This window comes from Dechloromonas sp. HYN0024 (assembly GCF_003441615.1).
Taxonomy (GTDB): Bacteria; Pseudomonadota; Gammaproteobacteria; order Burkholderiales; family Rhodocyclaceae; genus Azonexus.
The window spans coordinates 2,011,231-2,066,641 of record NZ_CP031842.1 but is presented as its reverse complement, the minus strand read 5'-3'; the positions used below and the strand labels follow the sequence as shown (position 1 = coordinate 2,066,641).

57 protein-coding genes and 1 riboswitch (2 of these 58 running past the window's edge) are annotated in these 55,411 nt (G+C 60.1%); of the genes, 18 read left to right on the top strand and 39 right to left on the bottom strand.

Annotated features, from left to right (window positions below; genetic code table 11):
* From HYN24_RS09945 to HYN24_RS09920, 6 genes are all read right to left on the bottom strand, one after another.
* A protein-coding gene (locus HYN24_RS09945; protein ID WP_117609103.1) for an acetate/propionate family kinase crosses the window boundary here: on the bottom strand, positions 1–1,040 show its start. Its footprint begins 1,279 nt before the window's first position; only the first 1,040 of its 2,319 coding nucleotides appear in the window; the start codon lies at positions 1,038–1,040; its stop codon lies off the left edge, out of view.
* A gap of 92 nt (positions 1,041–1,132) precedes the next feature.
* Complete coding sequence (locus HYN24_RS09940; RefSeq protein WP_117609102.1) at positions 1,133–4,153, bottom strand: transglycosylase domain-containing protein; 3,021 nt, start codon at positions 4,151–4,153, stop codon at positions 1,133–1,135.
* Positions 4,154–4,402: 249 nt separating this feature from the next.
* Positions 4,403–5,122 (bottom strand): phosphoadenylyl-sulfate reductase, encoded by a 720-nt coding sequence (locus tag HYN24_RS09935; RefSeq protein ID WP_240327651.1) that lies wholly within the window; start codon positions 5,120–5,122, stop codon positions 4,403–4,405.
* A 7-nt stretch (positions 5,123–5,129) separates the two neighbouring features.
* Entirely contained in the window at positions 5,130–5,639 is a 510-nt protein-coding gene (locus HYN24_RS09930; protein ID WP_117609100.1) for a DUF934 domain-containing protein, read from the bottom strand.
* Positions 5,639–7,330, bottom strand: coding sequence for a nitrite/sulfite reductase (locus HYN24_RS09925; protein ID WP_117609099.1), 1,692 nt, complete (start codon positions 7,328–7,330; stop codon positions 5,639–5,641). The genes HYN24_RS09930 and HYN24_RS09925 overlap by 1 nt, the downstream gene beginning before the upstream one ends.
* 21 nt (positions 7,331–7,351) lie before the next feature.
* Positions 7,352–8,128 (bottom strand): sulfite exporter TauE/SafE family protein, encoded by a 777-nt coding sequence (locus HYN24_RS09920; protein WP_117610305.1) that lies wholly within the window; start codon positions 8,126–8,128, stop codon positions 7,352–7,354.
* Between the two features lie 151 nt (positions 8,129–8,279).
* On the opposite strand from HYN24_RS09920, the gene HYN24_RS09915 reads away from it, so the two are divergent.
* The 5 genes from HYN24_RS09915 (at position 8,280) to HYN24_RS09895 (ending at position 12,857) form a co-directional block, all read left to right on the top strand.
* Entirely contained in the window at positions 8,280–9,221 is a 942-nt protein-coding gene (locus tag HYN24_RS09915; protein ID WP_117609098.1) for a CysB family HTH-type transcriptional regulator, read from the top strand.
* Between the two features lie 301 nt (positions 9,222–9,522).
* A complete protein-coding gene (locus HYN24_RS09910) occupies positions 9,523–9,999 on the top strand; it encodes a hypothetical protein (RefSeq protein WP_117609097.1) in 477 nt (158 codons plus the stop codon).
* An 11-nt stretch (positions 10,000–10,010) separates the two neighbouring features.
* Positions 10,011–10,604, top strand: coding sequence for a hypothetical protein (locus tag HYN24_RS09905; RefSeq protein ID WP_117609096.1), 594 nt, complete (start codon positions 10,011–10,013; stop codon positions 10,602–10,604).
* 441 nt (positions 10,605–11,045) lie between these two features.
* Positions 11,046–11,702 carry a hypothetical protein gene (locus tag HYN24_RS09900; RefSeq protein ID WP_162888695.1) on the top strand — a complete coding sequence of 219 codons (657 nt, stop codon included), beginning with the start codon at positions 11,046–11,048 and terminating at the stop codon, positions 11,700–11,702.
* A 165-nt stretch (positions 11,703–11,867) separates the two neighbouring features.
* Positions 11,868–11,952: riboswitch (cyclic di-GMP riboswitch) on the bottom strand.
* 77 nt (positions 11,953–12,029) lie between these two features.
* Positions 12,030–12,857 carry a serine protease gene (locus tag HYN24_RS09895; RefSeq protein WP_117609094.1) on the top strand — a complete coding sequence of 276 codons (828 nt, stop codon included), beginning with the start codon at positions 12,030–12,032 and terminating at the stop codon, positions 12,855–12,857.
* On the opposite strand, the gene HYN24_RS09890 is transcribed toward HYN24_RS09895, so the two are convergent.
* The 5 genes from HYN24_RS09890 to HYN24_RS09870 all read right to left on the bottom strand — a co-directional run bounded on the left by HYN24_RS09890 (position 12,838) and on the right by HYN24_RS09870 (position 16,222).
* The gene (locus HYN24_RS09890) at positions 12,838–14,157 is read right to left on the bottom strand and encodes an EAL and HDOD domain-containing protein (RefSeq protein ID WP_162888694.1); all 1,320 of its coding nucleotides are present in this window, start codon (positions 14,155–14,157) and stop codon (positions 12,838–12,840) included. The two genes, HYN24_RS09895 and HYN24_RS09890, sit on opposite strands and share 20 nt — an antisense overlap.
* A gap of 65 nt (positions 14,158–14,222) precedes the next feature.
* On the bottom strand, positions 14,223–15,014 hold the full coding sequence (locus HYN24_RS09885; RefSeq protein ID WP_117609092.1) for a peptidyl-prolyl cis-trans isomerase: 792 nt from the start codon (positions 15,012–15,014) through the stop codon (positions 14,223–14,225).
* Positions 15,015–15,048: 34 nt separating this feature from the next.
* A complete protein-coding gene (locus HYN24_RS09880; protein WP_117609091.1) occupies positions 15,049–15,315 on the bottom strand; it encodes a BolA family transcriptional regulator in 267 nt (88 codons plus the stop codon).
* Positions 15,312–15,614: a YciI family protein gene (locus tag HYN24_RS09875; protein ID WP_117609090.1), complete on the bottom strand. Its 303-nt coding sequence runs from the start codon at positions 15,612–15,614 to the stop codon at positions 15,312–15,314. Before HYN24_RS09875 ends, HYN24_RS09880 begins: the two co-directional genes overlap by 4 nt.
* Positions 15,614–16,222, bottom strand: a complete 609-nt coding sequence (locus HYN24_RS09870; RefSeq protein WP_117609089.1) for a septation protein A — start codon at positions 16,220–16,222, stop codon at positions 15,614–15,616. Before HYN24_RS09870 ends, HYN24_RS09875 begins: the two co-directional genes overlap by 1 nt.
* 52 nt (positions 16,223–16,274) lie before the next feature.
* Here HYN24_RS09870 and HYN24_RS09865 point away from each other — a divergent pair, with 52 nt between their 5' ends.
* Positions 16,275–17,327 carry an HD-GYP domain-containing protein gene (locus tag HYN24_RS09865; RefSeq protein ID WP_117609088.1) on the top strand — a complete coding sequence of 351 codons (1,053 nt, stop codon included), beginning with the start codon at positions 16,275–16,277 and terminating at the stop codon, positions 17,325–17,327.
* A 12-nt stretch (positions 17,328–17,339) separates the two neighbouring features.
* Positions 17,340–17,678: an Hpt domain-containing protein gene (locus tag HYN24_RS09860; protein WP_162888693.1), complete on the top strand. Its 339-nt coding sequence runs from the start codon at positions 17,340–17,342 to the stop codon at positions 17,676–17,678.
* On the opposite strand, the gene bioD is transcribed toward HYN24_RS09860, so the two are convergent.
* From bioD to HYN24_RS09825, 7 genes are all read right to left on the bottom strand, one after another.
* Complete coding sequence (gene bioD, locus HYN24_RS09855) at positions 17,664–18,329, bottom strand: dethiobiotin synthase (protein ID WP_117609086.1); 666 nt, start codon at positions 18,327–18,329, stop codon at positions 17,664–17,666. The two genes, HYN24_RS09860 and bioD, sit on opposite strands and share 15 nt — an antisense overlap.
* A gap of 10 nt (positions 18,330–18,339) precedes the next feature.
* A complete protein-coding gene (bioC, locus tag HYN24_RS09850) occupies positions 18,340–19,101 on the bottom strand; it encodes a malonyl-ACP O-methyltransferase BioC (protein WP_117609085.1) in 762 nt (253 codons plus the stop codon).
* A complete protein-coding gene (locus tag HYN24_RS09845) occupies positions 19,094–19,807 on the bottom strand; it encodes an alpha/beta fold hydrolase (RefSeq protein ID WP_117609084.1) in 714 nt (237 codons plus the stop codon). Before HYN24_RS09845 ends, bioC begins: the two co-directional genes overlap by 8 nt.
* Positions 19,804–20,979 (bottom strand): 8-amino-7-oxononanoate synthase, encoded by a 1,176-nt coding sequence (gene bioF, locus HYN24_RS09840; RefSeq protein WP_117609083.1) that lies wholly within the window; start codon positions 20,977–20,979, stop codon positions 19,804–19,806. Before bioF ends, HYN24_RS09845 begins: the two co-directional genes overlap by 4 nt.
* 102 nt (positions 20,980–21,081) lie before the next feature.
* On the bottom strand, positions 21,082–21,435 hold the full coding sequence (locus HYN24_RS09835; RefSeq protein WP_162888692.1) for an STAS/SEC14 domain-containing protein: 354 nt from the start codon (positions 21,433–21,435) through the stop codon (positions 21,082–21,084).
* A gap of 162 nt (positions 21,436–21,597) precedes the next feature.
* The gene (gene bioA, locus HYN24_RS09830) at positions 21,598–22,944 is read right to left on the bottom strand and encodes an adenosylmethionine--8-amino-7-oxononanoate transaminase (RefSeq protein ID WP_117609081.1); all 1,347 of its coding nucleotides are present in this window, start codon (positions 22,942–22,944) and stop codon (positions 21,598–21,600) included.
* On the bottom strand, positions 22,944–24,116 hold the full coding sequence (locus HYN24_RS09825; protein ID WP_117609080.1) for a DUF2863 family protein: 1,173 nt from the start codon (positions 24,114–24,116) through the stop codon (positions 22,944–22,946). Before HYN24_RS09825 ends, bioA begins: the two co-directional genes overlap by 1 nt.
* 77 nt (positions 24,117–24,193) lie before the next feature.
* On the opposite strand from HYN24_RS09825, the gene yaaA reads away from it, so the two are divergent.
* On the top strand, positions 24,194–24,967 hold the full coding sequence (yaaA, locus tag HYN24_RS09820) for a peroxide stress protein YaaA (RefSeq protein WP_117609079.1): 774 nt from the start codon (positions 24,194–24,196) through the stop codon (positions 24,965–24,967).
* Between the two features lie 192 nt (positions 24,968–25,159).
* Positions 25,160–26,296: a rhodanese-like domain-containing protein gene (locus HYN24_RS09815; RefSeq protein WP_117609078.1), complete on the top strand. Its 1,137-nt coding sequence runs from the start codon at positions 25,160–25,162 to the stop codon at positions 26,294–26,296.
* Positions 26,297–26,314: 18 nt separating this feature from the next.
* On the opposite strand, the gene HYN24_RS09810 is transcribed toward HYN24_RS09815, so the two are convergent.
* From HYN24_RS09810 to HYN24_RS09790, 5 genes are all read right to left on the bottom strand, one after another.
* Complete coding sequence (locus HYN24_RS09810; protein ID WP_117609077.1) at positions 26,315–26,767, bottom strand: putative toxin-antitoxin system toxin component, PIN family; 453 nt, start codon at positions 26,765–26,767, stop codon at positions 26,315–26,317.
* 114 nt (positions 26,768–26,881) lie between these two features.
* Positions 26,882–27,853: a TerC family protein gene (locus HYN24_RS09805; RefSeq protein ID WP_117609076.1), complete on the bottom strand. Its 972-nt coding sequence runs from the start codon at positions 27,851–27,853 to the stop codon at positions 26,882–26,884.
* Between the two features lie 226 nt (positions 27,854–28,079).
* Complete coding sequence (locus HYN24_RS09800; RefSeq protein WP_162888572.1) at positions 28,080–28,541, bottom strand: hypothetical protein; 462 nt, start codon at positions 28,539–28,541, stop codon at positions 28,080–28,082.
* 150 nt (positions 28,542–28,691) lie between these two features.
* Complete coding sequence (locus HYN24_RS09795; protein WP_162888571.1) at positions 28,692–28,967, bottom strand: hypothetical protein; 276 nt, start codon at positions 28,965–28,967, stop codon at positions 28,692–28,694.
* Positions 28,951–29,451 carry a TerB family tellurite resistance protein gene (locus HYN24_RS09790; RefSeq protein WP_117607778.1) on the bottom strand — a complete coding sequence of 167 codons (501 nt, stop codon included), beginning with the start codon at positions 29,449–29,451 and terminating at the stop codon, positions 28,951–28,953. The genes HYN24_RS09795 and HYN24_RS09790 overlap by 17 nt, the downstream gene beginning before the upstream one ends.
* 120 nt (positions 29,452–29,571) lie before the next feature.
* On the opposite strand from HYN24_RS09790, the gene HYN24_RS09785 reads away from it, so the two are divergent.
* From HYN24_RS09785 to HYN24_RS09765, 5 genes are all read left to right on the top strand, one after another.
* Positions 29,572–30,474 carry a LysR family transcriptional regulator gene (locus HYN24_RS09785; protein WP_117609075.1) on the top strand — a complete coding sequence of 301 codons (903 nt, stop codon included), beginning with the start codon at positions 29,572–29,574 and terminating at the stop codon, positions 30,472–30,474.
* Between the two features lie 323 nt (positions 30,475–30,797).
* Positions 30,798–31,175 (top strand): hypothetical protein, encoded by a 378-nt coding sequence (locus HYN24_RS09780; RefSeq protein ID WP_117610303.1) that lies wholly within the window; start codon positions 30,798–30,800, stop codon positions 31,173–31,175.
* A gap of 97 nt (positions 31,176–31,272) precedes the next feature.
* On the top strand, positions 31,273–32,232 hold the full coding sequence (locus tag HYN24_RS09775) for a tRNA-dihydrouridine synthase (RefSeq protein ID WP_117609074.1): 960 nt from the start codon (positions 31,273–31,275) through the stop codon (positions 32,230–32,232).
* A gap of 11 nt (positions 32,233–32,243) precedes the next feature.
* Positions 32,244–32,909 (top strand): tRNA (guanosine(46)-N(7))-methyltransferase TrmB, encoded by a 666-nt coding sequence (locus HYN24_RS09770; RefSeq protein ID WP_117610299.1) that lies wholly within the window; start codon positions 32,244–32,246, stop codon positions 32,907–32,909.
* Positions 32,906–33,220 carry a YkgJ family cysteine cluster protein gene (locus HYN24_RS09765; RefSeq protein ID WP_117610301.1) on the top strand — a complete coding sequence of 105 codons (315 nt, stop codon included), beginning with the start codon at positions 32,906–32,908 and terminating at the stop codon, positions 33,218–33,220. The genes HYN24_RS09770 and HYN24_RS09765 overlap by 4 nt, the downstream gene beginning before the upstream one ends.
* A 30-nt stretch (positions 33,221–33,250) precedes the next feature.
* Here HYN24_RS09765 and HYN24_RS09760 read toward each other — a convergent pair whose 3' ends face one another.
* The 3 genes from HYN24_RS09760 to HYN24_RS09750 all read right to left on the bottom strand — a co-directional run bounded on the left by HYN24_RS09760 (position 33,251) and on the right by HYN24_RS09750 (position 35,772).
* On the bottom strand, positions 33,251–33,664 hold the full coding sequence (locus HYN24_RS09760; RefSeq protein WP_117609073.1) for a DUF3568 family protein: 414 nt from the start codon (positions 33,662–33,664) through the stop codon (positions 33,251–33,253).
* A 92-nt stretch (positions 33,665–33,756) separates the two neighbouring features.
* Complete coding sequence (locus tag HYN24_RS09755; protein WP_117609072.1) at positions 33,757–34,929, bottom strand: VWA domain-containing protein; 1,173 nt, start codon at positions 34,927–34,929, stop codon at positions 33,757–33,759.
* Positions 34,930–35,772: a MoxR family ATPase gene (locus HYN24_RS09750; RefSeq protein ID WP_117610298.1), complete on the bottom strand. Its 843-nt coding sequence runs from the start codon at positions 35,770–35,772 to the stop codon at positions 34,930–34,932. It abuts the gene before it with no gap.
* A gap of 447 nt (positions 35,773–36,219) precedes the next feature.
* Here HYN24_RS09750 and HYN24_RS09745 point away from each other — a divergent pair, with 447 nt between their 5' ends.
* Complete coding sequence (locus HYN24_RS09745; protein WP_117609071.1) at positions 36,220–38,808, top strand: bifunctional aconitate hydratase 2/2-methylisocitrate dehydratase; 2,589 nt, start codon at positions 36,220–36,222, stop codon at positions 38,806–38,808.
* 219 nt (positions 38,809–39,027) lie between these two features.
* Positions 39,028–39,444 carry a hypothetical protein gene (locus tag HYN24_RS09740; protein ID WP_117609070.1) on the top strand — a complete coding sequence of 139 codons (417 nt, stop codon included), beginning with the start codon at positions 39,028–39,030 and terminating at the stop codon, positions 39,442–39,444.
* 60 nt (positions 39,445–39,504) lie between these two features.
* Here the strand turns inward: HYN24_RS09740 and HYN24_RS09735 are convergent, their stop codons facing one another.
* The 12 genes from HYN24_RS09735 to HYN24_RS09680 form a co-directional block, all read right to left on the bottom strand.
* The gene (locus HYN24_RS09735; protein WP_117609069.1) at positions 39,505–39,957 is read right to left on the bottom strand and encodes a YaiI/YqxD family protein; all 453 of its coding nucleotides are present in this window, start codon (positions 39,955–39,957) and stop codon (positions 39,505–39,507) included.
* A gap of 13 nt (positions 39,958–39,970) precedes the next feature.
* Positions 39,971–40,819 (bottom strand): archaetidylserine decarboxylase, encoded by an 849-nt coding sequence (gene asd, locus HYN24_RS09730; RefSeq protein WP_117609068.1) that lies wholly within the window; start codon positions 40,817–40,819, stop codon positions 39,971–39,973.
* A gap of 27 nt (positions 40,820–40,846) precedes the next feature.
* A complete protein-coding gene (gene rlmF / locus HYN24_RS09725; RefSeq protein ID WP_117609067.1) occupies positions 40,847–41,869 on the bottom strand; it encodes a 23S rRNA (adenine(1618)-N(6))-methyltransferase RlmF in 1,023 nt (340 codons plus the stop codon).
* 222 nt (positions 41,870–42,091) lie between these two features.
* The gene (locus HYN24_RS09720; protein WP_117609066.1) at positions 42,092–42,724 is read right to left on the bottom strand and encodes a response regulator transcription factor; all 633 of its coding nucleotides are present in this window, start codon (positions 42,722–42,724) and stop codon (positions 42,092–42,094) included.
* Positions 42,721–45,612, bottom strand: coding sequence for an ATP-binding protein (locus tag HYN24_RS09715; protein WP_117609065.1), 2,892 nt, complete (start codon positions 45,610–45,612; stop codon positions 42,721–42,723). Before HYN24_RS09715 ends, HYN24_RS09720 begins: the two co-directional genes overlap by 4 nt.
* Positions 45,613–45,755: 143 nt before the next feature.
* On the bottom strand, positions 45,756–47,135 hold the full coding sequence (locus HYN24_RS09710; protein ID WP_117610296.1) for an OmpP1/FadL family transporter: 1,380 nt from the start codon (positions 47,133–47,135) through the stop codon (positions 45,756–45,758).
* Positions 47,136–47,206: 71 nt separating this feature from the next.
* A complete protein-coding gene (locus tag HYN24_RS09705) occupies positions 47,207–48,223 on the bottom strand; it encodes a 2Fe-2S iron-sulfur cluster-binding protein (protein WP_117609064.1) in 1,017 nt (338 codons plus the stop codon).
* A gap of 74 nt (positions 48,224–48,297) precedes the next feature.
* Positions 48,298–49,284 (bottom strand): aromatic/alkene monooxygenase hydroxylase subunit beta, encoded by a 987-nt coding sequence (locus HYN24_RS09700; protein ID WP_117609063.1) that lies wholly within the window; start codon positions 49,282–49,284, stop codon positions 48,298–48,300.
* 51 nt (positions 49,285–49,335) lie between these two features.
* Positions 49,336–49,776 carry an MmoB/DmpM family protein gene (locus HYN24_RS09695; protein WP_240327650.1) on the bottom strand — a complete coding sequence of 147 codons (441 nt, stop codon included), beginning with the start codon at positions 49,774–49,776 and terminating at the stop codon, positions 49,336–49,338.
* 31 nt (positions 49,777–49,807) lie between these two features.
* Positions 49,808–50,143 (bottom strand): Rieske 2Fe-2S domain-containing protein, encoded by a 336-nt coding sequence (locus tag HYN24_RS09690; protein WP_117609062.1) that lies wholly within the window; start codon positions 50,141–50,143, stop codon positions 49,808–49,810.
* 38 nt (positions 50,144–50,181) lie between these two features.
* Positions 50,182–50,448: a toluene-4-monooxygenase system B family protein gene (locus HYN24_RS09685; RefSeq protein ID WP_117609061.1), complete on the bottom strand. Its 267-nt coding sequence runs from the start codon at positions 50,446–50,448 to the stop codon at positions 50,182–50,184.
* A gap of 66 nt (positions 50,449–50,514) precedes the next feature.
* Entirely contained in the window at positions 50,515–52,020 is a 1,506-nt protein-coding gene (locus tag HYN24_RS09680) for an aromatic/alkene/methane monooxygenase hydroxylase/oxygenase subunit alpha (RefSeq protein ID WP_117609060.1), read from the bottom strand.
* A 313-nt stretch (positions 52,021–52,333) separates the two neighbouring features.
* Between HYN24_RS09680 and HYN24_RS09675 the strand changes: the two genes are divergently transcribed.
* Positions 52,334–53,263: a DMT family transporter gene (locus HYN24_RS09675; protein WP_117610292.1), complete on the top strand. Its 930-nt coding sequence runs from the start codon at positions 52,334–52,336 to the stop codon at positions 53,261–53,263.
* Positions 53,260–54,261, top strand: a complete 1,002-nt coding sequence (locus tag HYN24_RS09670; protein WP_117609059.1) for an LLM class flavin-dependent oxidoreductase — start codon at positions 53,260–53,262, stop codon at positions 54,259–54,261. Before HYN24_RS09675 ends, HYN24_RS09670 begins: the two co-directional genes overlap by 4 nt.
* Positions 54,262–54,280: 19 nt before the next feature.
* Here the strand turns inward: HYN24_RS09670 and HYN24_RS09665 are convergent, their stop codons facing one another.
* Positions 54,281–55,411 carry the 3' portion of an NnrS family protein gene (locus HYN24_RS09665; RefSeq protein ID WP_117609058.1) on the bottom strand. Its footprint extends 30 nt past the window's final position, so only the last 1,131 of its 1,161 coding nucleotides appear in the window; the start codon falls outside the window, past its right edge; it ends in the stop codon at positions 54,281–54,283.

Below are 55,411 nucleotides of genomic sequence, written 5' to 3'. Positions count from 1 at the left end.
TGGAAGCCATAGCGGCGAATGCCGTGCTGCTTGTAGAGATCGTAGGGCAGGCCGTAGAGGTAGGCGTAGGGAGCCAGCGTCTGGTGGAAGGCCGTATCGAACACGGCGACCTGCGGCACATTCGGGAAGGTCTTCATGGCGACGCGGATGCCGGCCACGTTGACCGGGTTGTGCAGGGGTGCGAAGACCGAGAGTTCCTCGATATCGGCGATCACCGAGGGGGTGATGACCACCGAACTGGAGAACTTGTTGCCGCCATGCACGACGCGATGGCCGATGGCGCTGACATCTTCCGGATGGAAGGTGAGCGACTCGCCGAGCAGGGCGGTGGCTTCCTGCATCACCTTGAACAGGTCGGAGAGCTTGAACGGGGAATGTTCGATGGTCTTTTGCTGGGTGCCGACCTTGACCGTGATAAGGGTGACTTGCTGGTCGGCATGGTCGATGATGCCATGCACGTCGGCACCGCTCATTTCGGTGTCGTAGATGCCAAAATGAATCTGCGTGATGCCGACATTGAGAACGACGACCTTGCCCGGCTGGTTGGTGATCAGCGACAGGGCGTAGGGGTCGGTGGCCCGGACAATGGCGTTGGCCTGTGCGGTGCCGAGGTCGACCGACATGGCGCGGGTGCGGTCGGCGAGCAGGCGCGACAGATAGCCGACGGCCTTGGGGCTGGTCAGGATGTGGGCGTTGAAGACTTCCTGCGGGATCATCAGCACGAAGCAGCGGTTGCCGGCGATGACATCGGCGACGATGCGGTCGCCGGTCAGCACGGACATCACGCCGAAGACGTCACCGACGCCCAACTGGGTGATGACGGCCCGGGTGCCGGTGTTGTCGGTCATCGAAATCTCAGCGTGGCCGCTGATCACGACACCGATGAAACGGCCCTCGTCACCCGTTTCGAGAATGGCTTCGTTGCCTTCGTAGGTGGCCAGACGGGATCTGATGACGATTTCCTCGACCTTGTCGGCCGGGAAGTTTTCGAACAGGCGAACCTGCTCCAGGAAAAAGCGTTTCAGGTCAATTTCGCTCATGCTGTTTCTCGCTTGTTTGGTTTTTTTTATTTGAGCGAGAGACTACCACTTTGCTGCGTTGCAGCAAAGTGTTCATCGGTGAACTTTTGATGTCAGCCCTTGCACTTTCCTTCGGCCGCTGGTCGGTCGGCGATCAGCGGGCGCAGGGCGGGTTCCATTTCCTTCATGATTTGTACCGGCAGGGCCGAGGTAAAGTCGTAACCGGCGGCCTTGGCGCCGGGTACAAAGGCGGTGACGACACCGTAGAAACGGTCGCCGATATAGAAGGCGAAAGTGGCGGCGCGGTTCATGACTTTGGCACTGCGGACCCCGCCGTCGGCCCCGATGACCTTCGAGCGGTGATCGCCCGTGCCGGTCTTGCCGCCCATGAGCAGGGGTTTCTCGTCGTGGTCGCGGTAGGCATCCTTGATGCGCCGGGCGGTGCCGCTATTGACGACGCGCAGCAGGGCGCGGCGGGTGACTTGGGCAACTTCGGCCGGCATGACGCGTTCGCCCGGTTCCGGCTGGCGTTGCAGGCGGGTTTCGAAAGGCGTATTGGCGGCGAAGTGGAGTTCGTCAATGCGTACTGTCGGGCGGCGAATGCCGTCGTTAACGACAATGCCCATCAACTCGGCGAGGGCGGCCGGGCGGTCGGCCGAACTGCCGATCGAGGTGGCCAGTGAGGGGACCAGATGCTCGAAGGGGTAGCCCAGGCGACGCCATTCGTCGGCAATGCGCTCGAAGGCAGCGACTTCGACGACGATGTCGATACGGACCTGCTGGGCGTGCTTGAAACGTGTCGCGAATAGCCATTTGGAGGCATCGCGGCGGGCTTCGACGCTGGCCGGCACGATGTCCTTAAGTGTCGCCTTCGGTTCGTTCTGCAGATGGCGGACCAGCCATAGTTCAAGTGGATGGACGCGGGCCAGATAGCCCTGGTCGGCCAGGTTGTACTGGCGTGTGGCGTGGGTGTCGAAGAGGCGGCGGAGTCCGGCATCGGTGCCTGCCTTGTCGCCAAGCTGCTTGCGCATATATGTGGCGAAGGCGGCGAAATCGCTCTTCGGGTTCACGCTGAGATAGGCGGCAGCCTGCGGCACGGGGCGGGAGGGCACGGAATCGCTGAGTACCTCCAGGCGCTCCTCGGGGGCGACATCGCGGTACTTGTGCCAGTAGGTGCGCAGGAAGCCCAGACCTTCGCGCTCGGCAAAGCGGTTGAGGAAGGCCTGACGGGTGTCTTCGTCATCCTTGTCGCGCAGGCCACGGGCCGGGGCGTCGACGGCCTCGTAGGCATGGTAGTGCACGACATCGTGCATGATGCGGACAAAAACCAGATTGACCGACTGTTCGAGCGCCTCGGCGACGCTCGGTACCTTGCTGTCGTCTTCATGCTTGAAGTTGCCAAATCGGTGGATGCCACCACCGGTAAAGAATGTCTCGCCGGGGTTGGCCGAGTAACGGCGCTCCATGGCCGCTTCGAGCAGGGCTTCCAGGGTCGTTTCAGGTTTGGCGCGCAGGGCTTCGATGGCCCACAGGCTCAGCCGGTCGGCCGGGTGTAGCTTGACCTTGGTCAGCTCCTCCGGCGTCATCTGGCCGTAACGCTTGTGCAGATCGGCGACGACCAGCAGGTACGAGACCAAGGTCCGGAACTTGGCGCTGGAGCCGAGATCGAGCTTGGTGCCGGCATTGATGTCGAGCGGCTGGTCAAGGTTGTCGGCCTGGATGCGCAGGACGTTGGCGGTCGGCGTACGTTCGTAGAGGGTCAGGCTGTAATTGACCTGCTTGGGGTTGCCCCGGTCGAGCAGGCGGGCTTCCCGGAGTCCGGCGCAGGCGACGAACGCCGGATCGGCCAGGCGGTTGAGGATGCGGGTCACCGCTTGCTGGCTGGGGCCATCAAGGGTGCTATGCACGGTCAGGTCGTAGCGGTCGAGAGCGTAGAGGTTCTCGACGTCGAGCAGGTCACCCAGCGTGCCGCGAATTTCATTGACCGCCTTGCGCTCGACGAAGGAAACGTCTTCGCCGGGCCGCGCCTGGCGGGCCGGTGTGATTTGCACCTGAAGCGCGGCCTCGCGCAGGTCGGCGGGAATCTTCTGGTCGTCGGCAAGCAGGCGGATATAGCTGTCAGTCAGGGCGTTGAGCCGTCCTGTTGTATCGCCCAGCAGGCCCGAGGGGCGGCGCTGGGCAACGAAGAGCGACAGCGCCTGCTTGAAGGCCTTTGCCCGTTCGGTGAGGTTGGCCTTGGGGTCGGCCAGCAGTTGATTGATGGCGTCGAATTTCTGACCGTACCAGGCCCACAGCCCATCGCCCAGACCGTTAACTTCGCCGTAGCCGGGGATCCCCCCAAGCGGTACCGAGTTGACGAAATCGAGAACGATACGGCGACGCGCCGGCAGGTTCTCTTCGCCATCCTGATAGGCGCGCAAAGCGGCCGACATCATCTGGTGATATTTGTCGTCGGTGTCATGCGTGCGGCCGCCCGGTGAGTGGCGGAATTTCTCGATCTGCGTGGCCAGTGTGCTGCCCCCTGCCCGCCCGCCACCGAGGCCGATATGGCGCATCGACTGGCCAGCAGCCACACGGGTCAGGCGGCCCCAGTCGACGGCCGGGTTGTGTTTGGGCGACGAGGCATCGAGCAGATCACGGTTTTCGATAAAGAGCAGGGCCTCGACCAGTACCGGTGGAATCGCCTCGAAACTGGCGTACTGCACGCGCGGGTATTGGCTGTCGTAAAGGGAGCGGTCATTGCGGTCTAGGATGCTCAGGCCAGCCCGCGATTTCTCATGGTAAATCGGGAAATGACCGCGTCCGACAATACTGCGAAAGCCTTGCGATTGGCGGGCCTGGGCGGTCACCGTAAAGCCGGCCCCCGTCAGGCGGGGTAGGAAGGCGTTGATCTGTGCGTAGCCCAGGCGTTGTTCGTAGGGGCCGGCGCTGGGTAGCCAGATGTCCTTGTCTACGCCGGCTTCAACCGTCCATGTCGAGGCTTTTGCCTGTTCGGCGAAGTAACTCGCCTGAAAACCGGAATCCTGAAGTTCAATCCAGGTGACCCCGGCGATGACTGCGCCGAGACCAAGGGTGGCAAGGAAAAACTTGGATTTCAGGAATTTTTGCGGGGCTTGCGGGGTGAGGCTGGCCATGAGCGGGGGCGGGGCTTATCGATTTTATGGGTGAAAAATTTTCCAGGGTACCGATGTAGGTCGATTTTTATGGAGTTTGAAGCACCGAGGAGTGAATAAATGCCTGCGCATTTTGAATGGTAAATCAGCTAGCTGGGGGTGTGTCAGCCAACGGAGACTGTGGCTATTTTAAGTCGAATTGATGGGCCTTCCATCAAGCAGGCAATGAAAAACCCGGCCTGAAGCCGGGTTTCATTGGTTTGGTACAGATTACCCCTTCACATGAAGGCCGCATTCTTTTGTGTCGGCATTTTCCCACCACCAGCGCCCGGCGCGGACGTCTTCGCCGGGTGAGATGGCGCGGGTGCAGGGGGCGCAGCCGATGCTGGGGTAGAACTTGTCGTGCAGGGCGTTGTAGGGCACGGCGTGCTGCTTGATGTAGGTCCAGATTTCCTTCTCGCTCCAGTCGGAGAGCGGGTTGAATTTTTCCAGGCCATTGCCTTCATCGTATTCGCGGATCGGCAGGCCGGTGCGCGTGGCGGCTTGCTGGGCGCGCAGGCCGGTGATCCAGGCACGTTTGCCGGCGAGGGCGCGTTTGAGGGGCTCGACCTTGCGCGCGTAGCAGCAGGCCTTGCGCAGGGTGACGGAGTCGTAGAAGCCGTTGATGCCGTGGTTGCGGACGAAGGATTCGACTTCTTCGGCCTGCGGGCAGTAGATTTTCAGCTTGAGGCCGTAATGTTTGCGGAGGGCATCCATCAGGTCATAGGTTTCGAGCGGCAGGCGGCCGGTGTCGAGGCTGAAGATTTCAATCGGCAGCTTGGCCTTGACGATGAGATCAGTCAGCACCATGTCTTCGGCGCCCAGGCTGTTGGCGAAGGCGGCGGTCGACCAGTTGGCGGCAATTTCAGCTAAAACGGCCTGGACAGCCTGGGTCTTGGTGGCGACGCTGGCGGCCAGTTCGGGCGTGATGTTGAGCAGGCTGGGGGACATGGGGTTCTCAGGCGCGGCGGCGGAAGTAGGGTTGCGGCTGGGTAGTGGATGCCTGGTAGGCGTCGCCGAACGGACTGAAGCCGGCTTCGATCGCATACACGGCATTCTTGCCATCCTTCAGGGCATAGCTGTCGAAACCGACGCGCTGCATGAAGAAAAGCTGGTCGTGCAGGACGTCGCCGACAGCGCGCAGTTCGCCTTGATAGTGGTAGCGCTGGCGAAGTAGGCTGGCCGTCGAATAGCCCCGGCCATCGACGAATTTCGGGAAGTTGACGGCGATCACGATGAAGTACTCGAGATCGGCGGCGATGTCCTCGACGCGCTCATCCGGCTGGATGAGCAGGCCGATGCGTTTGTGGCCGGAAATGATTTCAGTCTTGCGCGCCTGCCAGACGGCAAACGGGAAAATGATGTCGCCAGCGGGCAGGGCGACCGTTTCCGGGGTTTCGCCTTCGCCGATTTCAAGGGTTTGCCAGCTGTCGGTCGCGGCAGCGCCCAGTTTGATCAGTTGCGCCATTATGCGGCCTCCTTTTGTGCAGCCTTGGCCTTGCCATGGGCGCGACCTTCGTAAACGCGGTTCTTGAACGGGTCGATGCCAATGCGTTCGAAGGTGTCGAGGAAGCGCTCGTCGTCGTGGCGGTTCTCGATATAGACCTTGATGATCTTGTCGACGACGTCGGGCATTTCGTCGGCGGCAAAGGAGGGGCCGATCACCTTGCCGAGTTTGGCGTCATTGCCCTGGCGGCCGCCCAGTGTCACCTGGTAGAACTCCGAGTCGTTCTTGTCGACGCCGAGGACGCCAATGTGGCCGACGTGGTGGTGGCCGCAGGCATTCATGCAGCCGGAGATGTTGAGATCGATTTCGCCGATGTCGAAGAGGTAGTCGAGATCATCGAAGCGGGCCTGGATGGCGTTGGCGATGGGAATCGATTTGGCGTTGGCCAGATCGCAGAAGTCGCCGCCCGGACAGCAGATGATGCCGGTTAGCAGGCCGGTATTGGGCGTCGCCAGGCCGGCCACTTTGGCCTTTTGCCAGACGTCGTACAAATCAGCCAGCTTGACGTCGGCGAGAATGATGTTCTGCTCGTGGCTGATGCGTAGTTCGCCAAAGCTGTGTTGGTCAGCCAGATCGGCCACCGTGGACATCTGTTCAGAGGTGATGTCGCCGGGGGCGATGCCGGGCTTTTTCAGGGACAGGGTAACGGCCGTATAACCCGGCACCTTGTGTGGGTGGGTGCTGCGTGCCACCCAGTTGGCGAAGGCTTTCTCAGCCGCCAGCTTTTCAGCCAGGGATGCATCGTTCGAGCTGAGTTTTTCGTAGGCTGGCGCGGTGAAATGCGCGGCGACCCGGTCGAACTCGGCTTGCGTCAGGGTGGCCGGGCCATCTTTGCTGTGCGCCCATTCGTCTTCGACCAGTTTGGCAAAGGCTTCGACGCCGAGGGCCTGCACCAGAATCTTGATGCGCGCCTTGTAGGCGTTGTCGCGGCGGCCCTGGCGGTTATAGACGCGGAGGATGGCTTCGCAATACGTCAGGATGTGCTGCCAGGGCAGGAATTCGCGGACGACCTGGCCACGGATCGGGGTCCGGCCAAGGCCGCCACCGACGATGACGCGGAAACCCACTTCACCATTTTGTTCCTGCAGATGCAGGCCGATATCGTGGAACCACGTCACGGCACGGTCTTCCCGGGTGCCGGAAATGGCAATCTTGAACTTGCGCGGCAGGAAGGCGAATTCCGGGTGGAAGGTGGTCCACTGGCGGAGAATTTCAGCCAGCGGGCGCGGGTCGATCACTTCGTCGGCGGCGACACCGGCAAACTGGTCGGTGGTGATGTTGCGCAGGCAGTTGCCTGAGGTCTGGATGGCGTGCATCTCGACCTCGGCCAGTTCGGCCAGGATTTCCGGCACATCCTCAATTTTCGGCCAGTTCAGTTGCAGGTTGTGGCGCGTCGTGAAGTGGCCGTAGCCACGGTCATATTTGCTGGCGACCTGGCCGAGCTTGCGCATCTGAGCCGAATTCATCATGGCGTATGGCACGGCAATGCGGAACATCGGCGCGTGGCGCTGGATGTAGAGGCCATTCTGCAGGCGCAGCGGGCGGAATTCGTCATCGCTCAGTTCGCCGGCCTTCCAGCGGCGGACCTGATCGCGGAACTGGTCGACACGCTGATTGATCAGCTGGCGGTCGATGGCATCGTATTTGTACATGAAACGTCCTTGGGGTAAGCGTCAGGCAAAAACCAGCTTGCTGCCGATCAGCACCAGCATGGCGGCCAGCAGGCGGCGCAGGATATGTTCGGGCACCTTGGCGGAAACCTGCGTGCCCAGCCAGATGCCAGGCAATGAACCGAGCAGCAGGCTGCCGAGCAGCGACCAGTCGACGCCGCCGAGCAGCCAGTGGCCGAGACCGGCAACCAGCGTCAGCGGCACGGCGTGGGCCACATCCGATCCGACAATGCGGATGGGAGAAAGTTTTGGGTAGAGGAAATAGAGGGCAGCAACGCCCAGCGCCCCGGCGCCGACCGACGAAATGGTCACCAGCACACCGAGAATGGCGCCGACTACCACGGTAATCTTGCCCAGGCAGCACTGGCGCAGCGGTGACTCGTCATGCTTGCTGGCGTAATCGCGCAGCTTGCGGCCGAACAGGATGGCAATGGCGGTCAACATCAGGGCGAAGCCGAGGCCGTGCGAAATGAGCTGGCCGATAACGTTGCTGCCCTTGGGCAATTGCGATAGCACCCAGAGGGTGATCGCGGCGGCGGGAATGCTGCCGAGGGCGAGGCGGCTGGTGATGGCCCAGTCGATATGGCCCTTCCGGCCGTGCGCTACCGTGCCGCCCGCCTTGGTCAGTGCGGCATAGAGCAGGTCGGTGCCGACCGCGGTAGCCGGCGGGACACCAAAAATCAGCACCAGCAGCGGCGTCATCAGCGAGCCGCCACCAACGCCGGTCAGTCCGACAATGGCACCAACGGCAAAGCCGGAAAGGGTGTAGAGATAATCCATGGCGCGCATGTTAACAGCGGCCATTTGAATCAAAAAGAATATTGAGTTAGATTGTTATATCGGTTGGTTATTAAGTGCTGGATTTTTGCAAATAGCCAGCCACTTTTTGCAGCCGACCATAGCCTCATCAATCCCCGCACTAATCACTAATATGAAACTCCAGCAGCTGCGTTACATCGTCGAAATCCAGCGCCAGGGACTCAACGTCTCCGAAGCAGCCGAGTCGCTGTTTACCTCTCAGCCCGGCATCTCGAAGCAGGTCAAGCTGCTTGAGGATGAACTCGGCGTGGCGATATTCGAGCGCAGCGGCAAGCGGTTTACCGGGGTAACCGAGCCGGGCAAGGCTGTTCTCGCCATTGCTGAACGCATTCTGCGTGAGGCGGAAAACCTGAAGCGGGCGAGCAGTGAATTTGCTACCGGCGACACGGGCCGGCTGGTGCTGGCAGCCACTCATACCCAGGCGCGTTACGCACTGCCGCTGGTAGTCCGCGATTTCGTCGCGCAGCATCCGGACGTCAAACTTGAAATGCATCAGGGCAGCCCTACCCAGATCGCCGAGTGGGTTGTGGCCGGCGAGGCCGACATCGGTATTGCTACCGAGTCCCTTGATCTGTACCCGCAACTGATTACCTTGCCGGTTCGGCAATGGACGCACTGCGTCATCGCGCCGGAAGGCCATCCCATTCTTAAATCGCAGCCGCTGGCCCTGAACGAACTAGCCAAGTGGCCGCTGATTACCTACGACACTGCCTTTACCGGGCGTTCGCGGATCAACCGCGCTTTCGAGCGGATCGGCGCGCAACCGAACGTGGCACTAACCGCCCTCGATGCTGACGTGATCAAGACCTACGTCAGCCTCGGTCTCGGTCTCGGCATTATTTCGGCCCTGGCCTTTGACGCCCAACGCGATAGCGGTCTGGTGGCACTGGATGCAGCGCATCTGTTCGAGTCCAATACAACAAGACTCGCCCTCCGTCGCGGCACCTACCTGCGACGTTACGACTATGACCTGATTTCGCTTTTTGCTCCCCATCTGTCAAAGCGCGTCGTCGAAATGGCCATGCAGGGTGGCGGCGATGAATACCAGTTGTAGTTCCGAAAATGAAATTTATGCTGCATGATTGCTTGATAGAATCGACATCACTCAATTGAAATCAAGGGGTAAATGGCTGCTGGCTGCCCTCAAGAGACCTTCGTCGGCTAAGTGGCCCTGCGGCAGCTTTCTGAATCGAGCGGTCATCCAGAGCGGGGACTGGCTGAGAATTCCTCGGCCAAAATGGTCAGTTGCCCTTCTTGCTGCAATCAGATACCAGGCTTCGGTTGAGAGCTATTTATTGAATAATTCTGGTCGGTACAATTGCCGATAGACATCTAGCAAAGGGGAGTGGTTTCAGATGAATATGGACATCGATCCAGACGAGGACGGCGAGATGGGAATGCGCACCAAGGTGCTGGTTGGCCTGTTTGCCATCCTTGCCGCTAGCACTACCGTCTATCTTCTGAACGACAATTCATCCGTGCCACCGGAAACAGCAAGCTCCGTAGCAAGCACTCCCGTCCCGCTCGCCACGCCAGAGGTTGTCGAGCCTCCCAAGACGCAAGCACCGGCAGTCGTCCCGGAGCCAGTCAGCTCCCCGTCCGTCCCGGCCGCGCCACCTCCAGATCAAGAGCCAGCCAAGGCTGATTCGGCCAAACCCCAGCCCCAGCCCCAGCCACAGCCACAGCCACAGCCGGAACCTGTTGTTGCTGCTGCGGCTAAACCGAAGCCAGTTGTTACGGTTCCCGATAAACCGAAGCCTGCTCCGGCCAAGCCAAAGAGCGATGTGGCAACGAACAAGTCGGCCAAAACCCTTGATGATCTTTTGAAATAGGAAATCGACAAATGCGCAAATTGACCTTATGCCTTGTGCTTTCCCTAGCCGCTATTTTCACCGGCTGCACCAGCGTTCAAGAGGTGCGTAATGAGACCAAAGTTGAAGTTGCCACCCCCAGTCCTCTGGATATTTATGAGCAGCAACGCAAGTTGGAAATCAATTTTGCCGAGCAAACCCGAAGCGATTTCATGGCAGCTTTTCAAAACAAAAAGGCAGCCGCCCAGATTAGTGCTGATCCGCTACAGTTGAATAACGTCACCCTAACTGAAAATCAATCTGGCCGAACACAGTCGGTACAGGTCTTCGAAAGTTTGAGCTTAACGCTCCCCTTGGCACTCAAGAAGAACCCGGACTATGTGATGGCAATGTCCAAGATCAAGGCTCTTGCCGAAAAAATGGCGGATGAGCGCGGATACTCGGAAATTCAGTTTTTCTTGTTGCCGACTGATGCCGCTGCCAAGAAGATCAAATTTGAAAGCGACACCGTTAAATCACCGCTTGGCAACCCAATTACAGTCAGCAAATCCGCTGACAAATCCTTGAAAAAGGGTATGCAGCGTATCGTGGTAAAGGCAGCTCCGATACAGAAAGTGGCACTGTAAGACTGCCTAGGAATCATGGCAGACGTCGTGTTCTTTTCAACAGTTCTCAATTGAGTGTTTGCATTTCGACCAGGAAATCAATTCCCGCATCGCGTTAATCCGGCCTTAACTGGCTGGTTATAACGGTCATCAAAATTCAACAGTTGCCGCATCAATAATCCGACTGGCGTCGTAACCCGCCCGAATGACGGGATCGGTTTTGCCTGAGCGTGTTCTGTTCCCGATCCGCCCGGCTGCCCTCTGCGCACTCGAAGCTAGATAAGGGCTCCATAGGCTTTCCGGCAGATTTCAGATGTCAAGCGGACCATCAGATGGCTGTTTCCGAAAATCGGCGATGGTCGGCAGTTGGTCGAATGCTGTCAGTTGATATTGGTCAGTCGGCCCTGTCGCAAGACACCGAGAGTCCTGCGCTATGATGCGGGAAACCAATCGGGAATATCTATGAGACTTGTCGGGAAAATTCTGTTTCTCCTTGCCATGGCTGCCAGCCTCAATGTGTTTGCAGCTGATCCGCTTCCGCGCAAGGAGGCAGTCATGGAGACGGGCACGGGCGGGCTGCGGCTGACCATCTCGCTGCCGGATTATGCGGAAGGTCCCTATGATTTATCCGGGAAGCCGGGGCCGTTGGTGCGTAGTCAGCCAGACCTCAATCGGGTCACGGGCGGGGCGATGTTCAGTCTGGCTATTGGCAAGACGGCCATGCTCAGTTATCAGGCCTCGGTGGCGCGGCGCTTTACCCTTCAATTCGAGGCTGATCGCTTTTCGGCCGAGCTGCTGGCCGAGGAGTTGATCAAGCAAGCCGGCTTTGATGGGCGGGCCGTCCAGTTAGGCTGCCCGCCGGTGTCTCTCATGGGGGCAAATATTGTCTGTTACCGGATGTCCGGGGAAAGACTTATCAATGGCAAAGCCTCGGTAGAAAAATACGCGCATGTCCTGATCGCTATTTCCTTTGATCATGACAAACAGGGTTATACCCTGATGGCAACGATTGCCGAGCAGGATGCCGTCAGGTTTGATGCTGACCCGGCGCGTTACGAAAAAATTGCCATCAACGCGCTTGGCGACCTGTGGAAAAATCACAAAATCGAGGTTCGCTGAGATCTTTGTCGAACAGGGCGATAGTCGTCGGCTTATCCCGTGCCGCCAATGCCACCCGAGCCGGGGCCGGGTGACCTGTCAGGGAAAACTCCCCTGAATTCTGAAAAATTCATCTGCGTGGCCTTTACAGTGCATTCTGCAAAGGAGGACGCGGGCAGCATTTCTGCTGGCAACCCCGCTGCCGTGAACTTTCGTTGTTAGGCCGGAGGCTTTGCGTCCCCACTTTTCAATGGGTTTGCCAAAACGGAACTGTTTTTGCAGTGCCATCGGCGAGAATAGACGAAAGACATATTTTGTCAATGCACCGGGCAAGAGGTTAGTGAGGAAATGATTTTGAGAAATGCCGGACGATGCCAGGCGGTACTCGGAGCACTCACCATTTTCATGGCGCAGGTGGCATCGTCGGCGCAGGATGATGATCTGCGACGAGTCGAGGCGACAAGCCCGCTGGCTGGCCGTCTGGCGGCCGTAGGGAGGGTTCATGCCGGGCATGGCGCAGGGTTGTCGATGGCCACCGGCTTTCTGGTGAGTACCTGCCACGTGCTGACGGCCGGGCATGTGCTGGCCAAGCAAGGGACGCATGTTCAGGTCGGGTCGGAAGCCCGTTTCTTTCCCAGCGGCACTGCGCTTCGGGTGAACGGTCGGGTGGTGGCGGCGAGCCAGGACTTCGTCATGGCCGTGGCGCCGTCCGGATTCGATCAGCAACGGATTCCCAATGACTGGGCCTTGATCGAACTCGATCAGCCGGTTTCCGGCATTGAACCGATCCACCTGCTTTATCCGGGGGCTTCAACGGCTTCCGATACGGTCTACACCGTGGTTGGATATCCTCTCGGTCAGGTGCAGCAGGGGCTTTATGCCCAGGAGCAGTGCCGCAACTGGTCGACGGCCCATGGCGGGTTATCGCTGAAAGGGGTGCTGATTGCCGATTGTGCCGTCAGGTCAGGGATGTCGGGCGGTCCCGTGCTGCTTGATGATGGTGCTCAGATGATCGCTGCCGGCATTGTCGTCGAGCGGTTTACTATTGGTCAGAAAATCATGGCCATTGGTGTGCCGGTGGCTGCATTTGCGGAGCAGGTCGAGGCAGCCATGCGGGACAGTGACATTTGTGCGGCTGGCGCGCCCTTCGCCTGGCCTATTCCCAGTACTCGGTAACTTCGCTTGCCCAGGCAGTGGCGGCAAGGAGGGCTCGGTTGACCGTCCGCGGCGCGAGGCCGGCTGCCAGCGCCGTGCTCTTCATGCGCGCCAGATCAAAGTCTTCGCAGGCTTCGGCTACCGCCAGCAGCGGCGCGTAGGGGCCGCTGCGTTCGAGCAGGGCGCTTTTGATGTCGTCCGCCAGCAGCATGTCGTTGAGCGTCTCGGCCAGCGGTCGATGGAGGAGGTTGCCGAGGCAGGAAAAGATGCCGGTCAGGAACAGTGGATCGTGCGCTACGCCGGGCATAGCCGTTTCGCCCAGAACTTCCATCAGTCGGCCCCGGGTCAGGGCGTTTTCGACCAGCAGCCAGTCGCCCAGCTGCGGTTCGCGTACTGAAAAAAGGAGCACTGAGAGCCAGCGGGTCAACCGCTGGCGGCCAAGGATGGTCAACGCCTGGGCCAGCGAGTCGATCCGATGGCTGAGGCCGAGCGCCGGGGAATTGAGGTAGCGCAGGATACGGAAACTGAGCAGCGGGTCCTGTTTCATCGCAGCGGCGATTTCAGCCGTTTCAGCGTCGCCCTGAACCAGGCGGAGGATGTTGAGAAGCAGGGACTTGTGCGGGTCGCCACTGCTATCCGAGCGACCGGTCGAGCTCAGGCTGGCAAATTTTCCGTGAAAATTGTTGAAATGCCATTGCTGGCAGAAGCGCAGGTCGTCGGGCGTTTCGACGTTGCAGGCGAGCAGCCGGATCGGACGCTCCGTTGCCGTGGCGCGAACGGCTGCGGAAAAATCGCGGGCGGTATCGGCGACATTGGCACCGATGTCGATCGCTGCATAGTCGACCAGTTGAATGACGCGGGCGAAGGCAGGATTTTTCGGCTGACGGAAAACGCCGATCTGGAAGCCGCGCTCATGGAGGAGATCGATGGCCTCGCAAACGCTGTCCGCTTCCGCTTCGGCGGCTAGCTGGACGAGGAGGACGACATTGGAAGACTTGAGCCGGTCGATGGCCGGCAGCCCGAGGCTGGCGGAACTGAGCGGGATGTAGGCGGTGCTGGTATTCCAGGCCTCGCTGCTGGTATTCAGGGTGTCGAGCAGGGTCTGATCGAAGTCGCGCTGGGCCGCATCATCCGCATCGGCCAGCGTTGAAGATTCCTGCAAGGTAAAAATATGGCCGGACAGACGGTTATTGCGATCGAATACCGCGTCACGACGGAGAAACAGGCTGGCTACTGCATTCTCGGGGGATGCCGATGCCGGCTGGGCGGCAGCGGATGGCCCGGACTCGTTGCTGAACAGTTTTTTCAGGCCGCTGAACACGCTGCTCTCCCCATCAATAAAAATGCCCACCGTTGGGTGGGCATTCTCGCATGAGCGGCAGACCTTTAGTCGACCTTGGCCTTGCTACGCAGTTCCTTGACCAGCGTTTCAACCTGCTGCTGGCTGGCGCGCTGTTGCAGTTGCGGCTTGACCTGGTCGAACGGCGGCGGGGTCATCGGACGCGAGTCGTCAAGCTGGATGACGTGGTAGCCAAAGTCGGTCTTGACCGGGGTCTTGGTGTGCTCGCCCTTCTTCAGCTTGCCGAGGGCTTCGCCGAAGGGTTTGACGTAGGCATTCGGGGAGCTACACTCAAGTTCGCCGCCCTTGTCCTTGGAGCCCGGATCCTTCGAGGCCTTGGCCAGTTCGGAGAACTTTTCGCCCTTTTCCAGCTTGGCGATGATTGCCTTGGCGTCGTCTTCCTTTTCGACCAGCACGTGGCGGGCCTTGTATTCGACGGAGCCGAGGTTGGTCTTGATCAGTTCGTATTCAGCCTTGAGCTGGGCGTCGCTGATCGGGTGTGCCTGGACGTAGTCGGAGAGGTAGGCGCGGATGAGCACGGCCTGCTTGGCCAGTTCGATCTGGCCCTGAATGTTGGCGCTCTTGTCGAGGCCTTTCTTCTTGGCTTCCTGGGCGAGGATTTCGCGACGGACCAGTTCTTCCTTGACGGCGTTTTGCAGTTCCGGCGAATCCGGGGCACCCTGTGCCTTCTGTTCGGCGCTGAAGGCGGTGTAGACGTTTTGCGAAATGGGCTGGCCGTTGACGGTGGCGAAAGCCTTGCCCTTGTCGGCAGCGAAGGCCGGGGCGGAAACGATGGCGCCGGCGATGAGCAGAGCGGCCAGGCGGGAGAGCTTGAGCATGTATCTATCCTTGGATGGAGGGAGTAACAAAAAATTATACTTCGCCGGGTGCTTCGGCTCGAATGCTCAGAGCATGAATCGAGCCGCGCATCAGGTCACCTGCCGCATCATAAATCATGCGATGACGGGCAATGGTACTTTTACCGGCAAATACCTGTGCAACAATTTGTAACTGGTAGTGGCCGCCGTCACGCGCCCCGGCATGTCCGGCGTGAAGGTGGGAGTCGTCCTGGATGCTGACCGACTCGGGTTGCAGCACGACAAGTCGCTGGCGCAGCAGTTCGATGGTGGCTGCGCTCACGCTGGCAGGGCTTTCTTGAAGGGCTTGATGACGACCTTTTCATAGACGCCGGCGGCGATGTAGGGATCGACGTCGGCCCAGGCGCGGGCCGCTTCAAGCGAGGCGAACTCGGCAATGATGATGCTGCCCGAGAAGCCGGCCGGGCCTGGATCGGGGGAGTCAATGGCCGGGCAGGGGCCGGCCAGGATCAGGCGGCCTTCCGCCTGCAGCGCCTGCAGGCGTTCGACGTGGGCGGGGCGGGCGGCGAGGCGCTGGTCCAGCGTCCCGGCCCTGTCTTCAGCGATGATGGCGTACAGCATTATTTTTCTTCCTCAACATACTTTGACAGCAGCAGACCCTGACCGAGCACGAAAACAAGCATCAGGCCCATGCCGCCGAACAGTTTGAAATTGACCCAGGTGTCGGTCGAGAAATTGAAGGCAATGACCAGATTGAGGACACCCATGACCAGGAAAAAAGCGATCCACGACAGATTGACCCGGGCCCAGACCGGTTCAGGCAGTTTCAGTTGCTCGCCAAGCATGGCCTTAATGGCGTTCTTTTTGAGAACGAAGGCGCTGAAGGTCATGCTGGCGGCGAATACCCAGTAAAGGATGGTCGGCTTCCACTTGATGAAGGCTTCGTTCTGGAAGGCCAGGGTCAGGCCGCCAAAAACGACGACGAGGACGAGACTGACCCAGAGCATCTTGTCAACCTTGCCGTGACGGATGCGTACCCAGATGATCTGGGCGACGGTCGCCAGGATGACGACCACGGTGGCGAGCAGGATCGGCGCCAGCTTGATGTCGTCGGGGACGAAGCCAAGCAGCGAAGCCATCCAGTCGGCGGCGAGTTCAGGGCTCTTTTCAGCATATTTGAAAGTCGCGAAAAAGAGGATGACGGGGAAGAGGTCGAAGAGCAGTTTCATGGCGGGGCATTATATACTCCGTAAAACAACTAACCGGCAAGCCAGCGAGATCATGCACGACGTCCTGATTATTGATGATATCGACATCAACCTGACGCTGGTCAAGGCGTTGGTGCTTAAACTCGGTGAGTGCAATCCGATCCTCTTCGACAAACCGCTGGAGGCGCTGGAGTGGTGTCGCAGCAATGTGCCGGATCTGGTCATCGTCGATTACATGATGCCGGAGATGGACGGCCTCAAGTTCATCAGCGCCTTTCGTGCACTGCATGGGCGCAACGAAATCCCGGTCTTGATGATTACCGCCAATGACCAGAAGGATATCCGCTACGAGGCCCTGATCGGCGGTGCCAACGATTTTCTGACCAAGCCGATCGATCGTATCGAATTTTCGGCCCGCGCCCGCAACATGCTCTCCCTGCGTACCGGGCAGAAATATCTGGCTGACCGGGCCGAACATCTGGCGTCCCTGGTTGAAGAGCGTACGGTGGAAATCCGCGAGCGGGAGAAGGAACTGATTTTCCGCATCTCGCGGGCGGCTGAATTCCGCGACCCGGAGACCGGCGCGCACATCCAGCGGATGGCCCATTACTCGCAGATTATCGCTCTCGGCCTTGATCTCAGCCTGGCCCAGCAGCGCCTGATCCTCGAAGCGGCACCGATGCACGATGTCGGCAAGATCGGTATTCCCGACTACATCCTGCTCAAGCCGGGCAAGCTGACGCATGAAGAGTTCGAAGTCATGAAGGGCCATGCCCGGATCGGCTTCGAAATGCTCAAGGACAGCCGTTCGGAAATCATGCAGGCCGGCGCCGAAGTGGCGATTTCGCATCACGAGAAATTCGACGGGTCGGGCTATCCGAACGGCCTCAAAGGCCAGCAGATTCCGCTCTTTGGCCGGATCGTCGCGGTCGCCGATGTGTTCGATGCCTTGACCTCGGAGCGCCCCTACAAGCGAGCCTGGTCACTGGAAGATGCCTGCAAGTTTCTCGAGGACGGGCGGGGCAAGCATTTCGATCCGCTGTGCGTCGAGGCTTTCCTGGCTGGCTGGGAGCACGTGATGGAAATCCGTCAGCGTTTCCGCGACGAAGAATCACCTCAGATCTGAATGGAGATGAACATGGTTGGCGCATTCGTACTCGACAAGGCATCGATCCTTGAACGCCTGGGTGGTGACGAAGAGATTTTCACGATGATGGCCGACATGTATGTCGACGATCTCGAGACCAATTGCCAGGCCCTGTCTGCCGCTCTGGCTTCCGGTGATGCGGCGCTCCTGAGGCGCGAGGCGCACACGGTAAAGGGACTGCTGGCGACGTTTTCCGATGATGCCGGTGCTGGCGAGGCCGCCCATGTCGAGCACCAGGCCGTTCAGGGGGTGGTTGCTGAACAGGCGGCCGCGGTGGACGCCTTGCTGCAGCGCATGCGCGAAGTAGCCGTGGTCTTACGCGCCGGGTAGTTGCAGAAACGCGGCGGCGCCAGCAGCGCCACCAGTCGGTCCAAACGGCACGACGCCAAGCAAGGGTGCCGGCAGCAGCGCCTGTAGCGTGGCCAGGTTTTGATCAAAGCGCGACATCGCCGGATCGATGTGGTTGGCGACCCAGCCGGCCAGCGTCAGACCACGGGCAGCGATAGCCTCGGCGGTGAGTAGCGCATGACTGATGCAGCCCAGCCGCATGCCGACGACGAGGATGACCGGCAGGTTCAGGTCGCACGCCAGATCGGCGGTGCTGCGCTCGGCACCGAGCGGCACACAAAAGCCACCGACCCCTTCGACAATGACCAGATCGGCGAGTCGCCGGGCTTTGTCGCAACTGGCCATGATCGGGGCGAACGCAATGCTGATCCCGGCTTCTGCGGCGGCGATGTGGGGGGCGATGGCAGGCGCGAAGCAATAAGGATTGATCAGTTCGCGCGGCAATTCGACATGGCTGGCGGCGCGGATGGCTTCGACATCCTCGTTCAGCCCGGCGGCATCGGTGCCGGCAGCAATCGGTTTGAGTCCGGCAGCCTTCAGGCCATCAAGGCCCGCCCGGTGGAGCAGGGCGCAGGTGATGAAGGTCTTGCCGATTTCGGTATCGGTGCCGGTCAGGAAATAGGCTGGACTCATGCGCAGTGGCTCATTTTTTGGCGTAGAGATAAATCACGTCGTAGCTCAGTGGCAGGCCGGCCGGGGTACGCAATAGCTCGTAGGCGGCTTCGGCCCGCTGGAAGTTGGCACGGCTCATCAGGCTGGTACGCCGTCCGTCGCCCAACTGGTTGGCCCCGATTGCCTTGACGGCACGAAGCAAGGTTTTGAAATCGGCGTAATGGGCGATTTTCGTGTTCTTCTTTGTGTTGATCGCTGAAAATCCAAGTGCCCCGGCGATTTTCCGCACTTCATGCTCACTATGAAAAGTCAGGGTGTGACGGTAGTCGTCCACGTCGGCAAAGGCGTACCGAAGTTCGTGAAAAGTAGCCGGGCCGAGGCTCGCCAGCGCCAGCTGCCCGGCGGGGCGCAGCGTGCGGTGGGCTTCGCGCAGGGCGGTGGCGAGATCACACCACTGGACGGCCAGACTGGACCAGTAGAGATCGAGGCAGGCATCGGCCAGGGGAAGGTTTTCCAGATCGCCGGCCAGGCGGCAGCACGGTGCGGCGACCCGGTCGAGCATGGCTGGCGAGAGATCGAGGGCGACGGCATGGGCCCGTGGAAAACGGGCCTGCAGATCGGTCTGGGCATAGCCGGTACCGCAGCCGGCATCGAGCAGGCGGGTCGGGGTAATCTCCGGCAAGCCGGCGGCGAGCTGGGTACAGATGCGCCGCTGGATGTCGGCTGCGCTGTCGTAGGTCGATGCGGCGCGTTCGAACGATTGCCGGACACGCGCCTTGGAGGGATTAGTCATTCAGGAACTGACGCACCGTGACGAGAAAATCGTCCGGCCGGGACATGAAGGGGGCGTGCGCGCAGTCGTCGAAAACAGCCAGTCGGGCACCGGGAATCAGGGCGGCAAGGGCTTCGGCTGCGCCGAGCGGCATCAGCGGGTCAACCGCGCCGTGGATGAGCAGGGTCGGCGCTTTGATCTGCTGGGCAAGGTCGCGCAGGTCAATGTCGCGCAGCCAGTTGAGGCCGGTCGCCAGCACTTCACCTGATGGACGCGGGTCGGCCAGTTGGAGCAGTTCTAGCGTGACGGCCTTGGCACGCGCATCGCCGCGATTGAAACCACCGACGAAGCGGGGCAGCATGGCTTCGACATCGGCCGCGATAGCGGCGGCGAATTCAGCCAACATGGCCGGTGCCATGGCGTGCGGCCAGCCATCGCGCTGGACGAATGAGGTGGTGCCGGCGACGAGAATGAGCTTGCCGACCTTTTTCGGATGACGGGCGGCGACGGCGATGGCCAGTTGCGCGCCGAGCGACCAGCCAGCCAGTGTCGTGCCGGCAGCGAGGCGGGCAGCGACGTCATCGGCGGCGGCGTAGAAATCGCTGATCTGAGGGGCGCTACCATAGCCGGGCAGGTCGATAAACTGGCCGTCGATGGCGTCGACCACGGCATTCAGCGGGCCACGGCCAACGCACCAGCCGGGCAGGAAAATGAGAGGGGCGCTCATGACAGTTCTTTCAGGGCATGAATGAGTTGATGGATGTCTGCTTCGGTATGGGCGGCAGAAACGGAAATGCGCAGGCGCGCCGTGCCTTTGGGGACCGTTGGCGGGCGGATCGCCGGCACCCACAGGCCGCGCTCCCACAGGGCTTTCGAGAGGGCTACGGCGGCGTCGTTCTGGCCAACGATGAGCGGCTGGATGGCAGTTGCCGAGGCGAGCAATTTGAGCGGAAGGTCGGCCAGCCCATCGCGTAACTGGCCGATACGGGCCATCAGGCTGGCCCGCAGGGTATCGCCGTTTTTAATCAGGTCGAGGCTCTTTGATAGTGCGCAGGCGATGGCCGGGGGCTGGGCTGTGGTGAAAATGTAGCTGCGGCCTTTCTGCAGGAGGTATTCGATGGCTGTTTCCGAACCGGCGACAAAGGCGCCGCCGACACCCGCCGCCTTGCCCAGGGTTCCCATCAGCAAGATGCGCGGCGAGGCCGGCAGGTTGAAGTGGCTGAGGCTACCTGTGCCGTGCCGGCCAAGAACACCAAAACCGTGCGCGTCGTCGATCACCAGCCAGGCATCGTAACGCTCGGCCAGCGCGAAAAGCAGCGGCAGGGGGGCGAGGTCGCCGTCCATGCTGAAAACGGCGTCGGTGACGATGATCTTGTGAGCTGCCACGCTCGCGGCCAGCAGTTTCTCCAGGGCTGCGACGTCATTGTGTGGATAGCGCTGGACCTCCGCCCCGTTGGCCTTGGCCAGTTGCATGGCGTCGATCAGGGAGGCGTGGTTTAGCTTGTCGGCGAATACCGCATCACCGCGTCCGGCCAGGGTCGGCGTGACGGCCAGGTTGGCGAGATAGCCGGTGGAGAAGGTCAGGGCGCGGGGGAAACCGGTGAAGGCGGCAATTTCCCTTTCCAGCGTTTCATGTGGCGAAAGATGGCCGCTGACCAGGTGCGACGCGCCGCTGCCGGCGCCCCACTGAATGGCGCCAGCGGCCAGGGCTTGCGCGATGTCGGCATTGCCAGCCAGCCCGAGGTAATCGTTGCTGGCGAAATTCAGCACATTTTTGCCGTCGACGGTTGCCATCCGGCCGCAAGGGGCTTCCAGAACGCGGCGGCGGCGGGTCAGGCCGGCGGCGCCAATTTCAGCAAGTTCGGTGCTCAGGCGGGTTTCAAGCAGGGAGTGTGTCATGGGGGCCTATTTTCCCGCAGGCAGCCGGGAATGTCGCATTTCGCAGTGCAGCCACTGCGTTTGGCAGTGTGTTTTTTGCCGTCTGTCTGGCGTGTATTGGTACTACACCAGGGCAGCGCTCCATTCACGCGCCGCCGCAAGTGTCGGGAAAACAAAGAGCTCATACGATGAAATGACGGCAACCAGCTTGATCAGCATCCGGATTTTCGTATCAGTCGTTACGTAGGCAATGCGCAGGTGAGGGTTATAGATACTCGGGCCCCGATTGAATGCCGCCAGGTATTCTGCCTGATCTGTCGTGATTGAATAGCTCTCAACCGCGAGGAGGTCATTGATGACGTAGCGGATAGTGTCAGTTCGGTGATCAGACAGAACCAGCTCCTGCGTTCTTGCGTATTCGGGATAGGCGACATGGCCGGAAAAGTGTTTGTAGACACCTTTGCTTTCCCACGACATTGTGTAAGCCATTATCAGGCCGTAAGCGGTTAGTTGTTGGACAGGAATATTTTCTCACATCGAACGACGATAGACCGCATGTTCGGGGTGAGTCGATAGTCGTTGGGGCCTGCTTGTCGGGCTTTCTGTGGCAGGTTCTGTGAACTGGCCGGTGGCCATCGATTAACTACCGAGGGCGTCTGCCAGGGCATTCGTGATCGCCGCTCCCAGATGTCCGATTTCCTCGTCGCTGACGATATACGGTGGCATCAGGTAAACGGTGTTGCCGATCGGCCGGATCAGGGCTTCGCGGTCCAGCGCGGCGCGGTAGAACTTGCGGGAAAAATTCGGGTCGGTGGTGCTTACGTCGAAGGCGGCGATCATGCCGTGCTGGCGCAGGTGCCGGACTTGCGGATGGTCGGCCAGCGGCGCGAGGGTGGCGGCGATTTTTCGCGCCTTTTCCCGGTTGGCGGCCAGCACGTTATCACGCTCGAAAATATCGAGCGTCGCCAGCGCGGCCCGGCAGGCCAGGGCATTGCCGGTGTAGCTGTGTGAGTGCAGGAAGGCGCGGGCCACCGAATCGTCGAGGAAGGCGTTGTAGATGGTGTCGCTGCTGAGGACGATGGAGAGTGGCAGATAGCCGCCCGAGATGCCTTTCGACAGGCACATCAGGTCGGGCCGGATAGCCGCCTGCTCGTGGGCGAAGAAGGTGCCGGTGCGGCCGCAGCCAACGGCGATTTCGTCGCAGATCAGGTGCACGTTGTGGCGGTCGCACAACTGGCGGGCCAGGCGCAGGTATTCCGGGTCGTACATGGCCATGCCGGCGGCACCCTGAACCAGAGGCTCAATAATCAGCGCGGCGATTTTTTCACCGTGTTTTTCGAGGTGGCTTGCCAGTGCGGCAGCAGCGCGACGGGCGACATCGGCCGGTGACTCACCCGCTTCGGCCTGCCGGAAGTCCGGCGAAGGAATGACCGTCGCGGCGCGGACCAGCGGCGCGTAGGCATCCTTGAAGATGGCGACATCGGTGACGGCCAGTGCGCCGACCGTTTCGCCGTGGTAACTGCCCTGCAGGCAGAGGAATTCGGCTTTCTCGGGGCGGCCGATATTGCGCCAGTAGTGAAAGCTCATCTTCAGCGCGATCTCGGTCGCCGACGCGCCGTCCGAGGCGTAAAAGGCATGGCCGAGTGCGCCGCCGGTCAGGGCCGACAGGCGTTCGGAAAGTTCGACCACCGGCTGATGCGTAAAGCCGGCCAGCATGACATGTTCAAGGATGTCGAGCTGGTCCTTGAGCGCCGCGTTGATGCGCGGGTTGGCATGACCAAAGAGGTTGGTCCACCACGAACTGATGCCATCGAGGTAGCGCTTGCCATCGAAGTCGACCAGCCATGCCCCCTCGCCACGGGCGATGGGGACCAGGGGCAGGTGGCCAGGCGAACCCGTCTGCACGTGGTGCTGCATCTGCGTGCACGGATGCCAGACGGCGGCCTGACTTCGGGCCAGCCAGTCAGCGTTCGACGGCTTGTTCATCAATGCAGGACTTGCGAGTTGGTTGTCGGCTGTTCCGGCATTTCCGCGTGCACCAGTTCGGCTTCGCGGTTGGGGAAAAGCGGTGCGCCGCAGTCGTCGCAAAACTCCATGGGGAAGTGGTGGTCGAGGAAAAGTACATCCTTGACCCCGGCTTCGCGCAGCACGGCCTCGATTTCGCCTGCGGCATCGGTCGCTTCATCTTCGGCGCCGAGCAGCGGCCAGACGATGCCGTGATAGATCTCGTCGCCGGTGGTCGGGCCGAGGCCGACGCGGTATTCCTCCATGCGGCGGTCGTAGCACGGGCCGACGACGGCGCGGATATCGGCCGGCATGAGGCCGAGCATGCTTTGCAGGAAGGCGACCGAAGCTTTGAGCGAATATGGCCGCGACAGGCGGTCGGCATTGCGGCAGGAGGCGTGGTAGGAATCCGGCAGGAGCGGCTGCCAGGCGCATCCGGTGAGCAGCGGTTCGAGGTTCGGGCTGCCCTGCTTGATCCACTCCTTGAGTGCCGTTTCCTTGGTGCCATCCTTTTCGTTCCAGCGGAACAGCGGCTTGCCGTGCGGCACGGCGATGGTGCCGACGATGTAGCGGACATCAGACAGGAAACGGTTGGTTTCGGCCATGCCGTCGGTGTCGACCACCAGGTGATTGCCAGCCAGGGCGGCTTCGCCGAGTTGCTTGGTCAGTTGCCAGGTGTCGCAGAAGCTGCGCGGCAACTGGTCCGGGCTGAACAGGAAATCGGCCAGGGCGATACGGGTATCGTTGCCGAAAACGTGGGCGCCGAGTTGCACGTTAAGGGCCTGCAGGGTGCTCTTGGGCAGGGGGCTGGCAGGGATGGAAAAGCGCGACCAGGCGAGGATGGGGGCGGCAAAGAGCTGGATGTCGAAGGCTTGGCCATTGACCTCGATGCGGTTGGCTTCGGCGCGTGATTCGACCATGTCGGCCAGTTCGTCGTGGGCCCGCGGGTTGGCCTCGAACAGGCGGTCGAGGGCGGTGTTGATGTCATCCTCGGCACCGCTCTTGAGCAGACTGTCGACGACTTCAGCCAGTTGCGCTTCCCAGTAGGCGTCTTCCAGCTTGCCGCCGGATTCGGAAAGGCCGGTGGCCAGACGTTGCAGTTCGGCCGCATCGCGGGAAAGACGGTCGCGAGAGCCAAAGCGGGTGCGTTTCATCGGTGTTCCAGAAAAATCAAAGTGGGGATTTTACCAGCCGCTAAAATGACGCACAGCACAAACCTTCGAGTCAGCCCATGCTTATCTTCCTGTCACCCGCCAAATCGCTTGATTACAAGACGCCACCGCACGTTGCCACACACAGCCGGCCGGCGTACCTGAAGCAATCGGAAGCGCTGATCAAGCAGCTGAGAAAGCTCTCGCCGGCCGATATAGCCAATTTGATGGATCTCTCCGATCCCCTGGCCTTGCTCAATTTCAGCCGCTACGCCGACTGGTCGCTGCCGTTTACCCCGGAAAATGCCAAGCAGGCCGTGCTGGCCTTTGATGGCGATGTCTATGACGGCCTCAGCGCCAAAACCCTGGCGGCAGACGATCTCGATTTTGCTCAGCAACACGTGCGCATCCTTTCCGGCCTCTACGGCATCCTCAAGCCACTCGATCTGATGCAACCTTACCGGCTGGAGATGGGGACCAGGTTTGCCAACAAGGTGGGCAAGGATCTCTACGCTTTCTGGGGCGAGCGCCTGCTTGAGGCGATCAACGCCGAACTGGCCGGGATGCCCCGGCCGGTGGTGGTCAACCTCGCCTCCGAGGAGTATTTCAAGGCTGCCATCGGCCGCAAGATCAAGGGCCGGCTCATTCAGCCGGTATTCGAGGACTGGAAAAACGGCAAATACAAGATCATCAGCTTCTACGCCAAGCGGGCGCGCGGCCTGATGACGCGCTACGCGGTGGTCAATCGGCTGACCGAGCCGGAGGGGTTGAAGGATTTTGCCGAGGATGGCTATGCCTTTGCACCCGAAGCGTCCGACGACAAAAGCTGGGTGTTCCGGCGGCGCGAAGCTTGAGTCCGGCGACAGCAGATAAATTTGCACGACCCTTGATCTGGGTCAGGAAAATGAAATATTCGACATATTCGATTGAGCTAATATTTGGACGTGATTTTCGTGTCAGCGGGGCATGAATTCGTACGCTGGAATAGGCCGTTTGGTTCCTGGAAAATGGCTTTTCCATTTTTTCATCCAAGTACAGGGGAAAACATGAAACGTCGTCTAAATCTGCTATGCGCAGGCGTGCTCGTTGCACTTGCCTTCGTTCCCGGTGATTTCGTTGTTGCCACTGCATCTGCCGCCGATACCTCGGTCGAAGCTCCGAAGGCCGGTTGGTACAGCCAGCTGGTTGATGCCGATTTCGTCGCCAAATATGCCGTGTTGCCCAAGCCGGATGGTGTGCAGATCATCGATTCGCGGCCGGCGACACGAAAGTTTGACCCCGGCCATATTCCGACTGCCATGAATCTTCATGACGGTGATTTCGACAAACTCGCCGATCAACTACCGACCGACAAGGCGACGCTGCTGATCTTCTATTGCGAAGGCGTCGACTGCATGCTCAGTCACAACTCGGCCTTCAAGGCTGAGAAGCTTGGCTACACCAACATCAAGGTTTACGCCGGGGGTTATCCGGAGTGGATCAAGAAGGGCAACATGGGGGCAGTTTCACTGCCCTTCCTGAAGAAGAAACTCGATGAAGGCGCGCCGCTGACCCTGGTCGATTCCCGGCCGAAAGAGCGCAAGTTCGACAAGGGACACATTCCCGGTGCGGTCAATATCCCGGATGGTGATTTCGACAAGATGGTGGACCGCCTGCCGGCCGATAAGGCCAGCCCGCTGTATTTTTACTGCGAGGGTCTGAGTTGCAAGCTGAGTTCCGATTCCGCCGTCAAGGCGGTCAAGCTTGGTTATACGCAGGTCAAGGTGGTGCCGGAAGGTTATCCGGGCTGGGTCAAGCTCTATGGCGCCGGGCCGACGACTGGTGCGCCGGCCGCCAAGGTCGTCATCCAGACAACAGCCGACAAGGATGCAATTGCCATTGCCTCTTTCGAGAAAATCCTCAAGGAAGCATCTGACTCGGTCTTCCTCGTCGATGTGCGCGATCCGGCAGAGTTTGCCCTGGGTACGTTCAAGGGGGCCATCAACATGCCGGTGGCAACGGTTGAAAAGCGGGCTGGCGAATTGCCTACCGACAAGCCCGTCATCTTCTTCTGCTCGGCTGGTGGACGTAGTGGGGATGCTCTCGACAAGGCACGCAAGGCCAATCCGAAGATTAAGGCCTACTTCCTTGACGCCAATGTCAAATGGACCAAGGACGGCAGCTACGCCATCACCGAAAACTGATCGGTGCGGGGTGTCGGGCTAGCCTGGCATCCCGGTTTCGCCGGCTGCGCCGGCTGCGCCGAGAATCCGTACGGCGCCAGCCGGCTTCATGATCTGGAAGCCGAGCTTGGTCCGACCCCGCAGCTGTAACAGCGCCTTGTCCTTGCTGACCAGGGCATCCGCACCACAGCGTGCCGCCAGTTCAAGAAATTTCTGGTCATCCCGGTCCTTGCAGCGCGGCAGGGGCGGTGCCTCGCCCTCGGGGAAAACCTGGACGAGGCCGCTGTAGCGGGCGTAACGCTCGGCAATCATCTCCGGTGTCAATTTGAGTTGCGGGTAGGTCAGGACGCGACGTAATTCGTCGAGTGTGCGTTCGTCTACAACGCACTCGATCTGTCCAGCCTCCAGCGCCGCCATGATTGGCACGGCATCGGTATTGGCCCAGTGGAAAAGGTCGAGAACGACATTGGTATCGAGTACGAAGCGCAGCATGGGGCGGGATTCTAGTTGAGAATCCGATTGGGGAAAACAAGACCAGCAGCCTGACTACCTCTCCTCAGTTAAGGATAAGCATGCAGGCATTGGTCGATGTTATTGGGTATGCATTTACGATGTCGCCTTGGAACGGGCATCCTTTTTCAAGGAAAGAATGATCGATGTGGCGATGATCGCGGCGACCACACCGAGTGAGACAGCCACCGGGATCTTGAAAAGGTCGATGAGGAGCATCTTGACGCCGATGAACATCAGTACGATGGCCAGCCCGTACTTGAGCAGGGAGAAGCGGTCGGCCATATCGGCGAGCAGGAAGTACATGGCGCGCAACCCGAGGATGGCGAAGATGTTCGAGGTCAGCACGATGAATGGGTCGGTGGTGATCGCGAAGATGGCCGGGATCGAGTCGACCGCGAAGATCAGGTCGGTGAATTCGACGAGGAGCAGGACGAGGAAGAGGGGCGTGGCGTAGCGGGCGAGCTTGCCGGTTTCTTCCTTGATGATAAAGAAGCGTTCGCCGTGCAGTTCGTCGCTCACCTTCATGTGGCGACGTATCCACTTGATGACGGGGTTGTTGGCAAGGTCCGGGGTGGCGTCGGCGAACCACCACATCTTGATACCGGTGACCAGCAGGAAGGCCCCGAACACGTAGAGCAGCCAATGAAACTGGGTGATCAGCCAGACGCCGGCGAAGATCATCACCGTGCGCATGATGATGGCACCGAGCACGCCAAGGATGAGTACGCGTTTTTGGAGTTCGAGCGGAATGGCAAAGAAGCTAAACAACATGAGCCAGACAAAAACGTTGTCGATGGCCAGCGATTTTTCGATGAGGTAGCCGGTGATGTATTCCAGCGCTTTCTGGTTGGCCAGTTCCCGCCCGGCAGTGCCGTCGAGGTACCACCAGAGAGCGCCGGCAAAAATGAGCGAGACGCCGACCCAGATTCCCGACCAGGTGGCTGCTTCCTTGAGCGTGACTCGGTGTTGCTTGCTGCCGCCGACGACGAAGAGGTCGATGGCCAGCATAATGAGGACGATGACAAAAAAGCCGGACCACATCCACCAGGTGCCAATCGTTTCCATGAGTATTCTCTCCCGCTCAGTAAAACCTTGAGACAGCGCCTGGCCAGTGCACTTTTGAGTGTCGTCTGCGCTTGAGGTGCTGCAAAGGTCTTGCTCGCGGCCCTGTTGCCAGAACCACCCGTGACGCCGGGAACCAGTGAATCATTCCGTGCTGACGACGCCGCGACGAAGAGCTACTCCCCTTTGTGCTCGCTCCGGATTACAACGATCCGGAAGCATTCAACAGTCAGGCATGCGCGTGCTCATAGTGACGCCGGGTCCGCGTGCTCAGGGAGGGAACCGAGCTGTCAGCGACTTCATGCAGGTTGATTTCCCAGAGCTTCATGGCCTCGGCCACCAGCACAGCCTCTCCACCGGAGAGCTCCCTGTCGGCATTGACGACATCCAGCATCATGCGCAACACCTGTTTTTGCAACAAGGGGTGTTGAACTTCGGCGAGCAGAAGGTCAATGCTCTTCACGTCAAGTTCCAGGTGTCCGCTCAGAGTGCGGTGGGCGCTGGTCAGCATGTCGTCACACAGTTCGTGAATCACCTTGTCGAAGCTCTCTTCGTTGAGGCCCAGACGATGAATGCTGTCCGTGTGATCGAGAAGTTTCAGTTCACTCGCATCGATGGCGCCGTCAGCCATCAGGGTCAGGGCAACGAGGCGGCCCATGGCTTGGGGGCTGTCGGTAGGGTAGTTACGCATTTTGAATCTCCTTGAAAGTCGGATTAGTGTTTCGGTTTCGTCCCATTTCGGTGGGCACGGGGACACTATGCGTGTGTTAATTTATTAAATCCAATTAAACAAATTTCTATAATACATTTGGTGTAACTTATGAGTTGTTTGTGCGGCATTTCATAAGTTGGCAATCGCCAGATAGGCCTGCAACTGGCGCTCGGTCGTGCTCCGCTCATCGGTCGGCCGGGCGTTTTGCAGGACAGTTCGTATATCGTCAGCGGATGCTGCCACCGCGGCATCGCTGAAACTGACGCGAAAGGATTCCTGAATCTCCGGCAAATCAACCCGTTGATCACGGGCCGGCCTGTCCTGGCGCATGACGAACTCACGGAGGATGCTGCTGCGCAACGGCGTTGCGGCGGCACTGGTCGGTAGTCTATCCAGTGGCAACATGATGACTTGCTCCGGTACTGCTGACCGTTGAGCCGTGACGGATTGGCGTATCTGAAGACAGGCAATGGCGCGGGACGGATGAATCGGTCATGCCGCACAAGTTCATGTCCCAGCGCTCGAGGGCCAGTGCAATCAATGAGGCTTCGCCGGCAGTCAGGCGATGGTCGGCATGGACGATATCAAGCAAGATGCGCAGTATTTTTTTCTGCAGCACGGGATCGCTGATTTCGTCGAGCAGCGCTTTGATGGCCAGTTTATCCAGTTCGAGTCGCCCGGAAGCATGGCGTTGTGCACTGGCCAGCATGTCCGTGCAGTATTCGTAATAGATCGCGTCGAACTGCTCGTTGTCCAGGCCGAGTCGAGCCATCACGTTCTGCCGCTCAAGCAACAGGATTTCACTGCGATCAATGGCCCCGTCGGCCATCAATGCCAGTGCCACAAGGCGGGCACCAGCTTCCGGGCTGTTGTTGGTGTATTTACGCACTTCGGGTCTCCTTGAAAAGGTCGGGTCGATATTTGCAGTGCTTGCAATGCCACTATCGTTGCTGAAACATATAAAATCCAATTAAACAATTGATGACCAATAATTTGTTGAGGCTTATATATGCCACGTCGTCGCATTACCTTTCGCCAGCTGGAAACCTTTGCTGCTGTCTCCCGGCTGAATAGTTTTACCAAAGCGGCGGACGCACTCCACCTGACTCAGCCGGCTGTTTCCATACAGATAAAGCAAATTTCGGAGACTATCGGCCTACCTCTTTTCGAACAGACCGGGCGCGATATTGCATTAACGCCCGCTGGTGAGGAATTGCTCAAAACGGTGCGCAGCCTCGATGACATCTGGAATCGATTCGAGTCGGCAGTCGACGAGCTGAAAGGGCTGAGACGTGGCAAATTGCGTGTCGCCTTGGTCACCACCGCCAAGTATTTTCTTCCCCGCATGCTGGGCGCCTTTTGCCAGCGTTATCCGGATATTGATATCGAACTGGAGATCGCCAACCGCGCAAAAATTGTCGAGCGCCTGCGCAACAATCAGGACGATCTCTACGTAATGTCCTATCCACCTGATGATCTGGATATCGTCAGTCTGCCCTTTCTTGACAATGAGTATGTCGTGATTGCCCCGGCTACCCATTGGGCCGTCGGCAAACCTGTTTCGATCCAGGACCTGGCCAGCGAAGCGTTCCTTTTGCGCGAACTGGGTTCCGGGTCACGTCACGTTATCGATCAGCACATGCAGGCGCTCGGTACGCAACTCAAAGTGCGTCTCGCGCTCGCCAGCAATGAGGCGATTCGTGATCTGGTCGCTAGCGGCATGGGCTTGTCCGTTCTCTCGCGCCATGCGCTGGGTAACGGTTTCGCGCGGGATGGTCTGGCTATCCTCGAAGTTGAAGGATTCCCGCTCAAGCAGGCATGGAATGTCGTGCACCTGAGCAGCAAGATTCTCTCGTTACCGGCTCAAGCTTTCCTCGATGCATTGCTCAAGGAAGGCCTTGGTGGCGTGTGAAAAACTGAGTAAGCACACGAGGTGAAGGCATCTAAGTCGGGAGATTTTGGTCGGCGGCCTATGGCCGATTGGGTGAGATCGCCAACGGTAGTTCGGAACCGTGTATTTTTCTGAACCGCGAATTGGCTGAGCGGCAGCTTTGTTCCCGCTCGACGACCGGACTGGGCCCTTTGCACACATTGACGATCAGCATCCGTCAGGCCCCAGCGTTGCCGAGCCTTGTGCCTGAGGCGTAATCATCTGTCAGCGTTGCAACGTGTCGCCGGATGCCGCCTATACTGAGGTTGGAGCCTTGTCGGTTCCGCGATGCCGAGGAGTCGATCATGCGTAAACTTATTCTTCCCGCCTTGCTGGCCCTGGCGTTGCTGGTGCCGCCGGCTTATGCCCAACGTGGCTATGGTCACGGGGGATATAGTCACCATGGCGGTGGAGGCTCGGGCTGGGCTGGCCTGGCTGTGTTTGGTGCGCTGACCGGCTTGGCCATCATGGCGGAACGGAGCCGGCCGGCTTATGCCGATCCTTACTATGGCGGGCCGTATTATCCGCAACAGCCCAATGATGTGGTGCAACTGCCCGCACCCATTCCAGCACAGCCTGCCAATGCATCGGGTTCCTGGTATTACTGCGGGTCGAGCGCCATGTACTACCCCTACACGCAGGCTTGTCCTGAGGGCTGGCAAGCCGTCCCCGCCAGGCCGTAAGGCAGGTTCGCGGGCGGCGAAATCCCGGCGGCCGACTGGGCTGGTCGTCGGGCGGCTTATAATGCCCGCCTTCATAACGCCTTGTCCGGAACTAACGATGTCCCGCATTCTTCTCGCCCCCATGGAAGGGCTTGCCGACGATTTGTTGCGCGGCGTGCTGACGGCCATTGGCGGATACGATTGGGGGATTTGCGAGTTTGTCCGGGTGTCGGCCAATGTTCTGCCGGTCAAGACCTACGAGCGGATTTGCCCGGAACTGCTGAACGGTGGCCGGACGGCAGCGGGGACGCCAATGCGGGTTCAGTTACTCGGGTCAGACCCATGCCTGATGGCTGAGAATGCGCGGCGGTTAGTGACGCTCAACCCGGCTGGCATCGACCTCAATTTCGGCTGCCCGGCGCCGACAGTCAATCGTCATCGCGGCGGCGCAGCCCTGCTCGGCGAACCCGAATTGCTCAACGAAATTGCCAGCGCCGTGCGCGCTGTAGTCCCCGCACATATCCCGTTCACCGCCAAGATGCGCCTCGGTATCGACGACACCAGTCGGGCCATAGACAACGCTCAGGCCCTGGCTGCCGCAGGTATCGACGAACTGATCGTGCATGGCCGGACGAAAGTGGACGGCTATCGTCCGCCAGCGCGCTGGGAGTGGATCGACCGGGTGCGTGCCGCCATCGCCATTCCGCTGATTGCTAACGGCGAGGTATGGACCGTCGAGGATTTTCGCAACTGCCAACTGGCGACCGGGTGCCCCGACATCATGATTGGTCGTGGCGCCGTCGCCGATCCGCTCCTGGCGCGGCGGGTGCGCGGCGAGGCGACGGACGGCTGGGCGGAAATCAGGCCGGCCGTGGGCGACTATTGGCTGGGGGTGCGCAAGAAAGTGGTGGCGGTGCATGCCGGCGGCCGGCTCAAGCAATGGCTGGCCATGCTGCGCCGTCATTACCCGGAGGCTGCAGTGTTGTACGATTTGCTGCGCCCGATCAAGGGGGCCGCCGAGATTGATGCCGCGCTGATGGCCGAGGGGCTGCTTACCCAGCAACAGCTGGCGGCATGATGGATAGCACCATGTCAGGAAATTCCCGCTTTATCGCCAGCGCCCAGGAGGGGGCCCACCGTGATCTGGAGGGACTGGTCCGCCGCCACATGGCGCACCCGTTCCGCAAGCCGGTGGCTGATTACAACCGCGCCGCCTTTGCCCTGGCGATGGCGGCCCGCGCCGCCTGGAATCGCGAGGCACCGTTGATTCTCGATGCCGGCTGCGGTGTTGGCTGGAGTACGCAGCGCATTGCCGAAACCTTTCCCGATCATTTTGTTCTTGGCGTTGATCAGTCGCTCGACCGCATCAGTCGTGGCAAGCCCTTGCCGATGCCGGCCAATGCCTTGCTCATTCGGGCCGATTTGGTCGATTTCTGGCGCCTGCTCGCCGAGCACCGGATTCGTCTGTCTCGGCATTACAACCTCTACCCCAATCCGTGGCCGAAAATCGGCCATCTGGCCCGGCGCTGGCAAGGCCACGCGGTGTTTCCGGTGTGGCGCGAACTGGGCGGTGAAGTCGAATGCCGCAGCAACTGGCGCATCTACATCGAGGAAATGGCGCTGGCCCTGAGCCTTCTTTCAGGTCAGCCCGTGGTTGCCGAACCGTGGCAGACGGCTGACCCGATGACGCCCTTCGAGAAGAAATATCTCGCCTCCGGCCACGAACTGTGGCGCTGTCGGGTCAGCCTGCCATGAGTGTCTGCCAGACTTGCGGTGCCTGCTGCGTCAGCTTTCGCGTCGATTTTCATCCGGCCGAACTGGCTGGCGGTGCATTTGCCTGGGAGGCGGGTGTGCCGCTGCACATGACCGTGCCGGTTAACGCCAATATCGTTCGCATGGCCGGTACCGATGCGGCGGCAGCGCGCTGCGTTGCCCTCGTTGGTGAGATCGGGGCTCAGGTCGGTTGCAGTATCTATGGCAGTCGTCCGTCGCCGTGCCGGGAGTTCGATACCGAACATGCCGCCTGTAACCGGGCGAGACAACGCTGCGGGCTGGACCCGCTTTAAGCGCCAGTGCCCGTCTTGCTGCCGGCGTGGTCAGCCGCGGCCAACGGCAGCTTCGGTCTGGTTGGTGATTTCGGTGGCGGTCGCCGAGTCCAGCGTCAGGCCACCTTCGTTGCGGGCAATCGTACGCATGCGGGTGGTGTTTGCCGTCAGGACTTCCAGTTCGATTTCGATAGTGCGGCCACCGGCTTTTGCCGTGATCCGCTCACCCTGCTCGATTTTCTCAGTTGGGCCGGGTTTGATCGACATCTTTTTCAGGGCGGCAAGTACCGCCACGTGGACCCGGGGCAGGGTGGCGGTAAAGGTGCGCGAAGCCTGGCCATTGCTGTGATGGGTGAACAGTGCACTGGCCCCGACCCCGGCCGCCGAGATGGCTACCGGCGCGCAGGCTGGCAGGCAGGTGGCTATGCCGATAAGGAGGAGGGCAGGTGCGTATTTACGAAACATGGTTGGCCAACAGTGTTTATGCACGGAGATTCTACGTCCAATATCGGACTGCGTGGGTTTTTTTCACACGCGGACAGACGCTCTTCTCAGCGCTATTTCGACAGGCTGCGCATGGCCCGTTCCAGGCCGTCGATGGTTAGCGGAAACATCCGTTTGCCGAGCAGTTGATCGATCATCTGGATGGATGGCGTGTAGTTCCAGTGGGCTTCCGGCAGCGGGTTGAGCCAGGCGGCACGCGGCCAGGTGGTAAGCAGGCGTTCGAGCCAGACAGCGCCGGCCTCTTCGTTCCAGTGTTCGACACTGCCGCCGGGACGGGCGATTTCGTAGGGGCTCATGCTGGCATCACCTACGAAAACCAGCTTGTAATCAGGCCCGTAGGTGTGGATGACATCCCAGGTTGACAGCTTTTCGCTGTGACGACGGCGATTGTCCTTCCACACCCCTTCATAGACGCAGTTGTGGAAGTAGAAGTGTTCGAGATGCTTGAATTCGGCCCGGGCGGCCGAGAACAGTTCCTCGCAGGCCTGGATGTGATCATCCATCGAACCGCCGATGTCAAGGAAGAGCAGTACCTTGACGGCATTGTGGCGCTCGGGCCGCAGGTGCAGGTCAAGCCAGCCGCCGTTGCGGGCGGTGCCGGCAATGGTGCCGTCGAGATCGAGTTCGGTGGCGGCGCCTTTGCGGGCAAAGCGGCGTAACCGGCGCAGGGCGACCTTGATGTTGCGTACGCCGAGATCGACCGTGTCATCGAGATTGCGGAACTCGCGCTGGTCCCATACCTTGATTGCAGTGCGGTTGCCCACTGAGTCGCCGCCGATGCGTACCCCTTCAGGGTTGTAGCCGCCGTGGCCGTAGGGCGAGGTGCCGGCCGTGCCGATCCACTTGCTGCCCCCCGAGTGGCGTTCCTTCTGCTCGGCCAGGCGCTCCTTTAATTGCTGGAAAATTTTCTCGTAGCTGAGTTTCTGCAGTTTCAGGCGATCCGCTTCCGACAGATGGCGGCGTGCGGCCAGTTCCAGCCATTCCTCCGGGACTTCCGGGGCAAAGCCGGGGAGGGATTCGATGCCGCGAAAATACTCGCCGAAGGCCCGGTCGAAGCGGTCGTACAGCGCCTCGTCCTTGACCAGCAGAGCACGTGACAGCAGGTAGAAATCGTCGAGGCTGCCACTGACCAGTCGCGCGTCAAGGGCTTCGAGCAAGGCCAGCAGTTCGTTGGTGGACACCGGCAGCTGACGGGCTTTCAGGTGCAGGAAGAAATCGACCAGCATTTACGTCTTGCGGCGCGCCATGAAAGCCAGACGTTCAAAGAGGTGCACATCCTGTTCGTTCTTGAGCAGGGCGCCATGCAGCGGCGGGATGGCATCCCTGGCCTCGCTGGCGCGCAGGGCTTCGGGCGGGATATCTTCGGCCAGCAGCAGTTTCAGCCAGTCGATCAGTTCGCTGGTCGACGGCTTCTTCTTGAGTCCGGGGACCTCGCGCAGATCGAAAAAGACTTCGAGCGCTTCCTTGAGCAGTTCGTGCTTGAGTACCGGGAAATGCACGCTGACGATGCGCTGCATCGTTTCCCTGTCGGGAAACTTGATGTAGTGAAAAAAGCAGCGGCGCAGGAAGGCGTCCGGCAACTCTTTTTCGTTGTTGGAGGTAATGATGATGAGCGGCCGGTGCTTTGCCCTGATAGTGCGGTGCAACTCGTAGCAATAAAATTCCATGCGGTCGAGTTCGCGCAGCAGGTCGTTGGGGAACTCGATGTCGGCCTTGTCGATCTCGTCGATCAACACAACTGAGGGTTCGTCGCATTCAAAAGCCTGCCACAGCACGCCATGCACGATGTAATGCGAGATGTCCTCGACGCGCGGGTCGCCGAGTTGCGAGTCGCGTAGCCGGGAAACTGCGTCGTATTCATAGAGACCCTGCTGGGCCTTGGTGGTCGACTTGATGTGCCATTGAAAGAGCGGCATGCCCAGCGCACTGGCCACTTCCTCGGCGAGCAGGGTCTTGCCGGTGCCCGGTTCGCCCTTAATGAGCAGCGGGCGTTGCAGGGCGATGGCGGCGTTGACTGCCAGGGTCAGGTCGCGGGTGGCGACATAGGTATCGGTGCCTTCAAATTTCATGTCGGTGCTCGGCAATCGTCGTTGGGGGGCGATCAAATTGTAAAGGCAAACCAATTTAGGCAGGACGCCAAACAGGAATCGGCATCGTTTCGGCGCAGTTGCTCAGGCATTTAATGACGCGCCGCAACAATTTCTGGCCTGTGGAAACGGCTGCCATCAGCAATCTTTATCCCCATCAGGGTCGGACAAGGCTGTGGATAAGCTCGGGACAGTTGCTGTAATCTATTGAGCGACAATGGTTTTGAGGGCTCTGCCTAAATAATAGGCAGGTTGGCGATGGACCCGCGTTTGCCCCGATCAGGTCTAGCCTTAAGGGTGATATAACATATAAAATATATAAGACCCGCAAGTCACGGTGGCGGGCCGTTGTTTTTCGAACTATCAGGCCGCCGCCGTTGTCGTAAAATATTCGTTTCCCAGAGCAACCCTTTACGAAAGGAAGTCGCCGTGCTTGAAGCCTATCGCGCCCACGTTGCAGAGCGTGCAGCCCTCGGTATCCCCCCGCTGCCCCTGTCCAAGCAACAGACCACTGAACTGGTCGCCCTGCTGAAAAATCCGCCGAAGGGCGAAGAAGCTGCCCTGGTCGAACTGATCACCTACCGCGTGCCGGCCGGTGTCGATGATGCCGCCAAGGTCAAGGCCGAGTTCCTGGCCAAGGTTGCCAAGGGCGAAGAAGCCTGTTCCCTGATTTCCAAGGTTAAAGCGACCGAACTGCTCGGCACCATGCTCGGCGGTTACAACGTCAAGCCGATGATCGACCTGCTGGCCAGCGCCGAGTGTGGCGCCGCTGCCGCCGAAGGCCTGAAGAAGACCCTGCTGGTTTTCGACTTCTTCCACGATGTCGCCGAACTGGCCAAGGCTGGCAACGCCAATGCCGTCGCCGTCATGCAGTCGTGGGCCGATGCCGAGTGGTTCACCTCGCGTCCGGAAGTCCCGGCTTCGCAGAAGCTGACCGTTTTCAAGGTGACTGGCGAAACCAATACCGACGACCTGTCGCCGGCCCCGGATGCCTGGTCGCGTCCTGACATCCCGTTGCACGCCCTGGCCATGCTGAAGAACCCGCGTCCGGGTATTGAAGCCGACGAGCCGGGTTCGCGCGGCCCGCTCAAGCAACTCGAAGCCCTGGCCAAGAAGGGCAACCTGATCGCCTACGTCGGTGACGTGGTCGGTACCGGTTCTTCCCGCAAGTCCGCCACCAACTCGGTGCTGTGGTTCACCGGCGAAGATATCCCCTTCGTCCCGAACAAGCGTTTCGGCGGCGTCTGTCTCGGCTCCAAGATCGCCCCGATCTTCTTTAACACCATGGAAGATGCCGGTGCTCTGCCGATCGAACTCGATTGCGGCCAGATGGACATGGGCGACGAGATCGAACTGCGTGTCGATGCCGCGACCGCAAAGGTTACTGCACTCAAGAACGGTAACGTGATTGCCGAATCCCAGCTGAAGACTGCCGTGATCATGGACGAAGTCCGTGCCGGCGGCCGTATCCCGCTGATCATCGGGCGTGGCCTGACGACCAAGGCGCGCGAATTCCTCAAGCTGCCGCAATCCACCCTGTTCCGTCTGCCGCAAAACCCGGCCGACGACGGCAAGGCTTACTCGCTGGCCCAGAAGATGGTCGGCAAGGCCTGTGGCGTCACCGGCATCCTGCCCGGCACCTACTGCGAGCCGAAGATGACGACCGTTGGTTCGCAAGACACCACCGGCCCGATGACCCGCGACGAACTGAAGGATCTGGCCTGTCTGGGCTTCTCTGCTGACCTCGTCATGCAGTCCTTCTGCCACACCGCGGCTTATCCGAAGCTGGTCGACGTCCGCATGCACCGCGAACTGCCGTCCTTCATCTCGACCCGTGGCGGCGTTGCGCTGCGTCCGGGCGACGGCGTCATCCACTCCTGGCTGAACCGCCTGCTGCTGCCGGATACCGTTGGTACCGGTGGTGACTCGCATACCCGTTTCCCGATCGGCATCTCCTTCCCGGCCGGCTCCGGTCTGGTCGCTTTTGCCGCCGCCACCGGCGTCATGCCGCTCGACATGCCGGAGTCTGTGCTGGTTCGCTTCAAGGGCAAGATGCAGGAAGGCATCACCCTGCGTGACCTGGTTAACGCCATTCCGTACTACGCCATCAAGGCTGGTCTGCTGACCGTCGAGAAGAAGGGCAAGAAGAACGTCTTCTCCGGCCGCATCCTCGAAATCGAAGGTCTGCCGGACCTCAAGGTCGAACAGGCTTTCGAACTGTCCGATGCCGCCGCCGAGCGTTCTGCTGCCGCCTGTGCCGTCGCCCTGAACAAGGAACCGATGGTCGAGTACATGCGTTCGAACATCACCCTGATGAAGTGGATGATCGCCGAAGGCTACTCGGATGCCCGCACCCTGAAGCGCCGCATCAACGCCATGGAAGACTGGATCGCCAACGGCACCCTGCTCAAGGCTGATGCCAACGCCCAGTACGCCGCCGTGATCGAAATCGATCTGGCCGAAGTCACCGAGCCGATCCTGGCCTGCCCGAACGACCCGGACGACGTCAAGCTGCTGTCCGAAGTCGCCGGTGCCAAGATCGACGAAGTCTTCATCGGCTCCTGCATGACCAACATCGGCCACTTCCGTGCTGCCGGTAAGGTCCTCGAAGGCAAGTCGGACATCCCGACCCGTCTGTGGATCGCTCCGCCGACCAAGATGGATGCCCTGATCCTGACCGAAGAAGGCTACTACGGCGTCCTCGGCAAGTCCGGCGCCCGCATGGAAATGCCGGGTTGTTCGCTGTGTATGGGTAACCAGGCACAGATCCGCAAGGGTTCCACCGCGATCTCCACCTCGACCCGTAACTTCCCGAACCGCCTCGGTATCGATACCCAGGTTTATCTCGGTTCCGCTGAACTGGCCGCCATGTGCGCGCTGGCCGGCCGCATCGTGACCGTTGCGGAATACATGGAGCAGATCAAGCTGGTCAACGCCAAGGCTGCTGAAGTCTACCGCTACATGAACTTCGACCAGATTCCGGAGTTTGTCGAGCAGGCGGCTACGGTCGAGATGTAATTTGCGACATCGGCCGGTTTTTCCGGTCGACGGTAGCAATCTGAGAAAGCCCCTGTCGGGAAGCCGGCAGGGGCTTTTTGCATGGCGCACGGATTCAGCTTGGGGTTATCCGGGCGCGCGGGATGGCTATATTTGTTAGGGAAAGGGTGGGATTTGTACTATCCTGAATAAATAGCAGAACCGCATAACTGTCGATTCACCCATTTACCAAGGTGACGAATGGCATACGAATTAGTCTGGGAGCCAGAGGGCGTGATCAACCGTTTTTCGGGGGTTGTACGCGCATGGGAACTCGTTCAGTCGGTCGAAACCATTCAGGGTGATGCTCGCTTTGACGATACGCGCTACGTCATTAATGATTTTTTGGCAGTCACGGAATACGAAATGGGCGCAGAAATCCTGACGGAGGTTGCCGTCCTCCAATATGGCGCTTACAACACGAACCCCAATTGCCGCATTGTCTTTGTCACCACAGATGATGCCCTGGCGACGCTGGTCAGGGGGGTTCCGGAGTCGAGCGGCATCACGTCCTACCAGACTGAGGTTTGTCCGACGGTTTCGGCCGCACGAGACTGGCTGGATAGCCAGCCCCAGTTGCATCTGATGAGCAACGTGATGGGGTTTAGGCTCAATTAACGGTCGGCCGCGTGTTGGGGCAGGTGTTCTTCCCGATTGTCGGGTCACCTCGAGGCAGCGTCAGACCGTTGGAATCTTGGCCAGAAAGCGATCCAGCTGATTGGCGAAAGCCTGTCGGTCGGCTTGGCTGAAGGCGCTGGGGCCGCCAGTTTCAACGCCGGCGCCGCGCAGTTCTTCCATGAAATTGCGCATGCTCAGGCGTTCCTGGATGGTCGCCGTGGTGTACATCTCGCCGCGCGGATTGAGGGCGTGGGCGCCACGGCCGATGACCAGCGAGGCCAGCGGGATGTCGGCAGTGACGACGAGGTCGCCCGGGCTCAGTTGGTCGACAATGTGGGCATCGGCCACATCAAAACCACTCGGCACCTGGATGGCGCGGATGAATTTAGAGGGCGGGGTGCGCATCATCTGGTTGGCGACCAGAATGGTGTGAATCTGCCGGCGCTCGGCGGCGCGGAAGATGATTTCCTTGATGACACCCGGGCAGGCGTCGGCATCGACCCAGATCTGCATGCAATAGTCCCGGTCAGGCGGGCTTGTTGCCCATCGTTTCACCCATGCGGATGGCGCCGGTTGGCGACCATACCGGGTTGAAGGCGAGGGTGTCTTTCGGGAAGAGCATGACGACCGTTGAGCCGAGCAGGAAGCGGCCCATTTCCTCGCCCTTGTTCAGCACGATATTTTGCTCATCGTAACGCCATTCGCGAATGACGCCGGGGCGCGGCGGGTTGATCTGGCCGTGCCAGACGGTGGCCATGCTGCCGACGATGGTGGCGCCGACCAGGGTCAGCACGAAGGGGCCGAAGGCCGAATCAAAGACGCAGACGACCCGCTCGTTGCGGGCGAAGAGACCGGGTACGCCACGGGCCGTGGTCGGATTGACCGAGAACAGTTCGCCCGGGACGTAGATCATGCGTGTCAGCTTGCCGCTACAGGGCATGTGGATGCGGTGATAATCGCGCGGGCTGAGGTAGAGGGTGGCGAAGCTGCCGTTTTCAAATTGCGCCGCCAGGTCGCGGTCGCCGCCGACCAGTGCGGTGGTCGAATAGCTGTGGCCCTTGGCCTGGAATATCTGGTCGCGTTCTATCGGGCCAAACTGGCTGATGGCGCCATCGACCGGGCTGATGAAATCGGCCTCGGCCTGCGGCCGGGCACCTTCCTTGAGCAGGCGGGTGAAAAATTCGTTGAAGCTCTTGTAGCTGGCGATGTCCGGGTTTGCTGCCTCAGCCATGTTGACGTTGTAGCGGTCGACAAACCAGCGGATGACGCTGGTGGTCAGGCTGCCGGCTTCCTTGGATGCCAGCTTGCCGGCAAGGGCGGTCAGGGCCTGTTTCGGGATCAGGTATTGGGGCAGGACGGCAAGGCGGTCGGACACGGGCGAGTTTCCAGGCAGAAAGCGGAATTATAAAGGGTCGGCTGCGGGGGGAACGGTTTCGGCCGGCGCAAAGGCCGGTTGTGCGTCGGGCGCGGTGGTGCCAAAGGCCGGGGCCGATGACCAGTGTTCCTTGCGCCATTTCTCGCGCTCGCCGTTGCCAAAGAAGGTCCAGGCAATCAGGCGGCTTTGCTTCTGGCCTTGCGCCATCGGGATGATGCGCGATTCGACCACCTTGGCCTTTTTGAGGGCCAGTTCGATGTGCGGCAGGTTGTCGCCCTGCGAGAGCAGGCTGGTGAACCACATGACGCGTTTCGGGATGTTGCAGCTCTGCTCGATCATCAGTTTGACGAAAGCGCGCTCGCCGCCGTTGCACCACAACTCGCTGCCGCCGCCACCAAAGTTGAGGCGCGGTTCGGCGGCGCCACGCTTGGCGCCCGGCTTGTTGAGGTTGTTCCACTTGCGCTGGCTGACGGCGTGCACATCATCCGGCGAATTGTGGAAAGGCGGGTTGCAGATCGACAGATCGAAGACTTCGCCCGAGCGCAGCAGGCCGGTGTAGATGTTGTCCCAGACCGTCTGATGACGCAGTTCGATCTCGCCGGCAAGTTCCGGGTTCTTGGCGATGATGGCCTGGGCATTGAGCAGCGCCGCCTCGTCGATATCGACGCCGAGAAAGGACCAGCCGTACTCGGCATGGCCGATCAGCGGATAGACGAGATTGGCACCGGTGCCAATGTCGAGCACACGCACGCCGGGCCCGCTCGGGATATTCTTCTTGTTGCAGGTGGCGAGCAGGTCGGCGACGCTGTGCAGGTAGTCGGCGCGACCGGGAATCGGTGGGCACAGGTACCCGGCCGGAATGTCCCAGCCCTTGACCCCGTAGTGGTGCATGAGGATCGCCCGGTTGAGCATCTTGACCGCAGCCGGGTTGGCAAAGTCGATACTCGGCGTACCGGCCTGTGTCGTCTTGATATGCTTGGCCAGTGCTGCCGAGGTGGCTGCCAGCGCAGCAAAATCGTAGCCATCGGCGTTCTTGTTGCGGGGATGCATGGTGATCTTTCCTTCAGCGGGGTCGGGATTGTCCCACGAAAGACTGTCGCCAGCACGATAATGGGCCTTCGTCGCATGGTTCTGATTTTTAGCTGATTTTTCGCAACAACGGCAAGGATGCAAAGACCAGCGTTCCCGTTCAGTTAATTGCGAAGCTGATCACCAGCTTGTACGACGTTGCGTTGATTCGGACGGCTGTTGCCAAGGTTCGTTGGTGCAGGCCTATTTGCTGATGTGCTTCAAGCGCTGAATGGCCAGCGTCAACTCGGCGACTGAGCGGATATTCATTTTCAACATTACGTTGTGCTTGTGGACTTTGACCGTGCTTTCGGTAACGCACAGGTCATAGGCGATGGCCTTGTTCTGTTTGCCCTCGGCAACGGCAAACATGATCTGCTTTTCGCGCGCGGTCAGGGTCTCGAAACGCTGGCGCAGGCTGGTCAGCGAGGAACGTTCATTGACCGTTGCGCTGACCCGCACCAGCGCCACGGCGATGGCCTCGAGCAGATCGGTGTCTTTGAAGGGCTTGTTGAGAAAATCAATCGCCCCCGCCTTCATGGCGCGAACGGCCAGGGGCACATCGCCATGGCCGGTAATGAAGATGATCGGTATTTCGCCGCCCAGCGCCACGATTTTTTCCTGTAGTGCCAGACCGTCGAGGCCAGGCATGCGCACATCGAGCACCACACACGACAACTCGGACAGGTTTTTCTTGGCCAGAAAATCGAAAGGCGAGGCAAAGACCTCGACCGCCATGCCGGCCGAGCGAATCAGGCTGCTCAGCGATTCACGGACGGAGGCATCGTCATCAACGACATAGACAACGGGAATTTGTGAGCTCAGGCTGGCTGTCATAGGGTGACCGGAATGTTGAAGACGAAATTTGCCCCGGTGCCGGCAGTCGCCTCCAGCCGCAATCGTCCTCCGTGGTTTTCAATGATCGAGCGGCTGATCGCCAGCCCCATACCCAGGCCGTCGCGTTTGGTCGAGAACAATGCGTCGAAAATTTTCTCGGCCATATCGGGGGGAATGCCTGACCCGGTATCCATGAAACTGAACAGCACCCCTTCAGTCCCGCTGGCAATGACTGAAATGTGCAGGACAGGCTGGTTGACCGCCTTGTCCCGCATGGCCTCGACGGCATTGACGACGAGATTGAGCATGACCTGTTGCAACTGGACGAGATCGGCCTGCAACATGGGCAGATTGGGCGCTATTGATACCTCGACCTGGACGCCCGATTCCTGTAGCAGGGATTGCAACATCAGCAGCAAATCGTCGAGCAGGCGTCCGACATCGAGTACCTCTCGCCGGATGCCACCCATGCTGAGGAAATTCCGGATGCGTGTAATGACGTCACCGGCCAGGCTGGCATCGCGGTTAACCCGCTTGAGCGCGGCGACTACTTCGTCGAGATCAGGGGTCTCCCGGGCCAGCCAGCGCAAGGCTGCCTGACTGTTGGTGGCGATCGCCGAGAGCGGCTGGTTGACTTCGTGGGCAATCGAGGCGACCAGTTCGCCCATGGTTGTGAAACGGGCGACCCTGGCCAGTTCTGCCTGGGTGACGGCCAGCGAGCTTTCGGCCTGCTTGCGTGAACTGATGTCTTCAACGATGACGGCCAGCCTAGGCCCTTCCGGGTCTACCGCAGGGATCAGCGAGGCACTGACATTGGCCCAGAGGAAGCCGCCGCTACGTTTCTCGTAGCGTTTCTGGACGTGGTAGCTGTCGATCACGCCATCGAACAGGCCATGCACATTGCGCTTGGTCATCGCCCGCTGGGATTCTTCAGAAATATCGACAAATGAAACTCCGACAATGTCCGTCTCGTTGTAGCCGAGCATGTGCTGCAGGGCCGGGTTGGCATTAAGTATCCGTCCCTCGCGGTCGGCCAGCGCGATGCCGACTGCCGTGTTCTTGTAGAGGCCGAGCCAGCGGCGTTCCGAAATCTGCAGGGCAACCAGTCCATCCTGCAACGACTTGCGACTGGCGACCAGTCCGGCGGTCAATTCGCAAACGTCGGATGCCTGCGAGTTGAGTTCCTTTTGCAGAATATCAACCGTCCGTTTGACCATGACCAGATTACGGACCCGGGCCCGCAGTTCCTGGGGCGAAAACGGCTTGGTCAGGTAGTCCTGGACCAGCTCGTCAAGCAGTGTTTCGCGCAGCGCATCATCGGCCCGCGCCGAGAGCACCAGCACCGGTACGTTCGGGAAGCGTTCGCTGGCCCGGAGTTCCCGCACAAATTGCTCACCGTCGAAATACGGCATCATCAGATCGGTGATCACCAGATCGGGTGGGTTTTCCAAAGCGATGGCCAAAGCGATGGCCCCATTTTCAGCCAGGGTGACGTTGTAATCGTCAATCAGAACGTCATAGAGGAAGTGACGCAGGTCGGGGTTATCTTCGACCACGAGAATCCGACTACAGCCCGGCTTGTTGTCCCTGGCCGGTTGACTCTGCGGGGCCATAAAGTCGATGGCCTGATAGCTGACCAGGCCGGTTTCTTCCGTGCTTTCCCGGACAAACACGCCTTTCGGTGCGCGCATCGGCATTTCGATCTGGAAGATGGCTCCGCCACCCGGCGCATCGAGGACCACCACCGTACCGAGGTGCAGTTCGACAAATTCCTTGACGATATTGAGCCCGAGGCCGCTGCCACTTCCGGATAGTCCATCCTGGCCCTGGGCAAAGCGGGAGAAGATCTGCTCCTTCATTTGCGCTGGCACGCCCGGGCCGTTGTCCTGCACGCTGAGCAAAAAACGACGGTTGGCAACGCGCGTGATGGCGCAGCAGATGCGGCCACCAGCCGGTGTGAACTTGAAGGCATTCGATAGCAGGTTGGCCAGCACTCTGGCCAGTTTGGCGCGATCGACATCGGCATACAGTTCGCCGGCGCCTTCGACGAGCAGGGCGATAGACCGCTCTTCGGCGGCTGCCGCAAAGCTGCTCGCCACATCGCGCAGGAGGGCCATCACGTTGGCGCAAACGTAGGCCAGGGGCATTTGTTGCGCATCAATGCGTGCCAGGTCGAGCAGATCATTGACCTGATGCAGGAGCGACTGGGCATTGCGCTTGATGGTCTTCAAGCGGAAGCGTTCGCGCTCATCGACCTGCGCGGTCTCCTTGAGGAGTTGATCGACCGGCCCGAGAATCAGGGCCAGCGGGGTTCTCAGTTCGTGGCTGACATTGGCGAAGAATTTTGTCTTGAAGCCGTCAATTTCGCGCAGCTTCTCCAGGGCCAACTGCAGCTCCCCATTCTTGCGCGTCAATTCGGCCTCGATGGCGATTTTTTCCGAGATGTTTCGTCCCTCGGGAAGGAGGAAAGCGACATGCCCTTCGTCATCCCGAATGGGCGTCAGCGAAAAGTCGACAAATATGGTCTTTTCCCCGTGCAGGTCGCCAAAGACCTCAACGTCGCAGCGTACGAACTCACCTCGCTTGGCCTGCTCGACCATGTCGCGAACCCGATGTCGCGATTCTTCCGAGACAGCCCACCAGCGAGCCTCCCAGAAAGGCTTGCCGACGACCTCTTCGAGGCAGACGCCGGCACCCTCCAGTGCCGCCCGGTTGATCTCGAGAACGATGCCATCGATATCGAGCAGACCGAGAAACTGGTACATCTCGTCAAGAATGATGCGGGCAAGCTTTTGCCGACGAACTTCGGGGTTATCGTCGGAAACCAGTGTTACCCCTTTGACAGAGGCTTGCGTTACCTTGCCCGGCGGGCAGGATTCTGAGGTCATCGTCTCTCCATTGAATCGCGTCGGCGATCATGGCCATCAAGCAAGTCGCGCGCGTTTTTCTTGCGACTATACGAGCAAATTCCAGAAAGCAAAAAAGGGCGAGTAACTACTCGCCCAAAAACCATCGGAGGATGGGTAAACCGTTAGAAGCTGTAGCGGAAATTGAGCGTGGCGTTGTTCTGCGAGTGCGAGACCTCGATCGGTGGCGAGGTGTTGGGCAGACTCGTGTTATCCATGGTTTCCTTGAAAGCGTGGGAATAAGCGAAATCAAGCTTGGCCTGTTTCGAGAGCGTGTAGGTCAGACCGGCCGACAGGTGCTTTCTCGGGGTGGCCGGGATCACCGCGAACAGTGTCGATGAGCGTAGCGCCTGGCTGGCGAAGCGCAGACCACCGCGCAACGTCAGGCTGTCGTTCAGTTGGTAAGCCGTGCCCAGCGACAGGATGGTTTGATCCTTGTTGTCCTGCGGTAGAAGAATGTTGATATCGCCTAGACCACCATCGTGAACAAAGTTCACCTTGATGTCCTTCATCACGTCTTTCCAGAACACCCGTGATATGTCGGCAGTGACCAACCATTGCGAACCCAGTCGCTGGCTAACACCCAGATCAATGTGGGCGGGCATCTGGAAATCCTGGATTTTGATCTTGCCATTCAGGGCGACATTGCCACCCGTGGTGACTGCAGTCAGTGTGGCATCGCCTTCCATGTCGTTCATCTGGCTCTTGAAAGTATAGGAGGCACCCAGTGTCGTTTCCGGTGTCGCCTTGTAGAGCATGCCGAGCTTACCGCCATAGCCCCAGGCATCGACGCCGCTGGCCAGGAACTTGTCCTTGGTCAGACTGAAGTGGGCACCTTTCAATGCGGGCAGCATCCCGCCCAGCACTGGTACTAGTCCACCCGTAGCTCGTCCGCTACCAATCAGGTCCAGAACCTGATCGGTCCCCAGTAGCAAGTCTAGGTTGAGACCCTGCCACATGGCATCCAAGCTGCCGCCGATAGTCAATTTATCGGTCGCCTGATAGCTCGCGGCAAAGGGGATGTTTAGCACCAGCAGACGACTCGAATTCTCTAGTCCGGAAGCAAGCCCGCCATTGGCACTGGACAGGAAGCTGCCATTGCCATATTCGGTTCCCAGACCACCCTGGGCGAAGGCACCGACGCCGAAGGACAGGGCGCCGACCCGTTTGGTAAATGCTGCCTCTGGTGCGACATAGGGGCCGCGGTTATTCGAATGGGTGTCGGACGACACCGTTTCACCGGTCGTCTTGTTACGGACCGTGATGTCTGTGGTCACCAGATCCAGCCCGACCATCGCCTGGTCGCCATCAGCCATCAGCGACAGCGTCGCCGGATTGGTCATCATGCCAGCCGGGCCGACGTCGTGGGCGACAGCTGTGCCGCCCATGGCGCGCGAGATTGCGCCGTATCCCTCAAGGCGAAATACATCGGTCGCCTGGGCCATTTGTGTGCCGCCGGCCAGTGCCGATGCGACTGCCATTACAACGATTTTTCTGGTGGTCATCCCCGTCATCTCCTCTGTTATTGGAATAGAAAGCGTCTGAAATTCCCGGTGCAGCCGGGATCAAGCGTGGGTCAAAAAAAGCGGTCGAAATGAATCTGCTCGAAGGGCACCTTGTGGCCGACCATGAGCAGTTCCTGCAAGGCCTGGATCATCGGCGGCGGGCCGGCGAAATAGAATTCGTAACCGGCCAGTTCAGCCGGCAACGAACGCGCCAAGGCGTCATGGACGAAGCCGGTCTCGCCATGCCAGTCGCCGTTGTCACCGGGTAGTGAAACGACCGGGACGTAAACGATCCGGTCACCGTAGCCGGCGAGCACACGCAACATTTCTTCGCCGCAGACATCGCGGGGCGTGCGGGCTCCGTAGAAGAAGTACAGCTTACGGTCGGCCAGCAGTCCGGCCTCGGCCGCGCCGCGCGCGATGGAAATCATCGGTGCCAGGCCGGAGCCGCCGGCCACACAAACCAGGTCGCGTGGCGAGTCGGTGCGCAGGTAGGCCACGCCATATGGCCCGTCAAGGCCGATTTCGTCGCCCTCGGCGAGTTTTTCGAACAGGGTGTGCGTACCCTGTCCATGCAATACACGGCGAATCTGGAAATGCCATTCCCGTTTTTCATTGCCGATATTCGACAGGGAATATGCCCGCGAGGTGGCAATGCCGGGCAAATCCAGCATGGCGAACTGGCCGGGCAGGAATTCCGCATCGTCGTCGGAACGGAATCGGAATTCACGTATATCGTGGGTGATATCCCGCGTTCCGATCAGGCGGGCACGTTGGCGTTTGGGCAGAATCTTCGGCTGATACTCAGCGGCTGTCGGTGCCTTGATGCTGACAGGTCCGAGCGCCCGGCACTGGCAGGCGAGATGGCGGCCGCGTTTGCGGTCGCGCTCGGTCAGGCCCGGCGCATCGGTCCACAGGGTCTCGATTTCGCCTTCCATGAGTTCGAATTTGCAGGCGCCGCAGCCGCCGGAATTGCACTCGTAGGAATAGCCGAGCCCGGCACGCAGGGCGGCACGCAGGATGGTGTCGCCATCCTCCTGGGTGCAGGTGGCACCGTCTTTCTCGTTCCGGATAGTTGGTTTGATCATGGAACCCCAAAAACTAAGCTTGCGTTTGCGCCAGCACCCGCGGGTGCTGGCGCAAACTGCGCGTGACGTGACGATTACAGGCCGACCGAGCGGCGGAAGTCGCGCGTGGCCGCCTTGGCGGCTTCGGCCCCGTTGGCGACGTCGGGCAAGCCGGTGCAATAGGCATCGATGGCCTTGTCGGCCAGCGGCTCCCATTTGGCAACCCAGCCCTGGATCAGCTCGAGGTTACCCGGCGTTTCCAGTGCCATCTTGACCAGGGCGGAAATCCACCGGCGATGGCGGGCCGCATCAATTAGCTGGGCGTCCGTCACCAGGCCGAGTAGGGTGTCGCCATTGTGGCGACCCGACTCACCCAGACGGCGCAGGACGGCTTCGTCGATGGCCGGCTTGGCGACCAGGTTGAGGACGACGATGGCTTCACCCCAATCCCACACGGTCATCGACTTTTCCATCAGTTCGCGGAAGCCTTGCCAGACCGGATCGTTTTCCCAGTAGTGGCGCTCATCGACGGCAAAGCCCTTGTCCGGGAAGGCGGTTGACAGCTCCTTGGTCCGGTAGGCGGTGTGGCTGAGCCAGCGGAAGCTGTCGGCCATCTGGAAGTAATTGCAGTTGGTGATGGTGCTGGCCGGCGATACCTGACCGACATAGGCCGAGGCCATCTGGATGGTATGGAACAGGTAACGGGACGGCGTGTAATAGCGGGCCAGGGTGCCGGCCCAGCGCGGGTCGAGCGCGACATCGTGCTCGCGCTGGTTGAACTGGTCGAAGAGCCCGAAGACGTAGGTCTCCTGGCCGTCCTGCATCATGTTGTAGGTGCGGTAGACGACTTCTTCCGGGTCGCGGAAGGCGTTCCAGTCCGGGTGTTTGAGGGCGGTACCGAAGGTGTTCTTCTTGTACCACTCGTTCATGAACATGGTGGGCGACAGTTCGTACGGCGAATCCGGACGCTTGTCGTTGTAGTGCAGGTTGGCGCTGACGATTTCGTATTCGCTCGGCTTGCGACGGCGGGCGGCGAGATGGCTCCAGGTCTTGAGCGGCTTGAGTACTTGTGGTTCTGACATGTTTGTCTCCTCGATTTTTTGCTATGGGCGGACGGGTGAAGTCGCGGCCGCCTAGACTTTTTTCATGAAATAGAAACGGATGCTGTTGTCGCCGCTTTCGATCTGGCCGGCGAAGGAGCTGAGATCGACTTCCAGGTCGTTCATCTTGAACGGGCGGCCCAACTCCTCCTCGATGGTGGCGCGCTGCAGCACCATCTCCTGATCCATGTGGATACGGATGTAGGCGCGCTTGTCGTCGACGAAGAGTTCTTTCCCCGGGTTATCTATTTTTGCCGCCTCGATGATCGCAGCGGCCAGGTCGCCGGCCCGCATCACCGGCCCGACCATGTTGTTGTGATACGCCTGCCCAGAACCTGTCGTGCTCATTGCTTTCTCCTTGATGTCTTTCACCTCCGGCTCGCCAAGCTGGCTTGCCGGCCCGGATGGGCACGCCACCAGCGCCGGGCTTGGTGCACCGCGCAGCAGCGTTCCGATCCAATTCAAAATTCCCATGTTTTTTCCTTTGGCCAGTGACGAGGGGCGCTCAGGTATGGGCGAACAAAGGTTCGATGCCGTCGGTCTGCACCAGGACATCGTCGCCGTCCAACTGGACCGGGTACTCGGCCAGGGCGCAGTCGGCGGGGTTGATCCCCTTGCCGGTGCACGCGTCGAATTGCCACAAGTGCGCCCGGCAGATGACTTTCTTGCCGTCGAAGGTGCCATCGACCAGCGGAATGTCCTGATGCGGACAAATCCCCTGGAAAGCCTTGATGTCGCCGCCTTCGGCGCACACCAGCAAGACTTCGTGGCCGTTGACTTCGAATGACTCCATCTCGCCTTCCCAGAGGTCATCGAGCGTACAAACCTTTTTGAAACCCATACCAGCTCCTGTTCGCTTTCGTTTGCGCTGCGAAGCACTCAGTGCTTCGGCGCCTCCCAGATGATTTCGACGGTTTCGGTGGGCTTCAGGCCGGATTCGGAAACCCGCATCGTGCGCGGGAGAAAATCCGCGCCGCCCTGACGACGCACCCGCATGATGTGCCCCGGACGGGCACGCACGCGCCGACCGACTGAATGGACAGCGGCGGCAGCCGCCACCTCATCCATGGTGTTCTCGCTGTCGACGGCAACCAGTTGCAGCACAAAGTCGCCTTCAAAGTTCGAAGTAAGTGGAAACAACGCCATTTCTAGAATCTCCTAAATTTTTTTCGAAGCGGCGCCCGCAGGCGCCGGCTTGTCAGGCGGCTTTGCTCAGCTCGCCTTCTTTTCTGCCCGCAGGGCACGGTAGACTTCGGCCCAGGCATAGTTGTGTGCGTCGTCACCACATTCGCCGGGGGCGATGTTCATGTAGGCGAGGGCGCCGCCCAGGTCCATCGGCTGGATCATGCCGGCCAGGAAGCGGTCGACAATGCTCAGGTGCCCGGCATAGCGCTCCGGCTCCTGCTCGAAGCACCAACGGTCGACTTCCGAACCGAAGTGATAGAGGCGGCCGTTGTATTCCAGCGGGTAATCCTTGACGTTCCAGCCTTTGCCCGGCGTGCCAAGAATCGGCAGCTGACACATGTTGCAGACATAGGGCAGGGTTTCCGGGTAGGCCATCGCCATGTTGCCGTCCACCACGTTGTCGATGATGACGTCCCAGCACTGGCCCCAGGTGTCGTTCCAGCCGGGGTATTTTTCTTCCAGCCAGGCGCGCTCGTCGGGGGTGATGCCGGCTGCCGGGTTCCACCACACGGTCGGACGCCAGAAATAGGAACCCATGTGCATGCCGTGGTGGGTTTCGGCAATATCCTTGAGGAAAATGTCCCAGTACCAGGGCAAATCGAGACCCATGTCGGTCAGGGCACGCTCGAACTGGGCGACGATCCACTCCTCCATGAATTCCTTGAAGGACTGCTTGCGATGCTCGAGCGGCGTGTAGTAGTCCATGATCGGGCCGGTGAGCACTGAGAAGAGTTTCCAGGCACCCCACACGGCGATATCGACGCGCTTTTGCGCTTCTGCCTTCTGGCCGTTCTCGATCAGTACCTTGAGGGCCGGGCCGCCGATCTGGGCGTGGCGAGACTCGTCGGTCTGGATGCTGGAGATCAGGTTGGCAAAGGTATGGTCCCCGGCTTCCGCCGCATCGGCTGCCAGGCCAAGGAACTGCATGTTGGTAAAGCCGGTTTCGAAACTGAAGGTCAGCATGATGGAAACGCTGATGGCATCCCGCGTCATCATGATGTCGTCGAAGAAGTGACGCGCCGCGATCATGCCCCACTCGTTGGTGTCGTAGGCCTTGAAGGCCCAGTCCATCTGGCGGTCCTTGGAAACGTGCTCGTGCGGGAAGTAGAGTTGCATCTGGCCGTGGCGGATTTCATCCAGGCAACCCAGCGTAGACATGTTGCGCATGCCCGGTGCCTTGGAGAAGCGCATCATGCGGGCCTCGGCACTGGCGGCGGCGTATTCGCCACGGGCGATGGCACCGTAGTGGGCCTTCATCACCGATTTCCAGCCCGGATCGGCATTTTCGAAAATACGGCTGCGTTCCAGCGCCGCCTTCACCGAATAGGCGCCGGCATCCTTGTCGCGCTGGACTTTGACGTATTCCGGATAGGTCTGTTTGTAAGGCTCGTCGTATTTTTCCCAGGCATTCTGGGGCAGCCCGAAAGCACCCGACATGAGCGGCGGAAACAGTTCGTCTTCCGTCACATACGTGGGCGTCCAGTTCGTGGTCCTGGCCAGGTCGTACCAGTCCATTCTGTTAAGTAAAGCCATCAATGTCTCCTTTGTTGCGGGATTGGGCATCCGGCCATTCCCAAATCAAAGCGATCTCTGTCGCCGGGGTCACACGGCCAATCGAAAATATCGAGATTCCGTATGAGGCAAAGATATTGGGAAATCAAAAGGGCGACTATTAGACTTTGGTTTAGATGCGGCTATTTGGCCATCCCGTTTTCTAGCGGGAGTGCCGGGAAAGTCCCATCCCATTCAGCCTCCCCAGCCTGCGTGCTGTCAGGCGTTACAATCGGACTCCTCTGACATTCCGTTGGCCGGTTTTCCGCGGTGCCAGCCCTTTCCTGAAAGCATCATGTCTTCATACCGCCGCTGGCTGCCTGCGCTTGCCTTGGTCGTTCTTTCGCTGACCTGGGGCTACACCTGGGTGCTGGCCAAGCACGGTTTGGTTTACGCGCCACCCTTCGCGTTTGCAGCCGAGCGTTGTGTCGGTGCAGCCCTTGCGCTGGTCATTGCCGTCAAGCTCAGCGGGCGTTCGCTGAGGCTGGTGGCACCCGGGCAGACGCTGGCTATCGGCTTGGCACAGGTGACCGGTTTCATGGTTTTCCAGACCTGGGCGCTGGTCGAAGGTGGTCCCGGCAAGACGGCGGTACTGATTTTCACCATGCCGATCTGGACCCTTCTGATGGCCTGGCCCATCCTCGGCGAACGGGTGCGTGGCAAACAATGGCTGGCGGCGGCGAGTACGCTGACCGGTCTATTGTTGATCATCGAGCCGTGGGACATGCACGCCACGCTGTTGAGTAAAATTCTTGGCCTGATGGCGGCCTTGTGCTGGGGCATTGGCACCATCCTGATCAAGCGTCTGCGCAGCACTACGTCGGTTGACCTGCTGACCCTGACTACCTGGCAGATGATCATCGGTGCAGTGCCGCTGGTTCTGCTGGCAATTCTGGTGCCGGAGCGGGCGACCGAGTGGACGCCATCCTATTTTGGCATCCTGGCGTTCATGTCCATCGCCAGCACCGCCATGTGCTGGTGGTTGTGGATTTATATCCTTGACCGGGTGCCAGCCTGGGAGGCCAGCCTCTCGGTGCTCGGCACGCCAGTTGTCGCTATCCTCTCGTCACGACTGACCTTTGGCGAAGAGTTCAAGACCAGTGAATTGGCCGGCATCCTGCTCATTGGTAGTGGGCTGGCCCTGTTGTCGCTGCTCAGTTGGGCCGCGAGTCGCCGCCATCCGGTCGCCTTGGGGGCCGATAAACCCGTTCAGGAGCAAGCATGAACCCGCTGCCAAATACAAAGTTGTCGATGCTCGATCTCATCGCCATTCGCGAGGGTGGGAACGTTGGGCAGGCACTGGCCATCGGCCGCGAGACGGCTCAGCATGTTGAAGCGCTCGGCTTCACGCGGTACTGGGTCGCGGAGCATCACAACACGCCGGGCATCGCCAGTTCGGCGACGGCCGTACTGGTTGGCCACATGGCCGGGGCCACCCGGCGCATCCGCGTCGGTTCGGGCGGCATCATGTTGCCCAACCATGCCCCGCTGGTCGTTGCCGAGGCTTTCGGCACGCTGGCTGAACTGTATCCGGATCGCATCGATCTCGGTCTGGGCCGGGCGCCGGGAACCGATCAACTGACCATGCGCGCCCTGCGTCGGGACCGTATCGAAACGGAAGCCGACTTTCCGCGCGAAGTGGCCGAACTGCAGCGCCTGCTCGGTCCCCGACAGCCGGATCAACAGGTCATTGCCGTGCCGGGCTGCGGCACCGAGGTGCCAATCTGGTTGCTCGGTTCCAGCCTTTTTTCGGCCCGACTGGCTGCCGAGCGCGGCCTGCCCTATGCCTTTGCCTCGCATTTTGCGCCGGCCATGCTGCTTCAGGCGATCGAGATTTACCGCCGCAATTTCCGGCCCTCGGCCAAGCTGGCGCAGCCTTACGTGATGGTCGGCGTGCCGGTTATCGCTGCCGACAGTGACGAGGAAGCCGACTATCTGGCCAGCAGCACCTATCAGCGGGTGCTTGGTATTCTGCGGGGCGATCGTCGGCCGTTGCCGCCGCCGGTCGCCGGCTTCCTGGCTGGTTTGCATCCGCAGGAGCGCGCAGGGATTGCCGGTTTTCTGGGGGCTGCCGTGATTGGTGGGGCGGAAACTGTACATGCCGGGTTGCTGGCGCTGAAAGAAGCGACCAATGCCGATGAAATGATTCTCGTCAGCGACATTTTCGATCCGGTACTGCGCCTGCGCTCGCTGGAAATCACGGCACGATCGTTTGTGGACTGAACGGAAGGGTTTTTTCCGGTCAGTGTTCGCGGCCGTCGATGCGTGGCCGGAGCAGGAGCGGTATGGTCCGCCAGCCAAGAATGGCGAAAGCCGCAAACCAGCAGGTCGCCGCCAGGTGTATCCAGCCGAGGTAGGCGGCCGGTAGCCATTGCGGCGCAATAATGCGGGCGAACAGTGCCGCAAGCATGATGACCAGAACCAGCTTGTCCCCGGTCTGGAAGATGACTTTGCGACCGGTATGACCCTTGGAAATGCGGACGATCATGCCCGGAATGATCAGGCCCATGACGCCAAAGGTGAACAGATGGACAGAGACCGAGCCGACCCAGATAAAGGTCACCGCATGCCCAAGAGCCTCGATCAATAGCTGGGCGACGAGGCACAGGTAGCCGATGTACATGACGCCGATATCGAGACGCTGGAAGGCGAGTTGCGGCTTCCAGTAGAAAAAACGGATGGCGAGCAGGGTAGCGAGAGTGAGCGAGATCGCGGCAGTAATTGGTCGGGGCAGGGCAAATTCGAGTACCAGCACGAGGCCGAGTAGCTTGATCGACATGTCCAGAACTGGATGGCGCAGGAGCTGGGTCTGGAAGGCGGCTTTCATGAAACCGGTCAGTGTGCGTTCGAGCATGACCAGAAAGGCCAGGCGGAAGAGGCCGATGGCCATGCTGTAGCCGGTCGTGAAATCGCCGCCTTCAAGCATGAGGTATTTGGCGATGAGAAAGCCGGGCAGCATGATGAGGAAAAAAGCGTTGTCGCGGTAGCTGTCGGTCTCACGATGTCGGATCAGTGTCCACAGCAGCATGGCGACGATGCTGCCAAGAAAAAGATTGTTCGTTAGCAAAAATGCGGCATGCGGCCAGCTGCCGCCGAAGGCCATGCCGATCCGCTCGATGATCCAGGCGGCAGCAAGCAGTATCAGGGCAGGGCCGTGGTAGCCGCGGATATTTACCCAGTTTTTGGTGGACGTGAGCAGGAAACCACCGAGCACGGCCCAGCCGAAGCCAAAGAACATTTCGTGGGCGTGCCACTGGACAGCGGTGAAGCTCGCATCCGGCAAGGTAACGGCGCCGCTGAAGATGAGCGCCCAGATGACCGGCAAAGACATCCCGGCGAGACAGGTCAGCGAGAAAAAAGGCCGAAAGCCGAC

Excerpts from the sequence above, each read along its gene's own strand:
- HYN24_RS09940 (WP_117609102.1), bottom strand. The coding sequence starts at position 4,153 with ATGGCCAGCCTCACCCCGCAAGCCCCGCAAAAATTCCTGAAATCCAAG.
- HYN24_RS09935 (WP_240327651.1), bottom strand. The coding sequence starts at position 5,122 with ATGTCCCCCAGCCTGCTCAACATCACGCCCGAACTGGCCGCCAGCGTC.
- HYN24_RS09930 (WP_117609100.1), bottom strand. The coding sequence starts at position 5,639 with ATGGCGCAACTGATCAAACTGGGCGCTGCCGCGACCGACAGCTGGCAA.
- HYN24_RS09925 (WP_117609099.1), bottom strand. The coding sequence starts at position 7,330 with ATGTACAAATACGATGCCATCGACCGCCAGCTGATCAATCAGCGTGTC.
- HYN24_RS09920 (WP_117610305.1), bottom strand. The coding sequence starts at position 8,128 with ATGGATTATCTCTACACCCTTTCCGGCTTTGCCGTTGGTGCCATTGTC.
- HYN24_RS09915 (WP_117609098.1), top strand. The coding sequence starts at position 8,280 with ATGAAACTCCAGCAGCTGCGTTACATCGTCGAAATCCAGCGCCAGGGA.
- HYN24_RS09910 (WP_117609097.1), top strand. The coding sequence starts at position 9,523 with ATGAATATGGACATCGATCCAGACGAGGACGGCGAGATGGGAATGCGC.
- HYN24_RS09905 (WP_117609096.1), top strand. The coding sequence starts at position 10,011 with ATGCGCAAATTGACCTTATGCCTTGTGCTTTCCCTAGCCGCTATTTTC.
- HYN24_RS09900 (WP_162888695.1), top strand. The coding sequence starts at position 11,046 with ATGAGACTTGTCGGGAAAATTCTGTTTCTCCTTGCCATGGCTGCCAGC.
- HYN24_RS09895 (WP_117609094.1), top strand. The coding sequence starts at position 12,030 with ATGATTTTGAGAAATGCCGGACGATGCCAGGCGGTACTCGGAGCACTC.
- HYN24_RS09885 (WP_117609092.1), bottom strand. The coding sequence starts at position 15,014 with ATGCTCAAGCTCTCCCGCCTGGCCGCTCTGCTCATCGCCGGCGCCATC.
- HYN24_RS09875 (WP_117609090.1), bottom strand. The coding sequence starts at position 15,614 with ATGCTGTACGCCATCATCGCTGAAGACAGGGCCGGGACGCTGGACCAG.
- HYN24_RS09870 (WP_117609089.1), bottom strand. The coding sequence starts at position 16,222 with ATGAAACTGCTCTTCGACCTCTTCCCCGTCATCCTCTTTTTCGCGACT.
- HYN24_RS09865 (WP_117609088.1), top strand. The coding sequence starts at position 16,275 with ATGCACGACGTCCTGATTATTGATGATATCGACATCAACCTGACGCTG.
- HYN24_RS09860 (WP_162888693.1), top strand. The coding sequence starts at position 17,340 with ATGGTTGGCGCATTCGTACTCGACAAGGCATCGATCCTTGAACGCCTG.
- bioD (WP_117609086.1), bottom strand. The coding sequence starts at position 18,329 with ATGAGTCCAGCCTATTTCCTGACCGGCACCGATACCGAAATCGGCAAG.
- bioC (WP_117609085.1), bottom strand. The coding sequence starts at position 19,101 with ATGACTAATCCCTCCAAGGCGCGTGTCCGGCAATCGTTCGAACGCGCC.
- HYN24_RS09845 (WP_117609084.1), bottom strand. The coding sequence starts at position 19,807 with ATGAGCGCCCCTCTCATTTTCCTGCCCGGCTGGTGCGTTGGCCGTGGC.
- bioF (WP_117609083.1), bottom strand. The coding sequence starts at position 20,979 with ATGACACACTCCCTGCTTGAAACCCGCCTGAGCACCGAACTTGCTGAA.
- HYN24_RS09835 (WP_162888692.1), bottom strand. The coding sequence starts at position 21,435 with ATGTCGTGGGAAAGCAAAGGTGTCTACAAACACTTTTCCGGCCATGTC.
- bioA (WP_117609081.1), bottom strand. The coding sequence starts at position 22,944 with ATGAACAAGCCGTCGAACGCTGACTGGCTGGCCCGAAGTCAGGCCGCC.
- HYN24_RS09825 (WP_117609080.1), bottom strand. The coding sequence starts at position 24,116 with ATGAAACGCACCCGCTTTGGCTCTCGCGACCGTCTTTCCCGCGATGCG.
- yaaA (WP_117609079.1), top strand. The coding sequence starts at position 24,194 with ATGCTTATCTTCCTGTCACCCGCCAAATCGCTTGATTACAAGACGCCA.
- HYN24_RS09815 (WP_117609078.1), top strand. The coding sequence starts at position 25,160 with ATGAAACGTCGTCTAAATCTGCTATGCGCAGGCGTGCTCGTTGCACTT.
- HYN24_RS09810 (WP_117609077.1), bottom strand. The coding sequence starts at position 26,767 with ATGCTGCGCTTCGTACTCGATACCAATGTCGTTCTCGACCTTTTCCAC.
- HYN24_RS09805 (WP_117609076.1), bottom strand. The coding sequence starts at position 27,853 with ATGGAAACGATTGGCACCTGGTGGATGTGGTCCGGCTTTTTTGTCATC.
- HYN24_RS09800 (WP_162888572.1), bottom strand. The coding sequence starts at position 28,541 with ATGCGTAACTACCCTACCGACAGCCCCCAAGCCATGGGCCGCCTCGTT.
- HYN24_RS09795 (WP_162888571.1), bottom strand. The coding sequence starts at position 28,967 with ATGTTGCCACTGGATAGACTACCGACCAGTGCCGCCGCAACGCCGTTG.
- HYN24_RS09785 (WP_117609075.1), top strand. The coding sequence starts at position 29,572 with ATGCCACGTCGTCGCATTACCTTTCGCCAGCTGGAAACCTTTGCTGCT.
- HYN24_RS09780 (WP_117610303.1), top strand. The coding sequence starts at position 30,798 with ATGCGTAAACTTATTCTTCCCGCCTTGCTGGCCCTGGCGTTGCTGGTG.
- HYN24_RS09775 (WP_117609074.1), top strand. The coding sequence starts at position 31,273 with ATGTCCCGCATTCTTCTCGCCCCCATGGAAGGGCTTGCCGACGATTTG.
- HYN24_RS09770 (WP_117610299.1), top strand. The coding sequence starts at position 32,244 with ATGTCAGGAAATTCCCGCTTTATCGCCAGCGCCCAGGAGGGGGCCCAC.
- HYN24_RS09765 (WP_117610301.1), top strand. The coding sequence starts at position 32,906 with ATGAGTGTCTGCCAGACTTGCGGTGCCTGCTGCGTCAGCTTTCGCGTC.
- HYN24_RS09760 (WP_117609073.1), bottom strand. The coding sequence starts at position 33,664 with ATGTTTCGTAAATACGCACCTGCCCTCCTCCTTATCGGCATAGCCACC.
- HYN24_RS09755 (WP_117609072.1), bottom strand. The coding sequence starts at position 34,929 with ATGCTGGTCGATTTCTTCCTGCACCTGAAAGCCCGTCAGCTGCCGGTG.
- HYN24_RS09750 (WP_117610298.1), bottom strand. The coding sequence starts at position 35,772 with ATGAAATTTGAAGGCACCGATACCTATGTCGCCACCCGCGACCTGACC.
- HYN24_RS09740 (WP_117609070.1), top strand. The coding sequence starts at position 39,028 with ATGGCATACGAATTAGTCTGGGAGCCAGAGGGCGTGATCAACCGTTTT.
- HYN24_RS09735 (WP_117609069.1), bottom strand. The coding sequence starts at position 39,957 with ATGCAGATCTGGGTCGATGCCGACGCCTGCCCGGGTGTCATCAAGGAA.
- rlmF (WP_117609067.1), bottom strand. The coding sequence starts at position 41,869 with ATGCATCCCCGCAACAAGAACGCCGATGGCTACGATTTTGCTGCGCTG.
- HYN24_RS09720 (WP_117609066.1), bottom strand. The coding sequence starts at position 42,724 with ATGACAGCCAGCCTGAGCTCACAAATTCCCGTTGTCTATGTCGTTGAT.
- HYN24_RS09715 (WP_117609065.1), bottom strand. The coding sequence starts at position 45,612 with ATGACCTCAGAATCCTGCCCGCCGGGCAAGGTAACGCAAGCCTCTGTC.
- HYN24_RS09710 (WP_117610296.1), bottom strand. The coding sequence starts at position 47,135 with ATGACCACCAGAAAAATCGTTGTAATGGCAGTCGCATCGGCACTGGCC.
- HYN24_RS09705 (WP_117609064.1), bottom strand. The coding sequence starts at position 48,223 with ATGATCAAACCAACTATCCGGAACGAGAAAGACGGTGCCACCTGCACC.
- HYN24_RS09700 (WP_117609063.1), bottom strand. The coding sequence starts at position 49,284 with ATGTCAGAACCACAAGTACTCAAGCCGCTCAAGACCTGGAGCCATCTC.
- HYN24_RS09695 (WP_240327650.1), bottom strand. The coding sequence starts at position 49,776 with ATGGGAATTTTGAATTGGATCGGAACGCTGCTGCGCGGTGCACCAAGC.
- HYN24_RS09690 (WP_117609062.1), bottom strand. The coding sequence starts at position 50,143 with ATGGGTTTCAAAAAGGTTTGTACGCTCGATGACCTCTGGGAAGGCGAG.
- HYN24_RS09685 (WP_117609061.1), bottom strand. The coding sequence starts at position 50,448 with ATGGCGTTGTTTCCACTTACTTCGAACTTTGAAGGCGACTTTGTGCTG.
- HYN24_RS09680 (WP_117609060.1), bottom strand. The coding sequence starts at position 52,020 with ATGGCTTTACTTAACAGAATGGACTGGTACGACCTGGCCAGGACCACG.
- HYN24_RS09675 (WP_117610292.1), top strand. The coding sequence starts at position 52,334 with ATGTCTTCATACCGCCGCTGGCTGCCTGCGCTTGCCTTGGTCGTTCTT.
- HYN24_RS09670 (WP_117609059.1), top strand. The coding sequence starts at position 53,260 with ATGAACCCGCTGCCAAATACAAAGTTGTCGATGCTCGATCTCATCGCC.